This window comes from uncultured Allobosea sp., assembly GCF_945956895.1.
In the GTDB taxonomy this organism is placed as follows: domain Bacteria; phylum Pseudomonadota; class Alphaproteobacteria; order Rhizobiales; family Beijerinckiaceae; genus Allobosea.
This window is the reverse complement of the sequence record NZ_CAMFJF010000015.1, coordinates 55759-104260: the sequence shown is the minus strand read 5'-3', so window position 1 is coordinate 104260 and position 48502 is coordinate 55759. Positions and strand designations below refer to the sequence as shown.

Here is a 48502-nt window from a genome sequence, read left to right as displayed (position 1 = left end):
GCGGCCGCTCGTCTCAACCAGACGAACGGCCTCCGCCTCGAATTCCTTCCCCAGCCGGCGTTGCCGCTTGCCCATGAAATGCTCCTCCTTCCTTCAGAAGAGCTCTCCAGTTTGCCGGGACAAGTCCATTCCGCTTCATCGTCGGGAATCTGGCCGGCGCCCCAGAATGGCCACAATCGCGTTGCGATACCGCTGAGCTGCTCGGCGCTCGTCGCAGCATTGATTTCCGCGTAGAATGCAGAGGCCGCCGGGCCGAGCTGACAGCCGTTCAGAGCGGCATGATCCGGTGGACACTCGGATTTTGAGAGCCCTTTAAAAGCCTGTCGGTGCGGAAAGCCTCACTTTCCGCTAACTCGTTGGAATACTGAGCATCAGGCATCCCCTTCCGGGACGCCATTTCGCCTTCATCGCGACGATCGCATGAGGCGCGCCTCGAAATCGGTGGCTACCGACGCGTCCGATGCTCTAAGCACGGAGTATGGAGACCGTCTCGCCGCACGAACTCTTCACCCATGTCCGCATCGTCCTGGGCATGGTCATCGGCCTCGGCATCACGCGGATGCTGGCCGGCATCGCCAGCTTCATTCAGCATCCCGGCCGCCACCGCGTTTCGCTGCTCCACATGCTCTGGGTCGGCTCGATTCTGCTCGAGCTCGTGCTGTTCTGGTGGTGGGAGTTCGGACTGTCGCGCATCCCGGCCTGGAGCTTCGGCGTCTATCTCTTCCTGATCGGCTATGCCGTCGTGCTCTACCTGATCTCGGCGCTGCTCTTCCCGGACAACATCGCGGAATATGCCGGCTATGAGGATTTCTTCATCCGGAGTCGGCGCTGGTTCTTTGGCCTGCTCGCGGCGGCTTTCCTGCTCGATATCGTCGATACGCTGATCAAGGGCGCCGAACACTGGACCCAGCTCAGCGGCGACTATCTCGTGCAGGTTCCGATCGGGCTGGCGCTCTGCCTGATCGCCAATGTTTCCGCGCGACGTGGCGTGCATCTCGCGCTCGCCAGCGTGCATATCCTCTACCAGTTCTACTGGATCGGTCGCGTCGTCTACACGATGGGCTGAGGGGCGACTTGGGCTGAGACGCTCAGCTTCTCGTGCCGGCCGCACCCGCGAAGGGGGCGAAATGCCTGGCGACCTGCAGATAGACATCCCGTTTGAACGGAATGATCAGGTCCGGCGTCTCCTCGAGCCTGACCCAGCGCCAGGCGTCGAACTCGGCCTTGTGGCCGCCGGCCGGGGTGAGGATGTTGATCTCGTTCTCCGAACCGGTCAGGCGGAAGGCGAACCATTTCTGCGCCTGGCCGCGCCAGCGGCCCTTCCAGGCTTCCTTGCCGATATCGACGGGCAGGTCGTAGGAGAGCCAGCCCGGCGCCTCGGCGAGAAGCTCGACCGCGGTCACGCTGGTTTCCTCGGCAAGCTCACGGCGCGCGGCCTCCAGCGGCGTCTCGCCCGCGTCGATGCCGCCCTGCGGCATCTGCCAGGCATGGCCCGGCGCGACATGCTCGCGCTTGGTCTTGTCGGCGCGGCTGCCGACGAAGACGAGGCCTTCGGCGTTGAACAGGGCGAGGCCGACGCAGGGGCGATAGCCTTCGGGGGCCTTGTCAGTCATTGCAGCGATCCCGTGGACTTGAGCGACCCTGTCGTTTTGGGCGAGCGGAAGCCGCGGGCGGCGCTCATGGGAACGAGCACGATCTTCTTGGCTTCCAGCGACTGTGCCCAGCGATTGATGCGCTCGATCGAGACAGGCAGGGCGCTGGCGGCGGCGACCGCGATGCCCTGCTCGCGGGCGGTATTTTCGAGCGCGGCCAGCTCCTTGTCGATCGCGTCGGCGCGGGTGACGCCGTCGACGACACGGTCGATCTTCAGGGCGGGGATGCGGGCGCGGTCAGCCGCGGCTGCGAGCTGGCTGCGCGCCGAGGAGCCGTCATCGATCACCATCAGGCCGCGGCCGGCGAGCTCGCGCAGGACCGGGGAGAGGGCGCTCTCGTCGGCGGTGAAGCGACCGCCGAGGAAATTGACGATGCCGACATAGCCAGTGAAGCGACCGAGCGCCCAATGCAGCTTGTCGATATTGTCAGGCGCCTTCGGACCGGTCAGCAGCGTGTGCGGGCCGGGATCGTTGTCGGGATAGTCGAAGGGCTCCATCGGCAATTGCAGGAAGACCTCGTGGCCTTCGCCGCGGGCGCGCTGGACCGTGCGTTCGAGCTCGGTGCCATAGGGCGCGAAGGCGAGCGAGACCGGCGCCGGCAGCTTCGCGATCGCATCGGCCGTGCCGTTCTGGCTGATGCCGAGACCGCCGACGAGCAGTGCGATGCGGCCGGCCGGCTTGACCGTGGGCTCGGCGCCGAGGGGGCGGGCATAGACCTTGGCCGGTGTCGCGCCTTCCGGGCCGAGCTTCGGCAGCATGCCATAGCGCGAGCGCTCGACCAGGCGGCTATCGGGCGCCGTCGCGAGCCTGATCGTGCGCGACTCGTCGGGAATGGTGATGACGATGGCCTCCGGCGCATCCTCGCCGGCGCGCGTCACGGTCACACCCGCGCTGTTCTCGAGCTGGGCGGCGCTCGCCGGCCCACGCGGCGTGGCGGTGGCCGGATCGGCGGTTGCAGATACGGAGGCGGCGGGGGCGACACGCTTCTCGATCGAGGCCACGGCCATCGGTTGGCCGCCATCGGGATCGCGACGCAAGGCAACCGTCAGGGCGAGGCTCAGCACAGCCGAACCGACGCAGCCGGCAGCGACTGTCGCGAGCCAGCGTCCCCAGGGCCTGCCAGAGGCCGCCGGGCGATCCTGGCCGAGCGGTCGATTGAGCTCCGTCAGCGGCGTTTCGGCCGAGAGAGGCCGTCCTCGAGGTTGCGACGCGGACCCGAATCAGCAGCCCGCGCGCCAGAGTACGCGCCGATCAGATCGCATCGCAATCTGATCGGTCACGCGTTCTCGATCTGAAAACGAGAGCCGGACCGGCGCTCGGCCTGGCGCCTGAGGAGCCCGACGCCGAGCCCGCAGGCTCAGTTCGGCTGCTTGGGCGCCTCGGGAGCGGCGGAAGCCGTCGGGGAGGCCGGCTTGTCCGCGGGGGCCGCGACATCCTTCTTGATGCCGCGCAGCTGGTTGAGCGCGGCGATCAACTGGGTGTCCTTGGTCGCGTCGGCGGGAACATAGGAACTCGAGCCGGACTGCTCCTCGCCCTCGCCGGCCTTGAGATGGCCCTTGAGCGCAGCTTCGCCCTTGTTCTCGACGAGCTTGTCCTTGATCTCCTGCGGGATCTCCTGCTGGACCTCGATATCCGGCGTGATGCCCTTGGCCTGGATCGAGTTGCCCGACGGCGTGTAGTAGCGCGCCGTGGTCAGGCGCAGGCCGCCATTCGAGCCGAGCGGGATCACGGTCTGGACCGAACCCTTGCCGAAGGAGCGCGTGCCCATCACCGTCGCGCGCTTGTGATCCTGCAGGGCGCCGGCGACGATCTCGGCCGCCGAGGCCGACGAGCCGTTGATCAGCACCACGACCGGCTTGCCCTTGGTCAGGTCGCCCGATTTGGCGTTGAAGACCTGGGTCTCCTCGGCATTGCGGCCGCGGGTCGAGACGATCTTGCCGCGCTCCAGGAAGGCGTCGGAGACCAGGACGGACTGGTCGAGGCGCCCGCCGCGGTTGTTGCGGAGATCGATGACGTAGCCCTTGAGCTTGTCGGCGCCGATCTCGCTCGTGGTCTTCTCGATCGCCTTGCGCAGGCCGTCATAGGTCTGCTCGGAGAAAGTGCCGATGCGGATATAGCCGATATCGCCCTCGACCCGCTCCTCGACGGCCGGCACGACGATGGTCGAGCGTGTGAGGGTGAACTCGAGCGGCTCGGTCTTGCCGGGGCGGTCGATCTTGAGCGTGACCTGGGTGTTGATCAGGCCGCGCATCTTCTCGACGGCCTGGGTCAGGGACAGGCCCTTCACTTCCTGGCCGTCGATCTGGCGGATGATGTCGTTGGTGAGGATGCCGGCCTTGGAGGCGGGCGTATCCTTGATGGGCTTCGCGACCTTGAGGACGCCGTCCTCCATCGTCACCTCGATGCCGAGGCCGCCGAACTGGCCGCGCATGTCGGTGTCCATGTCGCGGAACGACTTGGAGTCGAGATAGGACGAGTGCGGGTCGAGCGAGGAGACCATGCCGTTGATGGCGGCCTCGATCAGCTTCTGCTCGTCGGGCTTGTCGACATAGTCGGTGCGGATCTTCTCGAAGATGTCGCCGAACAGGTTGAGGCTGCGGTAGACCTCGGCTGAAGCCGCCACCGCGCTGGTCGAGGAGAGCAGCCTCGTCTGGGTAGCCAGTCCAGTCAGGCCCGCGCCCATGATGGCGCCGGCGAGAACGAGGGAAACCTTGCGCATCATCCGCGAACCTTTTCGCCTTGCGATTTCGTCCACCACGGCATCGGATCGATCGAGACGCCGTCTTTCCTGAATTCGATATAGAGAACCGGTTGCCCGGTTCCCACCCCTACGGTCGTCGCGGCAGCTTCCGACGTTTCGCCCATCGCCGCAACCGGCTCCCCCGCCAGCACGAACTGATTGAGCGCGACGTCGATCCGCTGCATGCCAGCCAGCAGGATGTAGTAGCCCCCGCCGGCGTTCAGGATCAAGAGTTGTCCGAACGAACGGAACGGTCCCGCGTAAACAACCCAAGCGTCAGAAGGCGCCGAAACTAGGGCGTTCGCGCGGGTTTCCAGCGAAATCCCGCGAATCGTTCCGCCGGCGCCGTCTGAATCGCCGAAACCACGCAATCGTGATCCCGAGACGGGCAGGGAGAGCAGGCCTTTCGCCTCGGCGAAGGCGATCTTGGGGGCGAGCCGCGCCGGGTCCTTGAAGGCGAGAGCGGTCATGCGCTCGCGCTGCTCGCGCGTCTCCTGTTCGATCGCCTGACGGGCGGCATCGGCCGCCCTGTTGGCGACGGAGATTTCCTTCTCGATCTTCTCGACGAAATCCCGCATCGAGCGCGCCTGGCCGGCAAGCTCCTTGCCGAGCGCCGCCTGTGATTCGACGTCCTTGGCCGCGCTGGCCTCGCGCTCGCGCCTGGCCTCGATCAGGGATGCCAGGCGCTGACGCTCGCTCGCGATCTGCTCCATCTCCTCGCCGATCCGGCCTTTTTCAGTGGCGATGCCGTTGCGCAACCGGACGAGCTCGGCGAGGTCGGTGCCGAGGATTTCGACTTCCTGCCGGAGGTCGGGAACGACGGCGCCGAGCAGCATCGAGGCGCGCACGGCTTCGAGGATATCCTCGGGGCGGACCAGCACGGCGGGCGGCGGGCGCCGGCCGATGCGCTGCAGCGCGGCCAGGACCTCGGCGATCAGGTTGCGCCGGCCTTCAAGCGAACGGCGAATCGCCGTCTCGCTCGATTGCAGCAGGGCGAGCCGCGTCTCCAGCCCGCCCAGGCGCTCCTCGGCGGCCTGGGTTTTCGCGGTGGTGTCGAGCAAGGCCTTGTTGAGCGCGGCGCGGTCGGCGCGGATCGCGGCCATCTCCTTGTCGAGAGCGGCGCGCGCATCCGCGTTTCCGGCGAGGCGCTGCTCGATCGCCTTGAGCTCGCTTTCGCGCGCCTGTTTCTCGACGAGCTTTTGCATCGCCTCGCGTTGGAGGGCTTCCGGATCGGGCTGGGGTGTCTGGGCCGTGGCCGAGGTCGCCAGCAGGGCGGCAAGGCACAGGCCGCGCAGTCCGGGGCGAATCAGCAAGGTCATACGCGATGATAGGGGTGGCCGGAGATGATCGTCATCGCGCGATAGAGCTGTTCGAGCACGAGCGCCCGCACGATCTGGTGCGGGATGGTCAGGGCGCCGAAGGCGAGCGTGATATCGGCCCTGTCGCGGATCTCCTCGCTCAGCCCGTCGGCGCCGCCGATGATCAGGCTGGCATGGGCGGTGCCGGAATCGCGGGCGGTGGCGAGGCGGGTGGCGAAGGCCTCGCTGCCGAGATGCCGGCCGCGCTCGTCGAGGGCAATGATCAAGCCGGGCTGCGCCTTCGCGAGGATGGCTTGAGCCTCCTCGCGCTTGCGCTCCTCGGGGCGGCGGCCCCGGCTCTCGGCGATCTCGACGATGTCAGGACCGCTGAAGCCGATGCCGCGGCCGAGCGCGACGCCGCGCTCACGATAGCGCTCGCAGAGCTCCCGTTCCGGCCCATCCTTGAGCCGGCCGACGGCGATGACCGCGAGCCGCATTGGAGGATCGCGTCAGCTGTCGAGGCGTTCGTTCGGCCGGTCGGTGCCCCACATCTTCTCGAGATTGTAGAACTGGCGCACTTCGGGCCGGAAGACGTGGATGATGATGTCGCCGGTATCGATCAGCACCCAGTCGCAGGCAGGCATGCCTTCGACGTTGGGCGTGGGAAGTCCGGACGCCTTCAGGGCTTCGATCAAGGCGTCCGAGATGGCGGCGACATGGCGGTTGACGTTACCGGACGCGATAATCATCGCGTCGGCCAGCGACGTCTTGCCGACGAGGTCGATCACCGTGATGTCCTCGGCCTTCATGTCCTTGAGGACGCGCTGGGCAAGGGCGATGCTATCGGCAGAGGGGTTGTCCGCGATAGCGGCCTGGGGAAGCGGCTTCGGCTCGGCTTCACCAAGGGTTTGACGGGTCAGTGACGTATCCTCTCGATCCTGATGCGCGTTCGCGCGGTGCGGGCAAAATAAGCTGGGAGGCCCCGGAATTCAATCGCGGCCAGCCTGTTTGCGCAGCATTGTGGAGGAGAGCGCCGAGCGCTTCCCATGCAGGAAAACCCAGGCGGGCGGGTGCGTGCGGGGCAGGACAGCCGCCTGGTTTTCGGAAATGCGCCAGCGCGACAGCCAGTTGGCGGCGGGCGAGGCCATGGCGCTATGGGTCGAGCCCGGCCGGTCGATGATCGCGATCGGCATCATCCGGGCTATCGCGCGCCACTCGGCCCAGCGGTGGAAGCCGGCGAGATTGTCCGAGCCCATGATCCAGACGAAATTGACGCCCGGGCAGCGCCGCTTCAGCGCGCGCAGCGTGTCGGCGGTATAGCGGGTGCGCAGACGAGCCTCGATGCCGGTGACATGGATGCGGGCATGGCCGGCGCCCCCGCGCGCTTGCCGCAGGCGCTCGCCGAGCGGCGGCAGCTTCGCATTGTCCTTCAGGGGATTGCCGGGCGTGACCAGCCACCAGATGCGGTCGAGCTGGAGACGGCGCAGCGCGGTGAGGCTCGCAAGCCGATGGCCGTCATGGGCAGGGTTGAAGCTGCCGCCGAACAGGCCGATGCAAAGGCCGGGCGCATGAGGCGGCAGGCGCAGAGGCTCGCTCGTCATCCTTGCTGCACGGTTCAGGGGCGGGTCTGGCCCGCGCCATGGACGCGGTACTTGAAGGAGCAGAGCTGCTCGACCCCGACGGGGCCGCGCGCATGCATGCGGCCGGTCGCGATGCCGATCTCGGCGCCGAAGCCGAATTCGCCGCCATCGGCGAACTGGGTCGAGGCGTTGTGGATGACGATGGCGGAATCGACTTCCGCCAGGAAGCGGGCGGCGGCGGCCGCGTCGGCCGTGACGATCGCATCGGTGTGATGCGAGCCGTAGCGCTCGATATGGTCGATCGCGGCATCGAGGCCGGGCACGGTCTTCACCGCGATGATCCGGTCGAGATATTCGGTCGCCCAGTCCTCCTCGGTCGCGGCGGTCACGCGCGCATCGACGGCGCGGGCCGCTGCATCGCCGCGCACGGCGCAGCCGGCTTCGAGCAGGGCGGTGACGAGCGGGGCGAGATGCGTGCCGGCACAGCCCTCGTCGACCAGCAGTGTTTCGGCCGCGCCGCAGACACCGGTGCGGCGGAGTTTCGCGTTGAGCAGGATCTCGCTGGCCATGGCGAGTTCGGCCTTGGCATCGACATAGACATGGCAGTTGCCGTCGAGATGGGCGAAGACCGGCACGCGCGCCTCGCTCTGGACGCGGGCGACGAGGCTTTTTCCCCCGCGGGGCACGACGACGTCGATATTGCCGTTGAGCCCGGAAAGGATTTCGCCGACTGCGGCACGGTCGCGCGTCGGCACGAGCTGGATCGCGTCGGCGGGGAGCCCGGCGGCTTCCAGTCCTTCGCGCATCGCGGCGGCGATCTCGGTCGAGGAGCGGAAGGAATCGGAGCCGGCGCGCAGGATCGCGGCATTGCCGCTCTTCAGGCAGAGCGCGCCGGCATCGGCGGTGACATTGGGGCGGCTCTCGAAGATCACGGCGATCACGCCGAGCGGCGTCGCGACGCGCTCGAAGCGCAGGCCGTTGGGCCGGGTCCATTCCGCCAGCACGCGCCCGAGCGGATCGGGCAGATCGGCGACCTCGGCGACGGCGTCGGCGATGGCGGCAAGCCGTTTTTCGTCGAGGGCGAGGCGGTCGATGAAGGAGCCGCTCAGGCCGGCGGCCTTGCCGTCTGCAAGGTCCTGGGCGTTGGCGGCGAGGATCTGGGCGCTGCGGGCGCGCAGTGCTTCGGCCATGGCGAGGAGGGCGGTATTGCGCTGCTCGGTCGGGCTCAGCGCGACCTTGCGTGCGGCGGCGCGGGCGCGGCGCCCGACATCCTGCATGACAGCGCCGATATCGGCGGCCTCGTTCGTCGCGATGATGCGCAATGCGCTGTCGCCGGTCATTTCACCCAACCTGAATTGATGTCCGTCGATCGAAGCTTATCCGATTGCCGGAAGAACGCGGGGCATCCCGGACAAGCAGCGAAGCTGCGCCGATCCGGAATCCATGCCTGAACCGTTCCGGCATGGATCCCGGGTCTCCCTTCGGTCGCCCGGGATGACCGCGCGTTTTCTGGAGAACCGATGACACCCTAGCCCAGCCCGAGCGCCATGTCGTCCCGGTGGATCATCTCGGCGCGGCCGGGATAGCCCAGCACGGTCTCGATATCGCGCGAGGCCTTGCCGAGCACCAGCGCGGCCTCGGAAGCGTCATAGGCGACGAGGCCGCGACCGAGCAGATGACCTTCGGGGTCGCGGATCAGCACGGCGTCGCCGCGCGCGAACTCGCCCTCGATCCGGGTGACGCCGACCGGCAAGAGGCTCGCGCCGCCGCGCAGGGCGCGGGCCGCGCCGGCATCGAGATGCAGCGTGCCGCGCGGTTCCAGCGAACCGGCGATCCAGGTCTTGCGCGCGGTGGCGGGTGTCGATCCGGTGAGGAACCAGGTGCAGCGGCCGCCCTCGGCGACGCCGGCGAGCGGATTCTTGGCGCGTCCGTCGGCGATCAGCATATGGGTGCCGCCGGCCGCCGCGATCTTGCCGGCCTCGATCTTGGTGCGCATGCCGCCGCGCGAGAGCTCGGAGGCCGCGCCGCCGGCCATGGCATCGATCTCCGGCGTGATGCGTTCGACCACGGGAATATGCCGCGCGCTCGGATCTTTCGCAGGAGGTGCCGTGTAGAGCCCGTCGATATCGGAGAACAGCACCAGCAGGTCGGCGCCGGCCATGGTCGCGACCCGCGCCGCGAGCCTGTCATTATCGCCATAGCGGATCTCGGTGGTGGCGACGGTGTCGTTCTCGTTGATGACGGGGACGGCGCGCAGGTCGAGCAGACGGCCAAGCGTCGCGCGCGCATTGAGATAGCGGCGGCGCTGCTCGGTGTCGGCCAGCGTCAGCAGCACCTGTCCGGCGGTCAGGCCATGCGCGCCCAGCGCCTCGGCCCAGTTGCGGGCGAGCGCGATCTGGCCGACCGCGGCGGCGGCCTGGCTCTCCTCGAGTCGCAACGGCCCGGAGGGCAGGCCGAGCACGGTGCGCCCGAGCGCGATCGCGCCGGAGGAGACGACGAGCACGTCGGCGCCGCGCTGGTGCAGCTCGGCGAGATCCTCGGCCAGCGCGGCGAGCCAGGCATGGCGGAGCCGGCCGCGGTCGCGATCGACCAGCAGGCTGGAGCCGACCTTGACGACGATGCGGCGGAAATCGGAGAGCAGGGGCGTCTTCACGGGAGCACGGCGTTGTTGCGGCAGTCCCCCTGCCTGTTGGGGAAAATGCAGCGCTTGTAAAGTATAGAGGCACTCTCGGACGCGTCGGATGGCCCGAAAACGGGGCTTTGCATTGACAGAGCAGGGCGCGGTGCCCATATGCATGGGCCGGCTCACCCGTCTGATCGGGGGGGTGACCCTGCCGCCTCCATGCATTTTTGGCGTGCAGCATACAGAATCTGCCGCCCGATAAGCGCTGGAAGCGGGGCTGCCGCGCGTTGATTTCGATACCAATCCGGCCGGATTTGGATTATCTCGCCCGCGCGGGCCGATGAACGTCCGTAACAACCCGAGAGAAGATCACCCTTGAAGAACCCGAACGACCGCAGCTTTACCGACCGCCAGTCCAATTCCGCCAATGCCAAGAAGGCTCTGCTCGAGCGTTTCAAGGCCCGGCCGAAGGCCGACGACCCGGTGATGGTGCAGCGACGCGAGGAGCGGGAAGCCATCGCCGCGGCGCGCGCCGAGCGCGAAGCCGAGAAGGCGAAGATCCGGGCCGAGAAGGAGCGCCTGGAAGCGATCGAGCGTGCGCGCATCGAGGAAGAGAAGCGCCAGGAAGAGCTCGCCCGCGAGGCCGCCCGCAAGGCGGAGCAGGCCAAGCGCGACGCCGAGCGTCCGCGCAAGGTGCTGCTGGAAGCCGTGCAGTACATGCAGATGCGGACCGCCGGCAAACGCCGCTGACGCCTTTTCCGCCAGGCCATATCGGCCGGGCGACAGGAATTCGCGCATCTCTAGAGAATGCGATTTGGGGCGCCGCGAGCGCCCCTTTTCATAACCGCTTAACCGCGATGGCAGCGCGTGGCCCGGCCGAAGGCTGAATTTCCGGCAAAAACACCTCTCCGTTTCGCATCGACCTATCGGCAAATCCGCGCGTGCAGATTATTGTGCGCGCCGGGTTGAACCTTTTCCCCGCTCGCCGCGACAACTGGATGCGAGCCGGGATGCCTGGCCTTCGAGGGGCAATGCATACGGAATCGGACGAGGACCTCGTCAAACGGATCGCCTCTGGTGACCGGCTCGCGATGAAGGTGCTGTTTTCGCGGCATCAGGTGCGGGTCTACCGTTTCGTGCTGCGGCTCGTCCGCGACGAGACGCTTGCCGAGGATGTGATCAGTGACGTGTTCATGGATCTGTGGCGACAGGCTGATCGGTTCGAGGCGCGCGCCTCGGTCTCGACCTGGCTGCTCGCCATTGCCCGGAACAAGGCCTGGTCGCTCCTGCGCAAGCGCCGCGATGCCGAGCTGGACGAGGACTACGCCGAAAGCATCGAGGACGAGGCCGACGGCCCCGAGACCGTCCTGCAGAAGCAGGACAAGGGTCTCGCCATCCGCGCCTGCCTCGGACGCCTTTCGGCCGAGCATCGCGAGGTCATCGACCTCGTCTATTATCACGAGACCTCCGTCGAGGAGGTCGCACGGATCGTCGGCATCCCCGAGAATACCGTCAAGACCCGGCTTTTCCACGCCCGCAAGAAGCTGGGCGAAATGCTCAAGGCGGCCGGCATCGACCGCGGCTGGCCGTAGAATTTCCGTTATTATGAGGCGCGGCCCGGCCGCCCAGGGAGTGGCGTGATGAACGACAGCATCGCCAGCGATCCGAAACGCCGCGAGCTCGAAGAGCTGCTGCCCTTCTATGCCAATGGCCGTATCTCGGATGCGGACAAGCGCCGAGTCGAGGCCGCGCTCGGCAGCGATGCCGAACTCGCGGCGCGGCTCGATCTCATCCGTGACGATATGGCCGAGACGGTCCTCCTCAACGAGAGCCTCGGCGCTCCCTCCCACAAGGCGCTCGAAAAGCTGATGGCCGGGATCGAGGCCGAAGCCCGTCCGGCGCCTCTTCTAGCCCGCGCCCAGGAGAACAGCCGTGGCCTTCTCGGCTGGCTCGGCGGCCTCCTGGCCGCGCAGACGCCGCGCCGCCTGGCCTATGCCAGCGCTGCCGCTATCGCGCTGATCGTTCTGCAGAGCGTGGCGATCACCGGCCTGGCACTGCGCGACGGAGGCCCCGGTTTCCAGACTGCCTCCGCGCCGGGCACGCGCTCGTCGGAGAGCTATGTGCTGCTGAGCTTCTCGCCCGAGGCGAAGGCCGGCGAGATCGCCTCCTTCTTCAAGCGTTTCGATGCCTCGGTGGTCGACGGCCCCCGCGCCAACGGTTTCTTCAAGGTGCGCGTCGGCGATGCCTCCCTCTCCTCCAGCCAGATCGATGCGATCGCGGCGCGGATGAAAGGCGAGAGCGCCATCGTCAGCTTCGTTGCGCCGGCGCCGTGATCCGGCTGGCGCGGTCGTGAGGCGCCATGGCATGATGTTTTCGTCGCAGGAGGGCTAGGCCATGCTGCCGTCCCCGTTCGCTCGCCGGAAATCCTCGGTTCGGTGCCTCGCCGGCGCCGGCTTGCTCGCATGTGCGCTCGCGTTCGTGCCGGGACTGGCTTTCGCCCAGCCCGCAGGCGGCACCGGCGACGGCAGGCGCATCGCGCCGACGACGAGCCCGCAGCAGCCCTCGGCCGGCGGAACCAACCGCTCGATGCGCGTGCCGCCCGGCTCCTGGCTGCAGCCGCGGACCCAGCGCGCCATCGTGCCTGCGCTCGACGAGAACCGCTTCGTTCCCGACGAGGTGCTGTTCGAGCTCGCGCCTAATGTCGAGGCGGAGACCGTGCTGCGCCGCTATGGCGCGACATTGATCGCGCGGCAGCGCTTCGATCTCGCCGGCGTCACCATCATCAGGGCCAAGCTCGAGGCCGGGCGCGACCTGCGCGCCGTGCTCACCGAGATGGCCGACGACACCAACATCGCCGGAGCGCAGCCGAACTTCCTCTTCGAATTGCAGCAGGATTCGATGGCGCCCGCCGGCCAGCCGGGAGGGGCGACCACGGCCTCGTCCGATTCGACCGCCTCGGCACAGACGCCGCCGAGCCTGCGGCTGGCCGATCCCGCAACGGCGGCGCGCGGTAGCGCGGCGGTGCGGCGCGTGCTGCCGCCACAATATGTCGTCGACAAGCTGCGGCTCAGCGAAGCGCGCAAGCTGGCACAAGGGCGCGGCGTCAGGGTCGGCATGATCGATTCCGGCGTCGACATGGACCATCCCGAGATTCAGGGCTCGGTCCTCGGCTATCTCGACGCGATCGACGGGCTGGCGACGCCGCATGCCCATGGCACCTCGATGGCGACGGCGATCGTCGCGCATGGCGAATTGCAGGGCATCGCCCCGGCAGCCCGGCTCATCGTCGCCCGCGCTTTCGGCGGCCCGCAGGCTGTCTCAGCCAACGGCAAGTCGTTCCAGATCCTGACCGCGCTCGAATGGGTCGTCCAGCAGCGTGCCAAGGTGATCAATCTCAGCTTCGCCGGCCCGCAGGACCGCCTGCTCTCCAAGGCATTGGCCGGCGCGAAGGAGCGCGGCGTCATCACGGTCGGCGCCGCGGGCAATGGCGGAGCCCGGTCGGCCCCGCTCTATCCCGGCGCCGATCCGAGCGTGATCGCGGTGACGGCGACCGATGCCGAGGACAAGGTTTTCATTGAAGCCAATCGCGGCAGCTACATCGCGGTCGCGGCACCGGGTGTCGACGTGCTGACGGCTGAGCCCGGCGGGCGCTACGCCTTCACCTCGGGCACCTCGATCGCTGCGGCCCATGTCACGGCGCTGGTCGCGCTCCTGCTCGAGAAGCAGCCGGAGCTCGATTCCGACAGCGCTCGCCGGGTGCTCGGCGACAGCGCTGTCGATCTCGGTTCGCGCGGGCGCGATCCGGTCTTCGGTGCCGGCCGCATCGATCCGCCGACAGCGCTCGCCCGGGTCCTGCCGGTCGCGACCGCGCGGCCCTGAGGCTCGCGGCCCGTCGTCCGGTTCAGAGCTGACGACCCAGCTTGCGCTCGACCTGACGTTTCTCCCAGGCAGCGTTGAGAAACGGGATCTTGTCGAAGACGCGCAGCCCCTTGAAGGCCAGCGCCACGCCCCAGAACAAGGCGACCCACAGGAACCAGAGATAGCGCGCATCCATGGTGAGATTGATCGCGGCGAGGATTGCCACGACCACCGCGTATTGCATTATCCGCAGGTAGAAGCGCTTGATCTCCCTGACCTGATTGAGCGCCAGTTCCTCGTCCGGCGTGATGGCCGGTGTCCGATCTGCCAATATCATATCGTTTTCCCTCAGTTCGCTGAAATCCATCTCGAAGACGGAAGCGAGCGACTTGAGGGATTCCACGCTCGGCGCCTGGCCATTCTCGATCCTCTGGATCGTCCGGACGCTGAGTCCGCTGAGATGCGCCAGCTGCTCCTGCGACCAGCCGCGCTGAAGTCTGAGCTTCTGAATGAGCATGAATCCCTCGTTGCTCGCCTCGATCGCAGGATGCGGCGGAGTGGAACGGGTGCGCCACGTCAGGAGCCCGACATCGACCCGACATTAGCACGACAGCGCGGTGGCGGGTTGCATTTCGCCGCCGTATCGGCCTGATGGCGCCATGCCGCGCCCCAAGCTTCTCTTCGTCGCTACTGAAGACTGGTTCTTCGCCTCGCATTTCCTGCCGATGGCGCGGGCTGCGCGCGAGCTTGGCTTCGACGTCGCGGTGATCGCGCGCGAGCGCAACCACCGGCGGGCGATCGAGGCGACCGGCGCCCGGCTGATCGGGCTGGAGGCGGAGCGGCGCAGCCTCGATCCGCGGGCGCTGTTCAGGCAGGTCGCGGCGCTGAAGCGCCTGATCGCGGCGGAACAACCCGACATCCTGCATTGCATCGCGCTGAAGCCGATCGCGCTCGCGGGGCTCGCCGGCAAGCTCGCCGGTGTCGAGCGGCGGGTCTATGCGCTGACCGGGCTCGGCTTCCTCGGCGCGAAGCAAGGTGCGCTCGCGGCGGCGGCGCGTTTCGCGGCGATCACCTGGTTGCGCGGTGCGATCGACGGGCCGCGGGTGCGGTTCCTGTTCGAGAACCCCGACGATCCCGTGACGCTGGGGCTCGACCCGCAGGATGGCACGAAGGTCGCAATCGTCGGCGGCGCGGGCGTCGACCCGTTGATCCTGATGCCCTCGCCGATGCCGCCGGCGCCGCCGCTCAAGGTCGCGCTGGTCGCGCGCATGCTCTGGTCCAAGGGCGTCGATCTCGCGGTTGAGGCCGTCCGGCTCGCGCGGGCCGAGGGCGCCAAGGTCACGCTTACCATCCATGGCGCGCCCGACCCGTCCAATCCCAAGGCTATCCCCGAGACGACGCTGAAGGAATGGGCGGCGCGGCCGGGCATCACCTGGGCTGGGCCGACGCGCGATATCGAGGGCGTCTGGAAGGCGCATCATCTCTGCATCCTGCCCTCGCGCGGCGGCGAGGGCCTGCCGCGCACGATCCTGGAGGCGGCTTCCTGCGGCCGGGCGATCCTGACCACGGATGTGCCGGGCTGCCGCAGCTTCGTTCGGGACGGACAGGACGGCATGGTCGTGCCGGCCGATGATGCGGCGGCGCTGGCCGGGGCGCTCGTCACCCTCGCCGGCGCTCCCCGTCTCGCCGAACGCATGGGCGAGAGTGCTCGCGCGCGTCTGCTCGACGGACATACCGAGCGCGACGTGATGAATGGAGTGAAGGCGCTTTATCTCAGTCTGCTCGGCCTTGCAGTGCCGGACGCCGCAGCATGAGCGGCGAGGCCATCCTCGATCGCGAGGCCTTCATCCGCGCGCATACGCGGCTCTTGCCGGTGCCGTATGCTCCGGAGATTTCCTTGCATGTCGCCGAGGAAGCGACAGAGCTCTGGCAGAAGACCGAGGATGAGCTTGCCGTGATCGGCCTGCCGCCGCCCTTCTGGGCCTTCGCCTGGGCGGGCGGGCAGGCGCTGGCGCGCTATCTGCTGGATCACCCCGGCATCGTCGCCGGCCGCCGTATGCTTGATTTCGCCTCAGGCTCCGGCCTGGTGGCGATCGCGGCGGCAAAGGTTGGAGCGGCGCCGGTCGAGGCCTGCGATATCGACGGTTTCGCGGCGGCGGCGATCGGCATCAATGCTACAGCCAATGGGGTCGCGGTGACATCGCGCTGCGAAGACCTGATCGGCTGCGACGAAGGCTGGGACGTCGTCTGCGCGGGGGATGTCTGCTACGAGCGCGACATGGCCGAGCGGGTTGTCGATTGGCTCGCCGGGCTGTCGGCGCGGGGCGCGACGGTGCTCATCGGCGATCCCGGCCGCAGCTATCTGCCGCGCGGCAAGCTGGAGGCGGTCGCGAGCTATGAGGTGCCGGTGACGCGCGCGCTGGAGGATGCCGAGATCAAGCGCAGTTCGGTCTGGCGGCTCGCCGGGTAGGCATATGCACCGGGGCCTGCCCCCTCTCCCCTTGCGGGAGAGGGCTGGGTGAAGGGTCGCGCGACGATTCCCGTCATTGCGAGGAGCGTCAGCGACGAAGCAATCCAGGGGGACGTAGAGCTCTGCCGCCCTTGGATTGCTTCGCTGCGCTCGCAATGACGGATAGGGCAGTGCGACCCCTCATCCGGCCCTTCGGGCCACCTTCTCCCGCAAGGGGAGAAGGGAAAGGCTCACGCTGCGCGCCGCCGCGCCGCTCCGATGCTGCCGGCTGCTCCGCCCTGCTCGGTCCGGAAGGCTGCGACCAGTCGGTTGAGCTGCTCGATCTGGTCGAGCAGGACCCGTGCGGAAGCGGCGCTCTCCTCCGCCAGCGCGGCGTTCTGTTGGGTGATCTCGTCCATGTGGCTGACGGTCTGGCTCATCTCGTCGATGCCATTGGCCTGTTCGCCGGAGGCCGAGGCGATCTCCTCGACCGTGCTGGAAACCTTGGCCGAGGCGGCGACGATGCGGTCAAGCGTTTCGCCGGCCTGGCGGACGAGCTTGACGCCTTCGGCAACCTCCGCGTCCGAGGACGAGATCAGGCTGGTGATGTCCTTGGCGGCGCCGGCCGAGCGCTGCGCCAGCGCCCGCACCTCGGCAGCGACGACGGCGAAGCCGCGCCCGGCATCGCCGGCGCGCGCCGCCTCGACAGCAGCGTTGAGTGCCAGGAGGTTGGTCTGGAAGGCGATGCCGTCGATCACGTCGGTGATCTCCGAGATGCGCTTCGAAGCGCCTTCGATCCTGGCCATCGCCTCGACGGCCTCGCGGACGATGTCGCCGCCGGTGCGCGCGACATTGCGGGCTTCGTCGGCGAGCGAAACGGATTCGCGCGAGGCCTGGGTCGAGGTCTTGACTGAAGCCGCGAGCTGCTCGGTCGTCGCCGCGCTCTGTTCCAGGGCCGAAGCCTGCTGCTCGGTGCGCATCGAGAGGTCCTGTGCACCGGTGCTGATCTCCTGCGAGGAGGAGGCGATCGCGAACGAGGTCGCCTTGATGGTGCCGACCATCTCCTGGAGACGCGCCATCGCGCCGTTGAAATGATCGCGGATCTCGGAATATTCGGCTGGTATCTCGGCGCTCATGCGATAGGTCAGGTCGCCTTCGGCGAGGGCTGCCATGCTCTGGCTGACGCAGGCGATGGCCTGGTCGCGCTCGGCCGCCTTGGCCTGCTCGATGGCGCGAGCCTCGGCCTCGGCCTTCAGCCGGGCTTCCTCGGAGGCTTCGAGATAGACGGTGATGGCATAGTCCATGTCGAGCATGGCGGCCTTGACGATGGCCCCGATCTCGGCCGAGCGCTCGGCGGCACCTGACATGCGCTTGCCGAGCGCGTTCTTCGGCCAGCGGGCTTCCAGCACGCCGGCGAGCAATTTCTCCAGGATCAGTGCATAGCCGCCGATATACCAGCGTGGCTCCAGCCCGATCCGGGCATGGATCTGCCCGACCTTCGTGACGGCACCGACATAGTGCTCGTCGAACCGGCCCGTGGCGATGCTGTTCCAATGCGTGCGCTGGCGCTGCTTGGCGTTCTCGATGTGCTGCTCGCTGCCGAAGAAGGCCCGGGTCTCCGGAAAGCTGCGGAGCTGTGCGTAGAAGGCATCGAGCGCGGCAGGGATGGCGGCATCCAACGTGTCGCCGACATCGTGGATGCGGTCCTGGGCGGCCTGATCGAGGCCGATGAACGCCAGGCGCCTGGCGAGATGATCGGGTGCGGACATGAAACGGAGATTCCGGGTTGGGCGTGATGGTTGTGGTTGGTCTCCCCTCTCGCGCAGCGCGGGTTAATAGCTGGTGATGGCAGGATTGATCCTGATCAATCCGGTTGCGGCCCAATGCCTCAGTTGCCGACGTCGCCGGTTTCGTGCTTGTCGAGGAACGCTTCCACCGGCAGGTGGCGGAAATCGGCGAGCGCGGCGCGCAGACGGACATGCTCCCAGTCCCACCAGGCCAGGGCCTGCAACCGCTCGGCGACATCCTCCGGAAAACGCTGCCGCACCGGCCGGGCCGGATTGCCGGCAACGATGGTGTAGGGCGCGACATCCTTGGTGACGACGGCGCCGCCTGCGACCACCGCGCCGGTGCCGATATTGCGGCCGGCGAGTACGATGGCGCCGTGGCCGATCCAGACATCGTGGCCGATGGTGACGGCATGCGCGCGCCGCCAGTCGAAGAAGGCTTCGTCATCCTCGGCGTCGTCGAAATAGGCGGCGGCGCGATAGGTGAAATGCGACTGGCTGGCGCGATGCATCGGGTGGTTGCCGGGGTTGATCCGGGTCATCGCCGCGATCGAGCAGAACTTGCCGATTGTCGTGTAAATGACATTCGCGTCGTTCACGACATAGGAGTAGTCACCCATCGTCGACTCGGCGAAGATGGTGCGCGCACCGATGGCGGTGTAGCGGCCGAGCGTCGCCTGCCTCACCTGGGCGGTCGGGTCGATCAGCGGTTCGAGTCCCAGCTTCTTCGCGGCCATGTCCTTATCCTCTCCTGATATCGCGCCCCCCGCCGTGCAGACGGGTGTGCTCGTTCTCGTGGTCGGTCCGTCCGGAGCGGGGAAGGACACGCTGATGGAGGCGGCGCGGGCCGAACTCTCGACCGATCCGCGCTATCGCTTCGCCCGCCGGCTGATCACCCGGCCGGCCATGGCCGGGGCCGAGGATCACGATTCCTGCGACGAGGCGGGGTTCCGCGAAATCGAAGCGAATGGCGGGCTTGCCCTGAGCTGGCAGGCGCATGGGCTGAGCTACGGCATTCCGGCCGCGGAGCTTTCCGGCATCGGCGCGGGCGGCGTGGTGATCGTGAATGTCTCGCGGGCGGCGATCGCGGTGGCCGAGCGCCTGGCGCAGCGCGTGGTCGTGCTCAACATCACCGCGCCGGTCGCGGTGCTGGCGCAGCGACTGGCAGCGCGCGGACGCGAGAGCGAAGCCGATATCGCGGCGCGGCTGAAGCGTGAGGCGCCGCTGACGGCGGAGCGTGCCGAGATCGTCACGATCATGAACGACCGGAGTGTCGCCGAGGCGGCGGAGGAACTGCTGGCCGTGTTGCGGGGATTTGGTCGATAGCAACGGCAAATGCCGCATCGCAGGCATCTCGCCGCCGTCATGCACGGGCTTGACCCGTGCATCTCCTGAAAGAGATTCTCGGGTCTGCGCTACGCTTCGCCCGAGAATGACGGATCGGTTCGGCAAAGAATGCTCACCCGAACGAATAGGAATCGAGCAGGCGGAAGCGGCCGGCGCGGTCGTCCTGCCTGAACAGCGCGAAGCGGTCGATTCTGACCGGGTCCGCCGGCACGGCGGCGGCATGGGCGGTCTCAAGCGCCTGCTTCACCGGTCCCGCCTGTTCCGCCGGCAGAGAGCTGGTCAGCGTCATGTGGAAGCGGAAGGCATCGCCGACATAAGGGTAGCCATAGGCTTCGAGATAGGCGTGCTGCGCCGGGGTCAGCGGGCTCTTGAGGCGTCGTGCCTTGTCCGCCTCGGACAGCGGCGCGCGGAAGAGTTCGAAGGCCTGCACCGTTGCGAAGGCTAAGCGCTGTAGGGCCTCGCTCGGCTCGGACGGTGTCAGTGCCACGAAGGAGCCGAGGGCCGTGACGCTCAAGCCCGCCAGCTCCACGGCATCGAGCCCGGCGGCATGGTTGCGGGCGAAGGCGCGCAACTGTTCCTCGCTGCGGCCATGGGCAAGCTCGAAAGGTGCCTTCAGCGTGGCGTGGAAGCCGTAGCGACGGGGCTCCTCTGTAAAGGCCGGCCATAGGGTTGGATCGCGGCCTGGCGGGACCGCGAGAGGCAGGTCCTCTCCGGTCAGCGCGTCATAGCCGAGCGTCGTGCTGCCGAAGCGCCAGAGGGCGCTGTCGGCAGCGGGGGCGTAATAGACGGCGTAGCGCGGCTTGCTCAAAATGCGCGCTCGCCCTGTGACCAGACCGCGGCGAGAACCGGCGTCGCGCCCAGCACCTTGAAGCGGACGAGATCGGCGCGCAGCCCCGTCTTGAGATGGCCGCGATCCCGGAGGCCGAGGATATCGGCGACCTTCCAGGTGACCATGCCCATCGCCTCTGGCAGCGCGATGCCATGGTCGGCATTGAGCTTGACCACGGCCTGGAGCAGGCTCGCCGGGACGTAGTCTGACGAGAGGCCATCCAGGAGGCCCTTTTCGGCGAGTTCGGAAACCGAGACGCCGCCGGAATGCGAGCCGCCGCGCACGACGTTCGGCGCGCCGGCGACCGTGGCGAGGCCGTGCTGCTTGGCGGCGGCGGCGGCCTCGACCGTGGTCGGGAATTCCGAGATCACCGCGCCGGAGGCGACGCCTTCCTCGACATGCTCGGGGATCGTGTCGTCATGGGTTGCGAGCGGTATGCCGCGCGCGCGGAAGATGTCGACCACGGCCTGCCAGTTCTTGGCGACATTGGCAGCGCCTTCGCGCTGGCGCAGCACCACGTCCTCCTCGAACTCCGCGACCGTCTTGCCGTTGCCGACGGCATAGGTCTTGAGGTGCTGGAGATCGCGCCACTGGCGCTGGCCGGGGGTGTGGTCCATCAGCGAGACGAGCTGGACCAGCGCGTCGTCCTGATAGGGCTCAATGTCTTCCAGCAGCTGCGGGCTCGTCAGTTCGCAGCGCATGTGGATGCGGTGGTCGATGCGGAAGACGTTTTCGCTCTTGCCATAGGCCAGGGACTTCATGACATCGGCAAAGATGTCCTTGCGATAGTCCTTGGCCGAGAAGGGCGTGCCGGCGCAGACGGCATCATAGACGGTGGTGACACCCGCCGCGGCCATCTGCGCGTCATGGACCAGCGCCGCCGCCAGTCCGTTCGGCCAGAAGACCTTCGGGCGCGGCATGAAATGCTTTTCCATGTTGTCGGTGTGCATCTCGACGAGGCCCGGCGCGACATAGTCGCCGCCGACATCGATGGCGCCGGGCAAGGAGGACTTGCCCTGGTCGACGGCCGTGATGCCATTCGCGTCGAAGGCGATGGTGCCGGTGACGACCTCGTTCTCGAGGATCAACCTGGCATTGGTGAGAACGGTCTGCATCGTCAGGCCTTCCGGAAAGCGGTGATGTCGAGATAGCGCGTCGCAACGCGTTCGCGAACCGCCTCGTCATGGAAAATCCCGACGATTGCCGCGCCGGCGGTGCGCGCCTCGGCGATGAGTTCGACGACGACGTCGCGGTTGGCGGCGTCAAGTGAGGCGGTCGGCTCGTCGATCAGCATGATCGCCGAGGGATCGACGAAGGAGCGGGCAATGTTGACGCGCTGCTGCTCACCGCCGGAGAAGGTGGCGGGCGCGAGATTCCAGAGCCGCTCGGGCAAGTTGAGTCGGGCGAGCATGGCCTTGGCGCGTTCGGTCGCGGTCTCCGGTGTGGCGCCGCGCGCAAGCAGCGGGTCGCGGACGATGTCGAGCGTCGAGATACGCGGGATCACGCGCAGAAACTGCGAGACGAAGCCGAGCGTGCGGCGGCGGATGTCGAGCACGGTGCGCGGCACGGCGGCGACGATATCGACCGGGCGCCCGGCATGGGTGATGCGGATCGCTCCGCTCGTCGGCTTGTAGTTGCCGTAGAGGATGCGCAGCAGGCTCGATTTGCCGGCGCCGGAGGCACCGGCCAGCACCAGCGCCTCGCCGGCCTCGACATGGAAATTGACGTTGTCGAAGACGGGCAGACGCGCTCCGCCCTGGTTGTGCAGGGTGAAGGTCTTGGCGACGTTCTCGACCTGAATCATCGTGGTCATGGGGTCAGTGCCTTGTGCCGGCGAGGTGACGAAGGTGTGACGGGCGAGGGCTCGTCATGCTCGGGCTTGACCCGAGCATCTCAGGCAGGAGAAGCGCCCCTTCCTGCACGAGATTCCCGGGTCTGCGCTGCGCTTCGCCCGAGAATGACGCTCTGCTTTCCTTACACACTCAGCACCGCCGAGGTGAGAAGCTGCGTATAGGCGTGGTGCGGATCGTCCAGCACTTGGTCGGTCAGGCCCTGCTCGACGACGCGGCCGTCCTTCATCACCATCAGGCGATCGGTCAGGAGTCGGGCGACGGCAAGGTCGTGCGTGACAATGATCGCCGCGAGCCCGAGATCGCGCACCAGCACGCGCAAGAGGTCGAGCAGGCGGGCCTGTACGGAGACATCGAGGCCGCCGGTCGGCTCGTCCATGAAGACGAGGCGGGGTTCCGAGACCAGCACGCGGGCGATCTGCAGGCGCTGCTGCATGCCACCGGAGAACTGGCGTGGCCGGTCGTCGATGCGGGCGCCGGCGATTTCGACGCGCTGGAGCCAGTCGAGCGCGCGCTCGCGGATCTGGCCGTAATGCCGGTCGCCGCGATCCATCAGCCGCTCGCCGACATTGCCGCCGGCGGTGACGTCCATGCGCAACCCGTCGCGCGGGTTCTGGTGGACGATGCCCCAGGCCGTGCGCATCAGGCGGCGGCGCTCCTGCTCGGAGACAGAGTAGATGTCGAGCGGCTCGGCGCCGCCACGGAACAGCACCTCGCCTTCGTCGGGCTTGTCGATGCCGGCGAGGCAGCGCAGCAGGGTCGATTTGCCCGAGCCGGATTCGCCGACGATGCCGAGCACCTCGCCCGGCCAGAGATCGAAGGAGACATCGGCGCAGCCGATGCGCTCGCCATAGAAGCGGCTGACGCCGTCGACGGAGAGCAGGGGGGCGGGTTCGAGATCGAGCTCGGCCGCTGCGACATGCAGGGTCATGGGGTGGTCTCCTCGACCAGGCCGCTCGCGGCGGCATCGCCCAGCATGGTGCCGCGATGGCCTTCCGCCCGGCGGGTCTCGCAATAATGGCTGTCGGAGCAGACGAACATGCGTCCGCCCTGGTCGTCGATCACGACCTCGTCGAGATAGCTGTCGCCCGCGCCACACAAGCCGCAGGGCTGCGTCCAGCTCTGGATGCGGAAGGGATGATCCTCGAAATCGAGGCTCTTCACGCTGGTATAGGGCGGCAGCGCGTAGATGCGCTTCTCGCGGCCGGCGCCGAAGAGCTGGAGCGCGGGCGACATATGCATCTTCGGATTGTCGAATTTCGGGATCGGCGAGGGCGCCATCACGTAACGGTCGTTGACCATGACCGGATAGTCATAGGTCTTGGTGATCTCGCCATAGCGGGCGATGTCCTCGTAGAGCTTGACCTGCATCAGCCCGTATTCAGCCCAGGCGTGCATCTTGCGGGTCTCGGCCTCGCGCGGCTCCAGACGGCGCAAGGGTTCGGGCGTCGGCACCTGATAGACCATGACCTGTCCGCTCTTCAGCGGCGCTTCCGGGATGCGGTGGCGGGTCTGGATGATCGTCGCCTCATCCGTCGCCTCGCAGGTGCGGGCATCGGCAGTGCGCTCGAAGAACCTGCGGATCGAGACGGCGTTGGTGGTGTCGTCGGCGCCCTGATCGATCACTTTCAGCGTATCGGCCGGACCGATGATCGCGGCGGTGATCTGGATGCCGCCGGTGCCCCAGCCGCGAGCCAGGGGCATCTCGCGCGAGCCGAAGGGCACCTGATAGCCGGGCACCGCGACGGCCTTGAGCAAAGCGCGGCGGATCATCCGCTTGGTCTGCTCGTCGAGATAGGCGTAGTTATAAGCCGGTTTGGTATCGTCCGCTGGCATCTGATGGACGGTCATTCCGCAGCCTCCGGCATCGTATCGGGCTCTTTGGCGCCCTGTTCCTGTGCAAGCCGCTCCTCGCGCTCCCTGCGGATGCGGCGGATCAGTTCGAGCTCGCCCTGGAAATCGACATAGTGCGGCAGCTTGAGATGCTCGACGAAGCCCGCCGCCTCGACATTGTCGGCGTGATAGAGGACGAATTCGTCCTGCTGCGCCGGGTAGTTCGTCGCCTCGCCGAAATCGCGCGCCTTCAGGGCGCGGTCGACCAGTGACATCGACATCGCCTTGCGCTCGCTATGGCCGAAGACGAGGCCGTAGCCGCGGGTGAACTGTGGCGGGACGTCCTTCGAGCCCTGGAACTGGTTGACCATCTGGCATTCGGTCAGGGTGACGTCGCCGAGATCGACCGCAAAGCCCAGCTCCTCCGGCACGAATTCGACCGCGACCTCGCCGACGCGGACCTCGCCGACGAAGGGATGCGTGCCGCCGAAACCGCGCTGCACGGAATAGCCGAGGCCGAGCAGGAAACCCTCGTCGCCACGCGCCATCGATTGCAGGCGCACGTCGCGGTCGGCCGGGAAGGAAACGGGATCGCGGGTCAGGTCGAAGGGGCGCGGATCGCCTTCCGGCGGCTCCTCGGCTTCCATCAGGCCTTCGGCGCCGAGGATGTCGGGCACGCGCGGCATGGTGGTGTCGAGCGGGGCTCTGTCCTTCTCCCCTTGCGGGAGAAGGTGCCCCGAAGGGGCGGATGAGGGGTCGCGCAGGTCGGAAACGTTGGCGCCCGTCTTTGAGGACATATCGGAAGCGTCGCGCGACCCCTCACCCCAACCCTCTCCCGCAGGGGGAGAGGGGGCGCGTTGAGGTTCCGTCTCCATCAACGCAAAATCGAAGAGCCGATGCGTATAGTCATAGGTCGGGCCGAGCACCTGCCCGCCGGGCAGGTCCTTGTAGGTGGCCGAGACACGGCGGCGGATCGCCATCTGGGCGGTGTCGAGCGGCTCGGAGGAGCCGAAGCGCGGCAGCGTCGTGCGATAGGCGCGCATCAGGAAGGCGGCCTCGATCACATCGCCCTGAGACTGTTTCAGCGCGAGCGCGGCGAGATCCTGATCGTAGAGCGAGCCCTCGTTCATCACGCGGGCGCAGGCCAGAGCCTGCTGCTCGCGAATCTGGGCGACGGTGATTTCCGGCACGGCCAGGTCGCCGCGGCGCGCTTCGGCGACGAGATCATGCGTGGCGAGGATGGCGGCTTCGCCGCCTTTGACGGCAACGTACATCAGCGGGCCTCTTCAACTTGTGTCGAGCGCGGCAGGCCGATCAAGCCCTCGCCATGGACGAGCAGGACATCGACGCCGAGCGGATAAAGCGCACGGTTCTCGCGCAGCTCGTCGGTGAAGCCGGCGCGCAGGCCTTGCGGCGTGATGGTGCGCGAGCCGAGGATGCCGGGTCCGGCCAGAGTGAGGGCGGGGCCGTTCTCTAGCGCCGCGACCTGCACGATCACCGTGGTCGAGCGATCCGGGAACTGGTCCGTGCCGAGGTCGAAGGCCGAGAGCTTCGGCTGATCCGCCGTGCCGTCGATGACAGCGAAGGTGGCATCGGCGGGATCATCGACGAGCGCGGCGCCGCAATGGAAGCGCAGCCAGGCGCCGGCCGGGCCGTTGCGCAGGGCTTCCGGCAGCCAGACTGGGGTCTCGTAATCGGCGAGCGTCAGCAAGGCGGTCGCCGTCGCGGTCGCGAGACCTTCCGGCGGCGTGATCTCGCCTGCGACCTGTTGCAACATGCCGGGTTCGGAAAGAGCGGCGAGCAGGGCGCGGAAGGCGGCCTGCGACTGGAAGACGGGATCGGCGAAGCCGGGAGCGATCATGGTTTCAGCCGGCATCACGAGCCCCTGACCAGTGTGAAGAAGTCGACCTTGGTCGCTGCCGCCTTGCGCGAGGCGAGGTCGCGGGCGGCCGCCTGCTGCGCCGCGAGGGCCGCGATGCCCTGATGCAGGCCGCTGTCTTCGGCCTCGTCCTGGAGGCGGGCATCGAGCAGGGCGGCGAGCCGCGCCTTCCGGCCGTCGCGGCCGAGCGCATAGGAGAAGCCCATCCGTCCGTTGGAGAGACGCACGACGCAGCGCGTCACGGTGGCTTCGCCGAGATTGAAGCGGCGGCCGGCGCCGCCGGCGCGGCCTTCGACCATCACGGTGCCGGTCTCCGGCGCCTTCAGCAGGTCATGGTCCGGCGGATCGCCGAGCAGGGTTTCAATCTCGCTGCGGGAGGCGCGCGCCAGCGTCGCCATCCAGCTTTGCCTCGGGGTTCTTGGGCTCATCGGCGCGGGCTCGCTGGTCAGTTCCGAATGTCTAGACTATGCTAGGGGAGTTGATGACAAAGGTCTATACTTTTTGAGCGACAATTCGATGACGGATGCGGTACTGGCGGAGCGTGACGGGGGAACGGCCTGGCGGCGCATCGCGGACGAACTGGCGGATGCGATCGGGCGCGGCGAGTACAAGCTCGGCGATACACTGCCGGCCTCGGTCGCGCTGGCGGAGCGCTACGGCGTGCATCGCCATACGGTGCGGCAGGCGTTTCGCCATCTGGCCGATCAGGGTCTGGTGACGGTGTCGCGCGGGCGCGGCACGCAAGTGACGGCGCCGCGCTTGCCCTATCCGATCGGTCGGCGGGTCAGCATGCGCACCAATATGGGCAAGCTCGGCATCACCGGCACGAGCCGCATGCTGACGGCCGAGGTGGTCGTGGGCGAGGTGGTGGCCTGCACGGCGCTCAAGCTGAAGACCGGGACTCCGCTTTGGTGCGTGCGTGGCGTGAGTCTTGCCGACGGCGTGCCGATGGGGACCGGTACGCATTGGCTCTCGGTCGAGCGCTTCCCGGATTTCGACCGGGCCTATCGCGAGGCGGGGGGCTCGATCACGGCCGCCTTCAAGATCTACGGCATCACGGATTACGTGCGCCTGTCGACGCGATTGACGGCGCGGCTGGCCGATGAGCGCGAGGCCGGGCTGCTGGAAATCGCGCCCGAGGCGGCGGTGATGATCTCGATGGCGGTCGACGCGCTGCCGGATCTGACGCCGATTCACCTCGTCACCAGCGTCTTCGCCGCCGAGCGCATGGAGATGGTGATCGAGCCGTTCGCGGATTGAAGCGAGGTGCCGCGCTTCGTCATGGTCGGGCCTGTCCCGACCATCCACGTCTTCCTTTGTCGAGGACGGTGTTCAAGACGTGGATGCTCGCCACAGGGGCGAGCATGACGGTGGGTAGAAGACTCGATCTTTCCGGGTCTGTCGCTGTCTTCACCTCGCCCGGCGGCCGATGATCGCGAAGCGCAGCTTGCCCGACAGGAAGTCGATGGCCGAGACCGCGGCGAGGACCAGCAGGATCAGGAAGGAGACCTGCTGCCATTCCAGCGTGCGGATCGTCTCGGCGAGATAGAGGCCGATACCGCCGGCGCCGACGATGCCGATGATGGTCGAGGAGCGCGTGTTCGACTCGATGTAGTAGAGCACCTGGCTTGCGATCACCGGCAGGACCTGCGGCAGCAGGCCGAAGCGGATTTCATGCGCCTTGCCACCGCCGGCGGAGGATACTCCCTCGACCGGCTTGCGGTCGGCCGCCTCGATCGCTTCCGAATAGAGCTTGCCGAAGGCGCCGAGGTCGCTGGTCATGATCGCGAGCATGCCGGCGAAGGGGCCGAGGCCCACGACATTCACCCAGATCAGCGCCCAGATCAGCGCATCGACGCCGCGAACCGTGTCGAGCGAGCGGCGGGCGAGAAAATGCACGACGCGGTTGGCGACGACGTTGCGCGCCGCGATGAAGCCGAGCGGCAGGGCAAGAATGGCGGCGAGCACCGTACCGAGGAAGGCGATGGCGATAGTCTCGAACAGCGCCTTCACGAAAATGATCGCGCGCGCCCAGGAGCCGGGATCGGGCGGCAGCATCAGCACGACGAAGGTGCCGAGATTGCCCAGGCCCGCGACGAGCTCCCAGAGCGAGGTCTCGAGCGTCGTCAGCCCGTACAGGAAGAATCCGGCGAGCACGGCGATGGTACCGATGGTCGCGAGCTTGGTCTTGAGCGAGCCGCGGATCGCGGCCTCGTGGCGGCGCAGGATGTCGGCGCGCTCGGTTGTCGAGAGGGCGAGGCTCATCGGCCATGCTCCAGGCTGAGGAGGGCGTGGCGCAGCCGTTCGGTGCCGTAGTCGATCAGCATGACCGCGACGATGATCAGCAGCAGGATGGCGCTGACATCGGTGAAGTAGAATTTGCGGATGGCTTCGATCAGGTCCTGGCCGATGCCGCCGGCGCCGACGAAGCCCATGATTGAGGCGCCGCGGACATTGATCTCGAAGCGCAGCAGCGCGTAGCTGGCGAAGTTCGAGAGGACCTGTGGCACCACCGCGAAGCGCACGATCTGCCACCAGCTGCCGCCGGCCGCGGTGATGCCGTCGACCGGCTTGAGGTCGATATTCTCGACCACTTCGGAGAAGAGCTTGCCGAGCGCGCCCATGGTGTGGATCGCGATGGCGAGCACGCCGGGCAGCGGGCCGAGGCCAAAGGCGATGACGAAGATCAGCGCGAAGACGATCTCGGGAACGGTGCGGCAGAATTCGAGATAGCGGCGCACCGCGAAGCGCAGCCAGGTGGCGCGGCCGAGATTGGCAGCGGCGGCGAAGCAGAACAGGAAGGCGCCTGCGACGCCGAGGATCGTGCCGATATAAGCGATGAGCACGGTCTGCCAGAGCAGCTTCAGCCAGCCCTTCAGGCCCCAGTACCATTCGGCGAGGTCAGAGCCGAGGCTGGCGAGCCGGAGCGTCGGCAGCGTCTCGTAGATGTATTTCGGAAAGCGGTTGATGTTCTCGAAGAACTTGGCGAGATCGACTTCGGCACCGCGCGCCGAGAGCAGCACGCAGGCGATGAAGACGGCGATGCCGATCAGGGCCTGCCGGCGCTTGGCTGCGGAGGCCTGCCGATAGGCCTCGGCATGGGCCCGGATGGCCGGGGCGTTGCTGTCGATCGCGAGGGTCATGGAATTGCGTCCGTTGCCGGAGAGGGCGCCAGGTGGCGCCGCAGCCGTCATGCTCGCCCTTGTGGCGAGCACCCACGCCTTGAGCCCCGCATGTGATCAGCGCAGCGAAGGCGTGGATGGTCGGGACAAGCCCGACCATGACGGCGAGAGCAGGCGTGCTGCTTACGACGACTTCTTCTTGCGGAGGTCGTCGACGAACTTGTTCAGCTCGATGATCGGGTCGTAGGCCTTGTTGTCGACGGCAACGAGCGGGCCCTGCTTGCCTTCATAGATCTTGTCGAAGGCGGCCTTGTCCTTGCTGGCGAGGTTCAGGACGGCGTCGCGGATCTTGGTCTTCAGCTCTTCCGGCATGTCGGTGAGATAGGCCATCGGCGAGTTCACGATCTGCTCGGACTTGAAGATGATCCGGAAGTCCTCGGCCTTGGCCATGTTCTTGCGGGCCATGCGCTGCAGGTTCGATTCCTGCTCGTCGTTCCACCAGTTGGCGGCGATGTCGACCGTGCCCTGCTGGAGCGCGATGATCGCGTTCTCGTGGCTGCCGGTATAGACGACCTTCGAGAAGAAGGTTTCCGGCTCGATCTTCATGCCGTTCAGCGCGAAGCGCGGCACGTTGTTGCCGGAGGTCGAGTTCGGGTCGACGAGGCCGAGATTCTTGCCCTTGAGGTCCTCGACCTTCTGATAGGGCGAGTCCTTCTTCACATAGAACACCGAGTGATAGCCCTTGGTGCCGTCGAGGTTGGTCTCGATGGCGAAGGCATCGACCTTGGCGCCGGTCATGCGGGCGCGGGCGAAGGAGGACGGGCCATAGGAGGCGATGTGGATGTTGCCGGTGCGCTGGCCCTCGATGATCGCGGCGTAGTCGTTGGCGATGCGCAGCGTGACCTTGGTGCCGAGTTCCTTGGCGAGATACTGCACGAAGGGGGTGTAGCGCTCGGTGACGCCGGAGGCGTTCTCAGAGGGGATGATCGCGAAGACGAGCTCGGGATACTTGGCCTTCCAGTCCTGGGCGAAGGCGGGCATCGCCGACATGGCGAGGCCGGCGACGGCGAGCTTGAGGGTATGACGACGGGTCAGCATCGATGTGCTCCTGGTTGCAGTCGTAGTCGGGACGGTCTTCTCGCGGCGCCGGCCTTCGGGCCGGCCCGGCGATCTCTGGAAATCAGGCGATCTTCTGGCGGGCGCGCTTCGCCTCGGAGGCGGCGATGGCGTCGAGCGCATCCAGCGCCTCGGCGCCGGCATCCTTGGCCTCGATGCCGTAGAGTTCGGCGGCGATCTCGCGGGTCAGCGCCTGCGGCGCATCGTCGAACACGACCTTGCCGGCGGACATGCCGATCAGGCGGTCACAGTATTTCGCGGCGATGTCGAGATCGTGCAGGTTGCACATCACGGTGATGCCGTCCTCGCGATTGATGCGGAACAGTGCGTCCATGACGACCTGGGTGTTGCGCGGGTCGAGCGAGGCGATCGGCTCGTCGGCGAGGATGATGCGCGGCTCCTGGACGAGGGCGCGGGCGATGGCGACGCGCTGCTGCTGGCCGCCGGAGAGAGTCTCGGCACGCTGCGCCAGGAGATGGCCCATATCGAGACGCTCGAGCGCCGCGATGGCGCGGATCTTGTCGTCCTCGGAGAAGCTCTTGACCAGGGTCAGCGCCGCCGAGCGATGATTCAGACGGCCGAGCAGGACATTGGTCAGCACATCGAGACGGCCAACGAGATTGAACTGCTGGAAGATCATCGCCGTGTCGCGGCGCCAGCGCCGGAGCGAGGCGCCCTTCAGGCCGGTGACGTCCTGCTCCGCGCAGACGATCTTGCCGGAGGTCGGCTCGGTCAGGCGGTTCAGCATGCGCAGGAGCGTCGACTTGCCGGCGCCGGAGGGGCCGATGACCCCGACCATTTCTCCCTTCGGCACGGTCAGGGTCACGGTGTCGACCGCGTTCCTGTCGCCAAAGCGCTTGGTCAAGCCTTCGATGCGCAGCATGAAATGGTTCTCGGGCACGATGCGGGCATGAGCCCATTCCCGTCCGGCCAAGGCTGGAGGGTCAGGCGTCTCGATCGCCGCGAGCCCTATCGGCTGCGGATGACAGCGGCGTGACAGGATGTGGAAGGTCTCGAAAGGAGCAATTGCGCCGCCGCGAGCCGGTCAACGTTTCGTGAGGTCTCTGAAATGTGCTTGGACGATCCGCGGCTTGTCGTCAGGATGAGCGTGGATGTTTGTGTGCGGCGGAGATGCCCGTGGCGGAGGGCCTCTGAACGGCAAGCATCTTGCATCGATGCCTGCGAGGCCGGATCGATGCGGCATCGGCGCAAAAGCCTTTGTTTTTGTGCCGCTGTGGCGCGCCGGCATCTTAGCAACGCCTTTCGTTCCATTTAAGACTAATGGGCGGCAACGGAGCCTCCAGCCTGATGAAGCGGTTCGTCCTTCTTGTTCTCGTTGCTGCCGTCGCGGGCGGTGGTTATTATGCCTACCGCAACCAGCGTGCCGGCACGCAGCAGGCACAGGCCAGCGCGGTTTCGGGGCCGCGCGGCGTGCCGGTCGAGGTCGCATCCATCGAGCTGGCGACCGTCAACGAGGAGGTCGAGGCGCTCGGCACGCTTGCTGCCGATGAATCCGTGGTGATCGCGCCGGAGATCGCCGGCCGCGTCGTCTTCCTCGGCTTCAAGGAAGGCGAGCGCGTCAAGGTGGGCCAAGAGCTGGTCAAGCTCGATACCGCGATCCTCGATGCCGAGCTCAAGCAGGCGATGGCCGATCTGGGTCTCGCTCGCGATACCAATGACCGGCTCAGGGGGCTGGTCTCGCGTGGTTCGGGCACGCAGGTTGCGCTCGATGAATCCGCCGCGAAGCTCGCTTCCACCGAGGCCCGCGTCCAGCTCGCCAAGGCCAAGCTTGCCCAGTCGACCATCGTGGCGCCGTTCAACGGCGTCGTCGGCCTGCGCTCCGTCGGTGTCGGCGACTATGTCTCGGTCGGCAAGCCGCTGATCACACTGACCAGCATCGATCCGATCAAGATCGATTTCCGCGTGCCCGAGATCTATCTCAGCCGCCTCAAGACCGGCCAGCCCGTGCAGATGAAGGTCGATGCGGTGCCGGACCGCAGGTTCCAGGGCCAGATCTACGCGATTGATCCGGTGGTGGACGTGAACGGCCGGGCGATCCGCCTGCGCGCCAGCATCCCCAACGCCGATCTCGCGCTGAAGCCCGGTCTCTTCGCCCGGCTCGCCATCACCGTCGACCAGCGCGAGAACGCGATCCTGGTGCCGGAAATGGCGGTGGTGCCGGATGCCGTCGGCAAGATGGTCTATGTCGTCGACAAGGGTAAGGCGAAGCGCGTCACCGTCGAGCTGGGCAAGCGCCTGCCGGGCAAGGTCGAGATCGTCAGCGGGCTGAAACCCGATATGCAGATCATCACCGCCGGCCAGATGCGGCTGCGCGACGGCGCGATCATCGTGATCAAGGACAAGGTCGTCCAGACGAGCCAGCTCTAGGACTGACTCATGAGCCTCTTCGAACTCTTCGTCCGCCGGCCCGTTCTCTCGACGGTGCTGAGCCTTCTGGTGATGCTGATCGGCATCGTCTCCTATGGCCGCCTGACCGTCCGCGAATATCCGAATATCGACGAGCCGATCGTCTCGGTCCGCACCGATTATCGCGGCGCCTCGGCCGAGATCATCGAGACGCAGGTCACCCAGATCCTGGAAAACTCGATCGCCGGCATCGAGGGGGTCGAGATCCTGTCCTCGACCAGCCGCCAGGAGCGCAGCTTCATACAGGTGCGGTTCCGACCGGATGTCGACCCGGACGTCGCGGCCTCCGACGTGCGCGACCGCGTCAGCCGCGTGCGCAGCCGCATGCCCGACGAGATCGACGAGCCGGTCATCGCCAAGGTCGAGGCAGACTCGCAGCCGATCCTCTACCTGTCGCTGACCAGCTCGCGGCACGGGCCGCTGGAACTCACCGATTTTGCCGATCGCTTCATCTCCGACCGCGTGCAGAACGTCACCGGCGTGGCGGAGGTGCGCATCCTCGGCCAGCGCCAGTATGCGATGCGGCTCTGGCTCGATCGCGCCCGCATGTCGGCCTATAATGTCAGCGTCCAGGAGGTCGAGGCCGCGGTCCGGGCGCAGAATATCGAGATTCCGTCGGGCCGCATCGAGAGCAATGACCGCGAATTCACGGTGCTCTCGCAGACCAGCATGACCACGCCGGCGGAATTCCGCGAGATCGTCGTCAAGGATGCCAGCGGCTTCCCGGTCAAGGTCAAGGATATCGCCAAGGTCGAGCTCGGCGCGCGCGAAGAGCGCAACGCCGCCTGGTTCCGCGGCACGCCCTCGGTCACGATCGGCATCGTCAAGCAGGCGACCGCGAACCCGCTCGATGTCTCGGCCGGAATCGAGGAAGCGCTGCCCGGCATCATCGAGGACCTGCCCCAGGGTATGTCGATCGCCAAGTCCTACGACAGCTCGGTCTTCATCGACCGCTCGATCAAGGCGGTCTTCCAGACGATCATCGAAGCGATCGTGCTGGTCGTGCTGATCATCTTCATCTTCCTGCGCTCGGCCCGCGCGACCTTGATCCCGCTGGTGACGATCCCGGTCTCGCTGATCGGCTCGTTCGCGCTGATGTATGCGTTCGGCTTCACCGTGAACACGCTGACGCTGCTCTCGATGGTGCTCGCCATCGGCCTCGTCGTCGACGACGCCATCGTCGTGCTGGAGAACGTGCATCGCCATATCGAGGACGGCATGCAACCGACCCCGGCGGCGATCCGCGGCATCAACGAGATCGCCTTCGCCGTGGTGGCGATGACGCTGACGCTGGTCGCGGTCTATGCGCCGATGGCGTTCTCGACCGGCCGCACCGGCAAGCTCTTCATCGAGTTCGCGCTGACGCTGGCCGGCGCGGTGCTGGTCTCGGGCTTCGTCGCGCTGACGCTGACGCCGATGATGTGCGCCAAGCTCCTGCGTCATCACGAGAAGCACAGCTGGCTCTACAATGTGCTGGAAAGTGGCTTCAACGCGCTGTCGCGCGGTTACAAGGCCTCGCTGCGCGCGGCCCTGTCGGTGCGCCCGCTCGTCGTGCTGCTGGCGCTTGGCGTCGCGGGCGGCGGCTATTACTTCTTCACGCATCTGCGTGCGGAATTGTCGCCGGTCGAGGATCGCGGGACGATCAACGTGATAGGCGTTGCCCCTGAAGGCGCGACGATCAGCTTCACGGCCGATTACGCGCGCCAGGTCGAGGAGTACTTCAGGAAGATTCCCGAGGTCGACACCTATCTCGTCATCACCGGATTCCCCGACGTGACGCGCGCCATCGCCATGGCCCGCCTGAAGCCATGGGAAGAGCGGCATCGCAAGCAGCAGGATCTCGTCGCCGAGATCAACCGGGGGCTGTCGCAGATCCCGGGCATCCGCATGTTCGCGACCAACCCGGCCTCGCTCGGCCAGGGCCAGGCGAACAGCAAGCCGGTCGAGTTCGTTCTCCGCTCGTCCGAGCCCTATGCTCAGATCAAGTCCTATGTCGACCAGCTGATGAACGAGGTCGCGAGCTCGCCGGTCCTGACCAATGTCGAGAGCAACCTCATTCTCGACAAGCCGCAGATCAAGGTCTCGATCGACCGGCAGCGCGCCGCCGATCTCGGCGTCAATGTCGACATCATCGGCCGCACCATGGAGACGCTGCTCGGCGGCCGGCAGGTGACCCGCTTCAACATGAACAGCAAGCAATACGACGTCGTGCTGCAGGTCGAGGGCGCCGAGCGCAACACACCGCAGGCGCTGCAGTCGATCTACCTGATGGGACGCGGCGGCGCGGTGGTGCAGCTCTCCAGCCTGGTCCGGCTCGAGGAGACGGTCGCGCCGAAGGAGCTGGTGCGCTTCAACCAGCTGCGCTCGGCGACGATCACCGCGATCCCGGCGCCGGGCTATTCGCTCGGTGACGCGCTCAAGGTGCTGGAGGAGGGCGCGCAGCGCGTGCTGCCAAACACCGTGCAGATCGACTATTCCGGCCAGAGCCGCGAGTTCAAGCAGTCGGGCGCGAGCATCTTCGTCGTCTTCCTGCTGGCGCTGGGCTTCATCTATCTGGTGCTGGCGGCGCAGTTCGAGAGCTTCGTCGACCCGATCGTGATCATGGTCTCGGTGCCGCTCTCGCTCACCGGCGCGCTGGCCGCGCTCTACTACACGGGCGGAACGATGAACGTGTACAGCCAGATCGGCCTGATCACGCTGGTCGGCCTGATCACCAAGCACGGCATCCTGATCCTGGAGTTCACCAACCAGCTGCGCGAGGAGGGTAAGGAGACGATCGACGCCCTCGTCGAGGCGGCGGAGCTGCGCCTGCGGCCGATCCTGATGACGACGGGCGCGATGGTGCTCGGCGCCGTACCGCTGGCGCTGGCGCATGGCGCCGGCGCGGAAAGCCGCTCGCAGATCGGCTGGGTCATCGTCGGCGGCATGACCTTCGGCACGCTGCTGACGCTCTATGTGGTCCCGGTCGCCTACAGCTACCTCGCCCGCAAGGTCCATGGCTCGCGCCATGCCCCGCATGACGAGGTGCATGGCGCTCACGGAGCTCATCCGGCGCCTGCCGAGTAAGGATTACCCGCCGTCATCCCGTGCGCGCTGCGGTATGAAATGCCGCTGCGCAGACACGGGACCGCGTGACGAGAGGGCGCCTTTTTCCGAGAACGGTCCCGCATCTGCGCCGCAGCACTGAGGTGCCGCAGCGCGTGCGGGATGACGCGGTGGGAAGCGGTCGTTACTGCAGCCTCACCGACACGCTTTCGCTCGCCCCGGTCGCGTCGATCACCGAAATCCGCATGAAGCCCTTGCCGGGCGGCTGCCATTGCGTCTCGCGGCGGCGCTGCGGCTCGGTCACCGGCGCGCCGTCGACCAGCCAGGTATAGGGCGGCGAGCCGCCGGCAGCCTTGAGGTTGAGGCGGCCGCTGCCGTCGAGCGCGGCGGCGGAGAGGTCGATGCGGGCGCCGTCCGGTGGGAAGGCGAGCTTCAGCGTCGGCGTCGTCATCGCCATCACGGTCTTGGGCACGTCCTGCCGGAGATGCCGGAGCGGCGGCGGCAGATGCCCGGTGCTGGCAATGATCGCGTCGGCCGGCTGCGGGAAGGGGCGCGGATCGATGCCGAGCCGGGCGAAGGCGTCGAACAGGATGGGGGCTGCGACCGCGCGCCCGACCAATCCAGGGACCGCGCCATTATCGGCGCGGCCGACCCAGACGCCGATCGTGTGCTTGCGGTCGAAGCCGACAGCCCAGGCATCGCGATAGCCATAGGAGGTGCCGGTCTTGTAGGCGATGCGGCCGGGCACGGCGTTGAGCGGTGGTGGAGCGCCAAGCAAGGTGTCGGCGACATACCAGGCCGCGACGGGATCGACGAGGCGCGTTCCACCACGCGAGCCCTCATCCTGAGGAGCGCTCGCAGAGCGCGTCTCGAAGGATGGTCCAGAGCGCGCTGGAGCATCCTTCGAGACGCTGCTCCGTGGCTCCTCAGGATGAGGGCTGAGGGAGGAGGAGGCCGAGTCTCGGAAGCGCAGCGGCAGCATCTCGCCGCCGCGGGCCAATCCGACATAGGCGCGGGTCAGATCCTGCAAGGTGATGCCGAGGCCGCCGAGCCCGACGGCGAGGCCGGGCGCGCCGCTGTCCTTGGGCATGGCGATCGCGACGCCGGCATCACGCAGGCGCGAGAGGAAGCGCTGGGGGCCGAGCGCGGACAGCAGTTCGACGGCGGGCACGTTGAGCGAAAGCTGCAAGGCCTTGCGCGCGCTGACCATGCCCTGGAAGGTCATATCGAAATTCTCGGGGATATAGATGCCGTAACGCGCCGGCCGGTCCTCCAGCATCGTCTCGGGATGGGCGATGCCGTTGTCGAAGGCGAGCGCGTAGATGAAGGGCTTCAACGCCGAGCCCGGCGAGCGCAATGCCCGCGTCAGGTCGAGCGCGCCGGCGCGCTCCGCCGCAAAATAATCGACACCGCCGACAGAGGCGCGGATCTCGCCGGTCTCGTTGTCGACGGCGAGGATCGCGATCGAGACCTGGGGGGCGAGGCCGAGGCTGCGCTCGCGCGCTAACCCTTCGAGCGCGGCTTGCAGGCGCGCATCGAGCGAAAGCTTCTGGACGCGTTCGGCCGGCGCCTCGGCAACGGCCTGCTCGGCGATATGCGGGCTGAGATTCGGGAAGGGGCGGCGCGCGACCGGGATCGGCTCGTTGCGGGCGGCTGCGACCTCGTCCGATGTAGCGAGGCCGGCCTGCTCGATCCGCTCCAGCACGCGTTCGCGCGCCTTGCGGGCGGCTTCGACGAAACGGTCCGGCCGGCGTGTCTCGGGCGATTGCGGGAGCGCGACGAGCAGGGCCGCCTCGGCGGTGGAGAGCCGCTTCGGCTCCTTGCCGAAATAGGCGAAGCTTGCGGCGCGGACGCCTTCGAGATTGCCGCCGAAGGGCGCGAGCGTGAGATAGAGGTCGAGGATGCCGGCCTTGTCGAAGCGCCGCTCCAACTCGATGGCGCGTACGGCTTGCCGGAGCTTGGCTGAAAGCGAGCGCTCCTCGCGCGGTTCGAGCAGGCGCGCGACCTGCATGGTCAAGGTCGAGCCGCCGGAGACAACGCGGCCGTTCACGAGCATCTGGCCGGCGGCGCGCAGCATGCCCAACGGGTCGATGCCGCGATGCCTGTCGAAGCGCTTATCCTCGAAGGCCTTGAGCATGGCGAGATAGCGCGGATCGACATTCTCGCTGGTGACCGGGAGTTTCCAGCGCCCGTCGGCGGTGAGGAAGGGGCGTAGCAGCTTGCCTTCGCGGTCCAGTACCACGGTCGAGCGATCAGCCGCGGCCGAAAGGTCGAGCGGGGGGAGGGAGCGGGCGTAGAGGGCGAGGGCGGTGGCGCCTGCAATCGCCGAGACGGCGAGCGTGACGGCTGCGATCTTCAGCCTGCGGAAGGGCTGTCGCCGCTTCCCTTCTCCCCTTGCGGGAGAAGGTGGCTCGGCGAAGCCGAGACGGATGAGGGGTCGCGCTATGCCGGCCGAAACCTGCGTCGTGAAAGAGCGCCAGCGATCGAGCGCGGCGCGACCCCTCACCCCAACCCTCTCCCGCAAGGGGAGAGGGGGTTCTGTTGCGCTCGATCTTTCGTCCTGCGCCATGATGGCGATGCCCTCACCGCGCCGAGGTGATCTCCACCGCGCCGAAGCCCGTGCGGCCGAAGCGGTCCGGCCGGTACATGTCTTCGATCACGGCGGCAGGGGAGACGTAGCGACCGGGCGAGACGGCGCGCGCGATATAGGCGACGGTGTAGGAGGGCTTGTCGCTCTTCGAGCCCGAGCGCTCGAAGGCCGCGACGAAGCGGTCGTCGCGCGACTCGGTGTGAACCGGCGAGACCTCCTGCTTCAGCCAGTCGAGCCCTGCGACCGAGGCGCCTTCCGTCAGGTTGGCGTTCTCGATCTCGAGCCCGGCAGGCACCGGATCGACCAGCAGCAGGCGGCCATAACGCGGCGTGGCCTCCGTCACGGTCAGCGCCACGACATAGCGCTCGTTCTGGCGCAGGCGCGCCGGATCGGCCTTCTCGCCCTTCATCGTGTAGATGACGCGCTCCAGCCCGAAGCCCTGATTGAGCGCCGGCTCAGGCGCGGTCGGGATGCCGGCGACGGTGATGACCGCCTGGGCATTGCCTGCGCCGGGATTGGCGATGGTCAGGGACTTCGCCTCCAGCGCCTCGGCGGAGAGCGTGCGGTAGAGCGCGCCCTTGCGGGCGGTGCCGTCGACCGTCAGCGTCATGCCCTCGGCGTCCTTGGCCATGGCCTGCGCCGCCAGCACCATCCACATCTGCTCCTGCGTCGAGGTGTAGCTGTAGCGGGCGCTGTTGCGGGTGGCGTCGACGATCGAGACGGCGCGGCTGATATCGGCGCGCTCGCCATTGGCTTCCGCGATCAGGGCGAGCACGCCGGCGCCGTCGCGCAGGCGGGAGCCGTAATCGGGGCGCGACAGACCATCATCGCTCGCCTGCTGGAGCAGGCCCAGTGCGCTGCCGAAGGCGGTGCGGCCGCGGCCGCGATCGCCCAGCGCCGAGAGCGCGGCGCCGATCTGGGCGCGGGCCAGCGGCGTCGCGAAATCGCCGAGCTTGTTGTCGGCGAGATAGCGCAGATCGCCCATCACCGGCCGGCCGTTGCGGGCGAGCACATAGAGCGCGTAGGCGATGCCGGCTGCCTCTTCCTTGTTGATCTCGCTGGTGTTGACGACCTGATTGCGCAGGCGGTCGAGCGCGAGGTTGAAGGCGATCTGCGGCACCGCGAACTGCTTCTCGCGGGCCCGCGTCAGGAAGTCGGTGACGAAGGCATCGAGCCAGAGATCCTCGCCGCCGACGCCCCAGAGGCCGAAGGAGCCGTTGCCGCCCTGGCGCGCCAGCACGCGCTCGATCGCGTTGACGACGCGCTCGTCGGCCTTGTCGTCGAGGGCGAGCTGTTCCAGCGAGGCGAGCTGGTTGACCGCGAGCAGCGGCAGGGCGCGCGAGACGGTCTGCTCGGTACAGCCATAGGGATAGCGGTCGAGCGCCTTGAGGAGTGCCGGCACGTCGAGCGAACCGAAGGGCGAGATCGTCACCGAGACCTGCCCGGAATTCGGCACAAGATCGGCCAAGAGGTCGGAGGAGACGGTGATCGCCCCGCCATTGCCGGGGATGGCACGGACGATGCGTCGGGCGATCGTTGCGGCGGAGGGCTGCACGCGCACGGCAAGGTTCTGCACCGTGCCGATGCCGTTCGGGCCGGAGACGCGCACGTCGAACTCGGCGCGGCCGAGGCCTGCGGCCGTGACGGGGATCGTCATCTGCGTCTTGGCGCCTGCGCCGAGCTGCATGGTGCGGCGGGTGGCGTCGGCGGCGACCAGAACCGGACCCTTCACGTCGAGGTCGACGGTGTAGGAGCCGGCGGGGCCCTCGACATTGTCGACCTGCAAGTGGAAGCGCGACTGGTCGCCGATGGCGAGGAAGCGCGGCAGCGTCGCTTGAGCGACGATCTGGTCGCGCACGATCACGTCGGCGCTGGCCTGGCCGGTGCGTCCGGCCGACCAGGCGACGCCCATGACACGCACCGCGCCGTTGAAGGCCGGCAGGTCGAAATCGATCTTCGCCGTGCCGTCGGCCCCGACCTTGACCACGCCGGAATAGCGGGCGAGCGGCTCCTGCGTCGGCTTCTCGCCGTCCATCTTGGGCGCGGCGTCGCCGCCGGTGCGGATCGCGCCGCGCGTGCCCTGCATGCCGTCGATCAGGTAGCCGTAGAGATCGCGCAGGTCATGGCCGAGCTGGCGCTGGCCGAAGAAGAATTGGCTCGGGTCCGGGCTCTCGTAGCGGGTGAGGTTGAGGATGCCGATATCGACGGCCGCCAGCGTGACATAGGCCTCTTCGCCCGCCTTCATGCCGGTGACCTTGACCGGCAGCGACAGCGTCGTGAGCGGGCGCACCAGCTTGGGCGCGCCGAGATCGAGCGCCAGCGTGCGCGTCTCCTTGCCGATCTGGAACCAGGAGAGGCCGATGGCGCGGCCGGGCAGGCGCTTGGCGGCGGCGTCCATCGGGCGATGGGCGAGCACGACGAGATAGGCGCTGGCGCCCCATTCGGCCTTCACGGGAATGCTGGCGGAGGTGCCGCCCTCGGCGATGTCGATGGTGCGGATATCCGCGACCTTGTCGGTGACGACGGCGAGGGTCGCCTTGCCGGCGAAGCGCGGCGACAGGCGGACCTGTAGGCTCTCGCCATCGGCATAGGACGCCTTGTCCAAGGCGACATCGAGCACATCCGGCGTATCGGCGGTCTTGTCGCTCTCATAGCCGACGCTGAAGGAGACCGAGGTCTCGGCCGCCTCGTTGCCGTCCGAGGTCACGTCGAGCCGGTAATTGCCCCATTCGACGGGCGCGGCGATCTTGGCGCCGGCAGCCTCCGCCACCGCGATCTCGCCATCGGCGACGCGGCGAGTGGTCTTGACGCCCTCATAGTTCCAGCGGCCGTCCTGGAAGAACCACTGGTAGTTGCGGCGGACCTTGGACAGCACCCATTTCACGCCGGGCCGGGCGAGGCGCTTGCCATCGCCGGTCGCCATGATGACTTCGAAATTGGCGGTCTGGCCGTTACCGAGATCGCCGTCCTTGAACAGCTTCTTCACGCCGATGGCGGCGCCCTTCGGCACGATCGGCAAGGTGACCGAGCGGGCGATGGCGCGCCCGCCGGGCTCTCCGACGCGCACGGTCATCTCGACTTCGAGCGGGCGGTTGGTGTCGGGCTGCTGGACCGGATTGGTGATCGTCGCCTTGCCGGCGGCGTCGGTCGTGGTGCTTTCCTCGAATTCGCTCTGGACCGGCTCGAAAGCCTCGTCGGTGAGGCCGACCTGATAGTCCTTGAAGCCGGGGATAGCGCTGGCATCGGCGGCACGGATCGTCATCGAGCCGGTGACGTCGAGCTCGGAGCCCGGCGCGCCGTAGAGATAGCGCGCGTTGACGTCGAGTTCGGCCGGCTGGCCGGCCTGGAGCAGCGGGGCCTTCGGTGTCAGCGTCAGCTCCAGCCGTTCGGGCACATAGTCCTCGACAAGGAAGGAGGTCTCGCCGATCGCCTGCCCCTTGGGGTCGGAATAGGCGAGGACGCGCCAGGTGCCGGTCGCGGCGCCGGAAACGAGCTGGATCGAATGGGCGCGCCCGCCCGCACCCTGGTCCTCGACCTGACGGCGGCGATACTCCACGCCGTCCGGGCGCTTGACCACGATGGTCAGCGGCAGGCCCGTGACGGCCGCTCCCTTGGCGTCGCGCAGCAGCGAGGTCAGATAGACCGTCTCGCCCGAGCGATAGACGCCGCGCTCGGTATAGAGATAGGCGTCGAGGCCCGAGGGCGCGACGCGGCCCTTTACGCCGCGATCGGAGAGGTCGAAGGCGGTCTGCTTGAGGTCGAGGAAGCCGTAATCCTCGGCGAGCGAGGCGGTGACGAGGCCGGGCGCATTGCCGCCCTGGCCCTTGCCGAGGCCGGCATCGAAGCGGGCATAGCCGTTGCCGTCGGTCTTGGCCGTGCCGAGCACCTCGTTGTTGCGGGCGATCAGGCTCAAGGTCGCATTGGCGATCGGCTTGGCATCGGCCAGCGAGCGGGCGAGCACATGCACGCCATCCGGGCCGGTGAAGGAGGTCAGCCCGAGATCGGAGACGACGAACCACTGCGTCGCCCGTGTCGAGCCGTCATCGTAGGAATCGCCGTCGTCGCTCGCGGGCGCTGTGGCTGGCCCGCCTGAAGGCTTGGCGAACATCACGTAGACGCCGGGCTTCAGGCTGCCGACCGCTTCGGTCACCGGGAAGGCGGTGATCACGTCCTGGTTCAGCTCCGACTTCACGTCCATCGTGCCGGTCCAGACGGTCTGGCCCTTGTCGCTGGAGATCTGCCGGGCGGAATAGGAGCCGATCTGGCTGAGGAAATCCTCGGAATGGACGGAGTTGATCAGGTTGCGATCGCCGATCCGCATGACTTCGAGGTCGAGCTTGCCGGAATTGACCGAGACTACGGGCACGCCCTGCTGGCCGGTGCGCGGCAGGACGTAGTTCTTGCCGGTGAAGCGCACGGAGGGGGTGCGGTCGCGGACATAAATCTCGTAATCAGCCGATTTCAGCAGGGTCTCATCGGGGATGGCGGAGGGCACGCCCTGGCGAATGACGATGGCATAGCGCTCGCCATGCTTGAGGCCGTCGACACAGATCTGGCGGTCCTCGGCGCTGACGGCGAAATCGCCCGATCCTTGCGTGTTCCTGCCGCCGGAGATCGCGACATAAGGCGCGAAATCGACGCGGCCGCGCGCCAGCGCCTCGGAGAACTCGAAGCAGGCGCGCGGGCTTGCGGCGTCGGAATCGGTCTTGTTCGAGAGCAGGCGGAAGCCGCGTTTTTCGCGCAGGCTTTCATAGGAGCTTTGCAGGGCGGGATTGGCGGCGAGGTCGAGGCTGAGCCGATAGGTGGTCAGCGCCGGGCGCCAGAGCTCGTTCTTCTCGAAGGTGCGGGCGAGCACGCCGAGCGACGCCGCCTCGTCATTGCGGTTGGTCGAGCGCTGATAGGCGAGATAGGCGGCGGCAACCGCGCGCTCGCGCAGTTCCCAGCGCTCGCGATAGTCGCGCGGCTCGATCGCGTTGGCGGCGCGCGCCATCAGGCGCCAGCCGGCGGCATTGGCGGAATCGGCGACGATCGCGGCATTGGCCTGTGGCAGGGCGGAGCGGGCATCGCCGCGGCCGAGTGCGACCTCGCCGGCGCGGATCGCGTCCACAGCGGAGCGGTTGCCGGCCGCAACCTCGCGCTTCAGCCGCTCTTCCAGGCGCTGCCCATCGGCCAGCAGGTCATTGCGGACATAGGCCTTCTGGGCGAAGGCGGGGGCGGCCGCCAGCGTGAGCGAGAGGGCGAGCGCGAGACGGGAAAGCAGGGTCATCGTCGGTCCTCTTCGTCGATCGGCCCGGCCAGGATCGCCGGACATGGCTTCAGGCCGATGACGGCGTGAGACGGGGCCGGCAGGCTATCACCGTGCCGCGCGCGTTCAAGTCATGCGAATGCAGGTAGCGCCCCGGGAGCTGGGCCAGCGGCTGCGCAGTGCTGCCGGAACGCGGGAGAGGCCTATTTCTTCAGGAAGGCCATGAAGGCGGCCATGGCCTCCGGGGATTTCAGGCGTTCGCCGAAATGGCGCGCCTCGGTCGCGATCGTCTCGGCGACCGCCTGGGCCGAGCCGCGCTTGAGCAGCATCTTGGTGAGCGCCAGCGATTCTGGCGGCAGTGCCGCGAGCGCCTTCGCCTTGGCGAGGCCGGTTTCCAGCGCTGTGCCGTCCTCGGTGACGGCGTTGACGAGGCCGGCGGCGGCGGCGGCCTCGGCATTGAAGGCTTCGCCGAGCATCAGCAATTCCGCCGCCTTCTTCGAGCCGGCGACGAGCGGCAGCAGGTGGCTCGATCCACCCTCGGGGCAGAGGCCGAGCGTGACGAAGGGCAGGCGGAAGGTGGCGGAGCGGGCGGCGAAGGCGAGGTCGCAATGCAGCAGCATCGTCGTGCCGATGCCGACCGCGAAGCCCTCGACCGCCGCGACGATCGGCTTCTTCGCGGCCGAGATCACCGCGAGGAAATCGATGGCGACGCGGGGGCCTTCGCCGGCCGCGGCAGCTATGGCGAAATCCTTGATGTCGTTGCCGCTGGTGAAGGTGCCACCGGCACCGGTCAGCAGGATCGCGCGAACGGAGGCATCAGCCTCGGCGGCGGCGATCGCTGTGATCAGCCCAGCATAGCTGGCCCGGTCGAGCGCGTTCTTGCGATCCGGTCGGTTCATGGTGATCTGCACCACGCCGGCCGCGACGGTTTCGCTCAGCACTTCGCTCATCGGTCCGCTCCCTGATTGCCGTGCCGGGATCGCATGCGCCTTCGCCGGGGGTCAAGCGAGGCCGGATGCGCCTTTCGTTGCCGGCCGGCGCTTGACATCGCGCGGTGCGGATTCTCCCTTGCCTGCCCAGATCATCGCGCGTCCTGCTGGACGCGATAACGATGATCTATCAATTTGGCATCGCATCGGATTTTTCCGAAAAGTGGAATCCACTTTTCGGTCCGATGCTATAGCGCCTTCACTGCCCTGGCTTGCGAGTCGGGCGCAGGACAGGGATTGCGGAGACGTCGATGACGAAGGTTCAGCTCGAGGTGCGCGGCAAGGTCGCGATCGCCACCATCGACAATCCGCCGGTGAATGCGTTGGGCGCCGCCGTCCGCGAAGGGCTGGCGAGCGCTATCAAGCAGGCCAATGCCGATGCTGCCGTGGTCGCGATCGTGATCGCCTCCGCCGGCAAGGCCTTCATTGCTGGCGCTGATATCAGCGAGTTCGGCAAGCCGCCGGCTCCGCCCAACCTGCCGGATGTGCTCGACGCGATCGAGGGCTCGGCGAAGCCGGTCGTTGCGGCGATCCAGGGCGTCGCGCTGGGCGGGGGCTTGGAAGTCGCGCTCGCCTGCCACGCCAGAGTAGCCCTGCCGGCCGCGAAGCTCGGCCTGCCCGAGATCAAGCTGGGCCTCATCCCCGGCGCCGGGGGGACGCAGCGCCTGCCGCGCCTGATCGGGGCGGCCAAGGCCTTCCCGATGATGCTCTCGGGCGAGCCGATCTCGGCCGGCAAGGCGCTTGAATACGGGCTCCTCGACGAGGTCGTCTCCAGCGACGTCGTGGCCGCCGCGATCCGGCTGGCCGACGCGCTGGCAGCCGAAGGGCGGCGTCCGGTCACGAGCGCGGCCACCGGCGAATTGATAGAGGCCGATCGCGAGGCCTTCGAGGCCCTGGCCAAGGATGCCGTGAAGAAGGCCGAGGGCATGCCGAACGTGCCGGCGCTGGTCGAGGCCGTGCGCGCGAGCTTCACGCTGCCTTTCGCTGAGGGCGCGGCGGTGGAGCGCAAGCTCTTCCTGTCGCTGCTCGTCGACGAGCGTTCGAAGGCGCTGCGCCATGTCTTCTTCGCCGAGCGCGAGGTCGCGAAGGTGCCGGGCATCGGGCCGGAGGTGAAGCCGCGGGAGATATCGAGCGCTGCCGTGATCGGCGCCGGTACGATGGGCGGCGGCATCGCCATGTGCTTCGCCAATGCCGGCATCCCGGTGACGCTGATCGAGACGGCGCAGGCCGCGCTCGACAACGGCGTCAAACGCATCGGTGCGATCTACGACATCTCGGTGTCGCGGGGATCGCTGACGCCGGAAGCGAAGGCCGGGCGCATGGCGCTGATCAAGCCGGCGGTCGGCCTTGCCGCTGCGGCCGGCGCCGATATCGTCGTCGAGGCCGCTTTCGAGGAGATGGGCGTCAAGCAGCAGATTTTCGGCGAACTCGACAAGGTGGCCAAGCTCGGCGCGATCCTCGCCAGCAATACCTCCTATCTCGACGTGCCCACGATCGCGGCGGCAACGAAGCGCCCGCAGGACGTGATCGGGATGCATTTTTTCAGCCCGGCCAATGTCATGAAGCTCTTGGAGATCGTGCGGCCGAAAGGCGCGGCCGACGATGCGATCGCGACGGCTGTCATGCTCGGCCGCAAGCTCGGCAAGGTGCCGGTCGTGGTCGGCAACGGCTTCGGCTTCGTCGGCAACCGCATGCTGGAACAGCGCACCCGCGCCGCCGAGCGCCTGCTGGTCGCCGGCGCCCTGCCGCATGAGGTCGATGCGACGCTGGTCGGCTTTGGCTTCAAGATGGGTCCCTTCGCCATGGCCGATCTCGCCGGCAACGATATCGGCTGGCGCTCGCGCAAGGCGCGCGGCCTGAAGGCTGCCGTGGCCGATGCGATCTGCGAGGCAGGCTGGTTCGGCCAGAAGACCGGGCGCGGCTATTACATCTATCCGCAAGGCGCGCGCGCCGGGCAGCGCTGCCCGGAGGTCGAGGCGCTGATCGCCCGCATCTCGGCCGAGCAGGGCGTGACGCGGCGCTCCTTCACGCAGGAGGAGATTCTCGCGCGCCTGCTCGACCCGATGGTGAACGAGGGCGCGCGCATCCTGGAAGCGGGCATCGCGGCGCGGCCGGGCGACATCGATATCGTCTGGATCAACGGCTACAACTGGCCGGCCTGGCGGGGCGGGCCGATGTTCTGGGCCGACAGCGTCGGGCTCGACGTGATCGTCAAGCGGCTGGAAGCGCTGGCCGCCGAGATCGGCGACAAGGCGCTGGAGCCGGCGCCATTGCTCAGGCGCCTCGCGGCCGAAGGCAAGGGTTTCGCGAGCCTGAAAGGGTGACCGGATCGGTTCGTCGTGCTCGGGCTTGACCCGAGCATCTCTTGCCGGAAGGGGTTCTGGCGCCTTCTTCTGCCTGAGATTCTCGGGTCTCCGCTTTGCTCCGCCCGAGAATGACGGCAGGTGGAAACCGCTTTATCCTCGCCCGATCCGATAATCTTCCGAGGAGACCCGCTTGGCTTCGGGTTTGTTTGCGCTGCTGGACGACGTTGCCGGCATCGCCAAGATCGCGGCGTCCTCCGTTGACGATGTCGTGGCGCAGGCCGGCAAGGCCGGAGCCAAGGCTGCGGGCGTCGTCATCGACGACGCGGCGGTGACGCCGCGCTATGCCGTCGGCTTCGCAGCGGCGCGCGAACTGCCGATCATCTGGCGGATCGCAATGGGCTCACTGCGCAACAAGCTGCTCATCCTGCTGCCGGGCGCGCTCGTGCTGGCGCTGGTTGCTCCCTGGGCGATCACGCCGCTCCTGATGGCGGGCGGCATCTTCCTCTGCTTCGAGGGCGCCGAGAAGCTCATGGAGCTGGTCATGCCGCATGGCGCCCATGGCGAGGGCCAGGCGAGCGAAGCGACCGGAGATCCGGCGGCGCTCGAACAACAGAAGATCGCTGGCGCGGTGAAGACGGATTTCATCCTCTCTGCCGAGATCATGGCGATCACGCTGGCCGGCGTCTCCGGCCAGTCCTTCTGGATGAAGGCTGCAGTGCTCGCCATCGTCGGCATCGGTATCACCGCCGCGGTCTACGGCGTCGTCGCGCTGATCGTGAAGGCGGACGATGTCGGCGTCGCGCTCGCCGCCAACCCGCGGCCGGCGGCGAGCCTGCTCGGCTTGCGCCGGCTGGAGCTGGGCGAGGCGGGAGCACTCGACCACGCGCTGTCCTGGATGACGCAGCCCTTCGGGCGCGGCCTCGTCGTCGCCATGCCGCATTTCCTGAACCTGCTCGGTGTGGTCGGCACGGCGGCGATGCTCTGGGTCGGCGGCGGCATCATCATCCATGGGCTGGAAGAATATGGCCTCGCCGGTCTCGGCCATGGCGTGCATGGTCTCGCGGTCGCGGCAGGGCGCGCGCTGCCGGCAGCGCTCTCGGGTGCCGGTGAATGGCTGGCCGGGGCGGTGCTGGCGGCCGTGTTCGGAGTGGTCGTCGGCGGTCTCACCATCGTCGCGATGCACTGGCTGGTCGGGCCGGTGGTGAAGCTGTTCCGGAAGGATGCCGGGAAGCCCTTGCCTGATGGCGGGCGTGGTTCATAAGGCGTCATGCTCGCCCTTGTGGCGCGCATCCACGTCTCGAACACCGCACGGCATCCATGGAGACGTGGATGGTCGGGACAAGCCCGACCATGACGGTGAGCTAATCCAGCCAGGTGGTGAAGCCCTCGACCGGCTCGCGCTCGGGCACGAGGCGGTTGGCCGGGGCATCGGGATCGGCCTTGCCGATGGCGATGCCACAGACCACGACCTCGTCCTCGGGGATCGCGAGCTCGCGCCGCACGATCGGGTGGAACTGCGCGAAGATCGCCTGCGGGCAGGAATCGAGGCCATGGCCCTGGGCGGCGATCAGCAGGGTCTGGATGAACATGCCGAGATCGAGCCAGGAGCCGATCTCCAGATCGCGGTCGATGTTCAGCATCAACGCGACCGGCGCATCGAAGAAGCGCAGGTTCGCGGCGGTCTGGCGCTTCATGCCCTCGGTATCGCCTCTCACCACGCCCAAGAGGCCATAGAGGTCCCAGCCGACCTTGCGGCGGCGCGCCAGATAGGGCTCGCGGAACTGCGCGGGGTAATAGCGGTACTCCTCGACGCCGGGGCGCTCGCCGGCATCGAGCGCCGTGAGCAGTGCGGTTTCGAGGCGGGCACGAGACTGCGTGCCGATCAACCGGAGCTTCCAGGGCTGCATGTTGGTGCCTGAGGGCGCCTGCGCGGCGAG

Annotated in this window: 42 protein-coding genes (1 of these 42 cut by a window edge); 14 read left to right on the top strand and 28 right to left on the bottom strand. The window is 67.6% G+C overall.

What is annotated here, in order from left to right:
* Together Q0Q02_RS11620 and Q0Q02_RS11615 are read left to right on the top strand one after the other, a co-directional pair.
* Positions 1-234: hypothetical protein (locus tag Q0Q02_RS11620; protein ID WP_293809529.1), on the top strand; the 234-nt coding region annotated here is incomplete at its 5' end.
* A 244-nt stretch (positions 235-478) separates the two neighbouring features.
* Complete coding sequence (locus Q0Q02_RS11615) at positions 479-1066, top strand: hypothetical protein (protein ID WP_293809528.1); 588 nt, start codon at positions 479-481, stop codon at positions 1064-1066.
* Positions 1067-1088: 22 nt separating this feature from the next.
* On the opposite strand, the gene Q0Q02_RS11610 is transcribed toward Q0Q02_RS11615, so the two are convergent.
* From Q0Q02_RS11610 to proB, 9 genes are all read right to left on the bottom strand, one after another.
* Positions 1089-1613 (bottom strand): RNA pyrophosphohydrolase, encoded by a 525-nt coding sequence (locus Q0Q02_RS11610; RefSeq protein WP_293809526.1) that lies wholly within the window; start codon positions 1611-1613, stop codon positions 1089-1091.
* Entirely contained in the window at positions 1610-2716 is a 1107-nt protein-coding gene (locus Q0Q02_RS11605; protein ID WP_293809524.1) for a divergent polysaccharide deacetylase family protein, read from the bottom strand. The genes Q0Q02_RS11610 and Q0Q02_RS11605 overlap by 4 nt, the downstream gene beginning before the upstream one ends.
* Positions 2717-3009: 293 nt before the next feature.
* Positions 3010-4371, bottom strand: coding sequence for a S41 family peptidase (locus tag Q0Q02_RS11600; protein WP_293809522.1), 1362 nt, complete (start codon positions 4369-4371; stop codon positions 3010-3012).
* A complete protein-coding gene (locus Q0Q02_RS11595; protein ID WP_293809521.1) occupies positions 4371-5711 on the bottom strand; it encodes a peptidoglycan DD-metalloendopeptidase family protein in 1341 nt (446 codons plus the stop codon). Before Q0Q02_RS11595 ends, Q0Q02_RS11600 begins: the two co-directional genes overlap by 1 nt.
* Positions 5708-6187 (bottom strand): 23S rRNA (pseudouridine(1915)-N(3))-methyltransferase RlmH, encoded by a 480-nt coding sequence (gene rlmH, locus Q0Q02_RS11590; protein WP_293809519.1) that lies wholly within the window; start codon positions 6185-6187, stop codon positions 5708-5710. The genes Q0Q02_RS11595 and rlmH overlap by 4 nt, the downstream gene beginning before the upstream one ends.
* A gap of 12 nt (positions 6188-6199) precedes the next feature.
* Entirely contained in the window at positions 6200-6556 is a 357-nt protein-coding gene (gene rsfS / locus Q0Q02_RS11585; RefSeq protein WP_293809535.1) for a ribosome silencing factor, read from the bottom strand.
* Between the two features lie 123 nt (positions 6557-6679).
* Positions 6680-7291, bottom strand: coding sequence for a nicotinate-nucleotide adenylyltransferase (locus Q0Q02_RS11580; RefSeq protein ID WP_293809518.1), 612 nt, complete (start codon positions 7289-7291; stop codon positions 6680-6682).
* A 14-nt stretch (positions 7292-7305) separates the two neighbouring features.
* Positions 7306-8610, bottom strand: coding sequence for a glutamate-5-semialdehyde dehydrogenase (locus tag Q0Q02_RS11575; RefSeq protein ID WP_293809516.1), 1305 nt, complete (start codon positions 8608-8610; stop codon positions 7306-7308).
* A 188-nt stretch (positions 8611-8798) separates the two neighbouring features.
* Positions 8799-9923, bottom strand: coding sequence for a glutamate 5-kinase (proB, locus tag Q0Q02_RS11570; protein WP_293809514.1), 1125 nt, complete (start codon positions 9921-9923; stop codon positions 8799-8801).
* Between the two features lie 345 nt (positions 9924-10268).
* Between proB and Q0Q02_RS11565 the strand changes: the two genes are divergently transcribed.
* The 4 genes from Q0Q02_RS11565 to Q0Q02_RS11550 all read left to right on the top strand — a co-directional run bounded on the left by Q0Q02_RS11565 (position 10269) and on the right by Q0Q02_RS11550 (position 13772).
* The gene (locus tag Q0Q02_RS11565; RefSeq protein ID WP_293809512.1) at positions 10269-10643 is read left to right on the top strand and encodes a DUF6481 family protein; all 375 of its coding nucleotides are present in this window, start codon (positions 10269-10271) and stop codon (positions 10641-10643) included.
* Positions 10644-10924: 281 nt separating this feature from the next.
* The gene (locus Q0Q02_RS11560) at positions 10925-11485 is read left to right on the top strand and encodes a sigma-70 family RNA polymerase sigma factor (RefSeq protein ID WP_293809510.1); all 561 of its coding nucleotides are present in this window, start codon (positions 10925-10927) and stop codon (positions 11483-11485) included.
* Between the two features lie 48 nt (positions 11486-11533).
* Positions 11534-12226 carry a hypothetical protein gene (locus tag Q0Q02_RS11555; RefSeq protein WP_293809509.1) on the top strand — a complete coding sequence of 231 codons (693 nt, stop codon included), beginning with the start codon at positions 11534-11536 and terminating at the stop codon, positions 12224-12226.
* A gap of 61 nt (positions 12227-12287) precedes the next feature.
* Positions 12288-13772, top strand: a complete 1485-nt coding sequence (locus Q0Q02_RS11550; protein ID WP_293809507.1) for a S8 family serine peptidase — start codon at positions 12288-12290, stop codon at positions 13770-13772.
* A 22-nt stretch (positions 13773-13794) separates the two neighbouring features.
* Here the strand turns inward: Q0Q02_RS11550 and Q0Q02_RS11545 are convergent, their stop codons facing one another.
* Complete coding sequence (locus tag Q0Q02_RS11545; protein WP_293809505.1) at positions 13795-14268, bottom strand: 2TM domain-containing protein; 474 nt, start codon at positions 14266-14268, stop codon at positions 13795-13797.
* A gap of 142 nt (positions 14269-14410) precedes the next feature.
* On the opposite strand from Q0Q02_RS11545, the gene Q0Q02_RS11540 reads away from it, so the two are divergent.
* Positions 14411-15565 (top strand): glycosyltransferase, encoded by a 1155-nt coding sequence (locus tag Q0Q02_RS11540; protein WP_293809503.1) that lies wholly within the window; start codon positions 14411-14413, stop codon positions 15563-15565.
* On the top strand, positions 15562-16221 hold the full coding sequence (locus Q0Q02_RS11535) for a methyltransferase (RefSeq protein WP_293809502.1): 660 nt from the start codon (positions 15562-15564) through the stop codon (positions 16219-16221). Before Q0Q02_RS11540 ends, Q0Q02_RS11535 begins: the two co-directional genes overlap by 4 nt.
* 230 nt (positions 16222-16451) lie before the next feature.
* On the opposite strand, the gene Q0Q02_RS11530 is transcribed toward Q0Q02_RS11535, so the two are convergent.
* Positions 16452-17969 carry a globin-coupled sensor protein gene (locus Q0Q02_RS11530; protein ID WP_293809500.1) on the bottom strand — a complete coding sequence of 506 codons (1518 nt, stop codon included), beginning with the start codon at positions 17967-17969 and terminating at the stop codon, positions 16452-16454.
* A 119-nt stretch (positions 17970-18088) separates the two neighbouring features.
* The gene (locus tag Q0Q02_RS11525; protein ID WP_293809498.1) at positions 18089-18724 is read right to left on the bottom strand and encodes a chloramphenicol acetyltransferase; all 636 of its coding nucleotides are present in this window, start codon (positions 18722-18724) and stop codon (positions 18089-18091) included.
* On the opposite strand from Q0Q02_RS11525, the gene phnN reads away from it, so the two are divergent.
* A complete protein-coding gene (phnN, locus tag Q0Q02_RS11520) occupies positions 18723-19313 on the top strand; it encodes a phosphonate metabolism protein/1,5-bisphosphokinase (PRPP-forming) PhnN (RefSeq protein ID WP_293809496.1) in 591 nt (196 codons plus the stop codon). The genes Q0Q02_RS11525 and phnN overlap by 2 nt on opposite strands.
* A 133-nt stretch (positions 19314-19446) precedes the next feature.
* Here phnN and Q0Q02_RS11515 read toward each other — a convergent pair whose 3' ends face one another.
* The 8 genes from Q0Q02_RS11515 to phnG form a co-directional block, all read right to left on the bottom strand.
* Positions 19447-20142 carry a DUF1045 domain-containing protein gene (locus tag Q0Q02_RS11515; protein WP_293809494.1) on the bottom strand — a complete coding sequence of 232 codons (696 nt, stop codon included), beginning with the start codon at positions 20140-20142 and terminating at the stop codon, positions 19447-19449.
* On the bottom strand, positions 20139-21278 hold the full coding sequence (locus Q0Q02_RS11510; protein WP_293809492.1) for an alpha-D-ribose 1-methylphosphonate 5-triphosphate diphosphatase: 1140 nt from the start codon (positions 21276-21278) through the stop codon (positions 20139-20141). Before Q0Q02_RS11510 ends, Q0Q02_RS11515 begins: the two co-directional genes overlap by 4 nt.
* Before the next feature lie 2 nt (positions 21279-21280).
* Positions 21281-21976 carry a phosphonate C-P lyase system protein PhnL gene (gene phnL, locus Q0Q02_RS11505; protein ID WP_293809490.1) on the bottom strand — a complete coding sequence of 232 codons (696 nt, stop codon included), beginning with the start codon at positions 21974-21976 and terminating at the stop codon, positions 21281-21283.
* A gap of 161 nt (positions 21977-22137) precedes the next feature.
* Positions 22138-22944, bottom strand: a complete 807-nt coding sequence (gene phnK / locus Q0Q02_RS11500) for a phosphonate C-P lyase system protein PhnK (protein WP_293809488.1) — start codon at positions 22942-22944, stop codon at positions 22138-22140.
* Positions 22941-23864 (bottom strand): alpha-D-ribose 1-methylphosphonate 5-phosphate C-P-lyase PhnJ, encoded by a 924-nt coding sequence (locus Q0Q02_RS11495; protein ID WP_293809486.1) that lies wholly within the window; start codon positions 23862-23864, stop codon positions 22941-22943. Before Q0Q02_RS11495 ends, phnK begins: the two co-directional genes overlap by 4 nt.
* On the bottom strand, positions 23861-25120 hold the full coding sequence (locus Q0Q02_RS11490; RefSeq protein WP_293809484.1) for a carbon-phosphorus lyase complex subunit PhnI: 1260 nt from the start codon (positions 25118-25120) through the stop codon (positions 23861-23863). Before Q0Q02_RS11490 ends, Q0Q02_RS11495 begins: the two co-directional genes overlap by 4 nt.
* Entirely contained in the window at positions 25120-25722 is a 603-nt protein-coding gene (gene phnH, locus Q0Q02_RS11485) for a phosphonate C-P lyase system protein PhnH (protein ID WP_293809482.1), read from the bottom strand. Before phnH ends, Q0Q02_RS11490 begins: the two co-directional genes overlap by 1 nt.
* Positions 25722-26153, bottom strand: a complete 432-nt coding sequence (gene phnG / locus Q0Q02_RS11480) for a phosphonate C-P lyase system protein PhnG (RefSeq protein ID WP_293809481.1) — start codon at positions 26151-26153, stop codon at positions 25722-25724. Before phnG ends, phnH begins: the two co-directional genes overlap by 1 nt.
* A gap of 88 nt (positions 26154-26241) precedes the next feature.
* On the opposite strand from phnG, the gene phnF reads away from it, so the two are divergent.
* The gene (gene phnF, locus Q0Q02_RS11475) at positions 26242-26985 is read left to right on the top strand and encodes a phosphonate metabolism transcriptional regulator PhnF (protein ID WP_293809479.1); all 744 of its coding nucleotides are present in this window, start codon (positions 26242-26244) and stop codon (positions 26983-26985) included.
* Positions 26986-27135: 150 nt separating this feature from the next.
* On the opposite strand, the gene phnE (Q0Q02_RS11470) is transcribed toward phnF, so the two are convergent.
* The 4 genes from phnE (Q0Q02_RS11470) to phnC all read right to left on the bottom strand — a co-directional run bounded on the left by phnE (Q0Q02_RS11470) (position 27136) and on the right by phnC (position 30846).
* Complete coding sequence (gene phnE / locus Q0Q02_RS11470; RefSeq protein WP_293809477.1) at positions 27136-27990, bottom strand: phosphonate ABC transporter, permease protein PhnE; 855 nt, start codon at positions 27988-27990, stop codon at positions 27136-27138.
* Positions 27987-28868, bottom strand: coding sequence for a phosphonate ABC transporter, permease protein PhnE (gene phnE, locus Q0Q02_RS11465; RefSeq protein ID WP_293809475.1), 882 nt, complete (start codon positions 28866-28868; stop codon positions 27987-27989). The genes phnE (Q0Q02_RS11470) and phnE (Q0Q02_RS11465) overlap by 4 nt, the downstream gene beginning before the upstream one ends.
* Positions 28869-29030: 162 nt before the next feature.
* Positions 29031-29945 carry a phosphonate ABC transporter substrate-binding protein gene (gene phnD / locus Q0Q02_RS11460; protein WP_293809473.1) on the bottom strand — a complete coding sequence of 305 codons (915 nt, stop codon included), beginning with the start codon at positions 29943-29945 and terminating at the stop codon, positions 29031-29033.
* 82 nt (positions 29946-30027) lie between these two features.
* A complete protein-coding gene (gene phnC, locus Q0Q02_RS11455; protein WP_293809471.1) occupies positions 30028-30846 on the bottom strand; it encodes a phosphonate ABC transporter ATP-binding protein in 819 nt (272 codons plus the stop codon).
* A gap of 425 nt (positions 30847-31271) precedes the next feature.
* Between phnC and Q0Q02_RS11450 the strand changes: the two genes are divergently transcribed.
* A complete protein-coding gene (locus Q0Q02_RS11450; RefSeq protein WP_293809469.1) occupies positions 31272-32351 on the top strand; it encodes an efflux RND transporter periplasmic adaptor subunit in 1080 nt (359 codons plus the stop codon).
* 9 nt (positions 32352-32360) lie between these two features.
* Positions 32361-35456 carry an efflux RND transporter permease subunit gene (locus tag Q0Q02_RS11445; RefSeq protein ID WP_293809467.1) on the top strand — a complete coding sequence of 1032 codons (3096 nt, stop codon included), beginning with the start codon at positions 32361-32363 and terminating at the stop codon, positions 35454-35456.
* Positions 35457-35619: 163 nt separating this feature from the next.
* On the opposite strand, the gene pbpC is transcribed toward Q0Q02_RS11445, so the two are convergent.
* The 3 genes from pbpC to Q0Q02_RS11430 all read right to left on the bottom strand — a co-directional run bounded on the left by pbpC (position 35620) and on the right by Q0Q02_RS11430 (position 44220).
* Positions 35620-37758, bottom strand: a complete 2139-nt coding sequence (gene pbpC, locus Q0Q02_RS11440) for a penicillin-binding protein 1C (protein WP_293809533.1) — start codon at positions 37756-37758, stop codon at positions 35620-35622.
* A 259-nt stretch (positions 37759-38017) separates the two neighbouring features.
* Entirely contained in the window at positions 38018-43291 is a 5274-nt protein-coding gene (locus Q0Q02_RS11435) for an alpha-2-macroglobulin (protein WP_293809465.1), read from the bottom strand.
* 182 nt (positions 43292-43473) lie between these two features.
* The gene (locus Q0Q02_RS11430; RefSeq protein ID WP_293809463.1) at positions 43474-44220 is read right to left on the bottom strand and encodes an enoyl-CoA hydratase-related protein; all 747 of its coding nucleotides are present in this window, start codon (positions 44218-44220) and stop codon (positions 43474-43476) included.
* A gap of 290 nt (positions 44221-44510) precedes the next feature.
* On the opposite strand from Q0Q02_RS11430, the gene Q0Q02_RS11425 reads away from it, so the two are divergent.
* Both Q0Q02_RS11425 and Q0Q02_RS11420 read left to right on the top strand, forming a co-directional pair.
* Positions 44511-46583, top strand: a complete 2073-nt coding sequence (locus Q0Q02_RS11425) for a 3-hydroxyacyl-CoA dehydrogenase NAD-binding domain-containing protein (protein WP_293809461.1) — start codon at positions 44511-44513, stop codon at positions 46581-46583.
* Positions 46584-46755: 172 nt separating this feature from the next.
* Positions 46756-47826, top strand: coding sequence for a DUF808 domain-containing protein (locus tag Q0Q02_RS11420; RefSeq protein WP_293809459.1), 1071 nt, complete (start codon positions 46756-46758; stop codon positions 47824-47826).
* A 100-nt stretch (positions 47827-47926) separates the two neighbouring features.
* Here Q0Q02_RS11420 and Q0Q02_RS11415 read toward each other — a convergent pair whose 3' ends face one another.
* Positions 47927-48502, bottom strand: the 3' portion of a protein-coding gene (locus tag Q0Q02_RS11415; RefSeq protein ID WP_293809457.1) for a nitroreductase. The gene runs 117 nt beyond the window's last position; 576 of the gene's 693 nt are visible here — the last part of the coding sequence; its start codon lies beyond the right edge, outside the window; the stop codon is at positions 47927-47929.

Coding starts and splice junctions, on each gene's coding strand:
- Q0Q02_RS11615 (WP_293809528.1), top strand. CDS start 479: ATGGAGACCGTCTCGCCGCACGAACTCTTCACCCATGTCCGCATCGTC.
- Q0Q02_RS11610 (WP_293809526.1), bottom strand. CDS start 1,613: ATGACTGACAAGGCCCCCGAAGGCTATCGCCCCTGCGTCGGCCTCGCC.
- Q0Q02_RS11600 (WP_293809522.1), bottom strand. CDS start 4,371: ATGCGCAAGGTTTCCCTCGTTCTCGCCGGCGCCATCATGGGCGCGGGC.
- Q0Q02_RS11595 (WP_293809521.1), bottom strand. CDS start 5,711: ATGACCTTGCTGATTCGCCCCGGACTGCGCGGCCTGTGCCTTGCCGCC.
- rlmH (WP_293809519.1), bottom strand. CDS start 6,187: ATGCGGCTCGCGGTCATCGCCGTCGGCCGGCTCAAGGATGGGCCGGAA.
- Q0Q02_RS11580 (WP_293809518.1), bottom strand. CDS start 7,291: ATGACGAGCGAGCCTCTGCGCCTGCCGCCTCATGCGCCCGGCCTTTGC.
- Q0Q02_RS11575 (WP_293809516.1), bottom strand. CDS start 8,610: ATGACCGGCGACAGCGCATTGCGCATCATCGCGACGAACGAGGCCGCC.
- Q0Q02_RS11560 (WP_293809510.1), top strand. CDS start 10,925: ATGCATACGGAATCGGACGAGGACCTCGTCAAACGGATCGCCTCTGGT.
- Q0Q02_RS11555 (WP_293809509.1), top strand. CDS start 11,534: ATGAACGACAGCATCGCCAGCGATCCGAAACGCCGCGAGCTCGAAGAG.
- Q0Q02_RS11550 (WP_293809507.1), top strand. CDS start 12,288: ATGCTGCCGTCCCCGTTCGCTCGCCGGAAATCCTCGGTTCGGTGCCTC.
- Q0Q02_RS11545 (WP_293809505.1), bottom strand. CDS start 14,268: ATGCTCATTCAGAAGCTCAGACTTCAGCGCGGCTGGTCGCAGGAGCAG.
- Q0Q02_RS11540 (WP_293809503.1), top strand. CDS start 14,411: ATGCCGCGCCCCAAGCTTCTCTTCGTCGCTACTGAAGACTGGTTCTTC.
- Q0Q02_RS11535 (WP_293809502.1), top strand. CDS start 15,562: ATGAGCGGCGAGGCCATCCTCGATCGCGAGGCCTTCATCCGCGCGCAT.
- Q0Q02_RS11530 (WP_293809500.1), bottom strand. CDS start 17,969: ATGTCCGCACCCGATCATCTCGCCAGGCGCCTGGCGTTCATCGGCCTC.
- phnN (WP_293809496.1), top strand. CDS start 18,723: ATGTCCTTATCCTCTCCTGATATCGCGCCCCCCGCCGTGCAGACGGGT.
- Q0Q02_RS11525 (WP_293809498.1), bottom strand. CDS start 18,724: ATGGCCGCGAAGAAGCTGGGACTCGAACCGCTGATCGACCCGACCGCC.
- Q0Q02_RS11510 (WP_293809492.1), bottom strand. CDS start 21,278: ATGCAGACCGTTCTCACCAATGCCAGGTTGATCCTCGAGAACGAGGTC.
- phnL (WP_293809490.1), bottom strand. CDS start 21,976: ATGACCACGATGATTCAGGTCGAGAACGTCGCCAAGACCTTCACCCTG.
- phnK (WP_293809488.1), bottom strand. CDS start 22,944: ATGACCCTGCATGTCGCAGCGGCCGAGCTCGATCTCGAACCCGCCCCC.
- Q0Q02_RS11495 (WP_293809486.1), bottom strand. CDS start 23,864: ATGACCGTCCATCAGATGCCAGCGGACGATACCAAACCGGCTTATAAC.
- Q0Q02_RS11490 (WP_293809484.1), bottom strand. CDS start 25,120: ATGTACGTTGCCGTCAAAGGCGGCGAAGCCGCCATCCTCGCCACGCAT.
- phnH (WP_293809482.1), bottom strand. CDS start 25,722: ATGCCGGCTGAAACCATGATCGCTCCCGGCTTCGCCGATCCCGTCTTC.
- phnG (WP_293809481.1), bottom strand. CDS start 26,153: ATGAGCCCAAGAACCCCGAGGCAAAGCTGGATGGCGACGCTGGCGCGC.
- phnF (WP_293809479.1), top strand. CDS start 26,242: ATGACGGATGCGGTACTGGCGGAGCGTGACGGGGGAACGGCCTGGCGG.
- phnE (WP_293809477.1), bottom strand. CDS start 27,990: ATGAGCCTCGCCCTCTCGACAACCGAGCGCGCCGACATCCTGCGCCGC.
- phnE (WP_293809475.1), bottom strand. CDS start 28,868: ATGACCCTCGCGATCGACAGCAACGCCCCGGCCATCCGGGCCCATGCC.
- phnD (WP_293809473.1), bottom strand. CDS start 29,945: ATGCTGACCCGTCGTCATACCCTCAAGCTCGCCGTCGCCGGCCTCGCC.
- phnC (WP_293809471.1), bottom strand. CDS start 30,846: ATGCTGCGCATCGAAGGCTTGACCAAGCGCTTTGGCGACAGGAACGCG.
- Q0Q02_RS11450 (WP_293809469.1), top strand. CDS start 31,272: ATGAAGCGGTTCGTCCTTCTTGTTCTCGTTGCTGCCGTCGCGGGCGGT.
- Q0Q02_RS11445 (WP_293809467.1), top strand. CDS start 32,361: ATGAGCCTCTTCGAACTCTTCGTCCGCCGGCCCGTTCTCTCGACGGTG.
- Q0Q02_RS11435 (WP_293809465.1), bottom strand. CDS start 43,291: ATGACCCTGCTTTCCCGTCTCGCGCTCGCCCTCTCGCTCACGCTGGCG.
- Q0Q02_RS11430 (WP_293809463.1), bottom strand. CDS start 44,220: ATGAGCGAAGTGCTGAGCGAAACCGTCGCGGCCGGCGTGGTGCAGATC.
- Q0Q02_RS11425 (WP_293809461.1), top strand. CDS start 44,511: ATGACGAAGGTTCAGCTCGAGGTGCGCGGCAAGGTCGCGATCGCCACC.